The 57,671-nt window shown below is 67.8% G+C and carries 53 protein-coding genes and 4 tRNA genes (1 of these 57 running past the window's edge); 27 read left to right on the top strand and 30 right to left on the bottom strand.

What is annotated here, in order from left to right; genetic code table 11:
* Positions 1-362: the 3' portion of a DUF2771 domain-containing protein gene (locus ABZ824_RS15095; protein ID WP_355074967.1), read on the top strand. The gene continues 220 nt to the left of window position 1, outside the view; the window shows 362 of its 582 coding nt (coding positions 221-582); its start codon lies off the left edge, out of view; it ends in the stop codon at positions 360-362.
* A 256-nt stretch (positions 363-618) separates the two neighbouring features.
* Here ABZ824_RS15095 and ABZ824_RS15090 read toward each other — a convergent pair whose 3' ends face one another.
* Positions 619-1,038, bottom strand: coding sequence for a cold-shock protein (locus ABZ824_RS15090; protein ID WP_039795090.1), 420 nt, complete (start codon positions 1,036-1,038; stop codon positions 619-621).
* A 188-nt stretch (positions 1,039-1,226) separates the two neighbouring features.
* Between ABZ824_RS15090 and ABZ824_RS15085 the strand changes: the two genes are divergently transcribed.
* Both ABZ824_RS15085 and ABZ824_RS15080 read left to right on the top strand, forming a co-directional pair.
* Positions 1,227-1,469: a hypothetical protein gene (locus ABZ824_RS15085; protein WP_355074969.1), complete on the top strand. Its 243-nt coding sequence runs from the start codon at positions 1,227-1,229 to the stop codon at positions 1,467-1,469.
* Between the two features lie 411 nt (positions 1,470-1,880).
* Positions 1,881-2,516: a resuscitation-promoting factor Rpf1 domain-containing protein gene (locus ABZ824_RS15080; RefSeq protein WP_355074971.1), complete on the top strand. Its 636-nt coding sequence runs from the start codon at positions 1,881-1,883 to the stop codon at positions 2,514-2,516.
* An 83-nt stretch (positions 2,517-2,599) separates the two neighbouring features.
* On the opposite strand, the gene ABZ824_RS15075 is transcribed toward ABZ824_RS15080, so the two are convergent.
* Positions 2,600-2,788 carry a hypothetical protein gene (locus ABZ824_RS15075; RefSeq protein WP_040864798.1) on the bottom strand — a complete coding sequence of 63 codons (189 nt, stop codon included), beginning with the start codon at positions 2,786-2,788 and terminating at the stop codon, positions 2,600-2,602.
* Positions 2,789-2,883: 95 nt separating this feature from the next.
* On the opposite strand from ABZ824_RS15075, the gene ABZ824_RS15070 reads away from it, so the two are divergent.
* On the top strand, positions 2,884-5,178 hold the full coding sequence (locus ABZ824_RS15070; protein ID WP_356963699.1) for a helicase-associated domain-containing protein: 2,295 nt from the start codon (positions 2,884-2,886) through the stop codon (positions 5,176-5,178).
* Here ABZ824_RS15070 and ABZ824_RS15065 read toward each other — a convergent pair whose 3' ends face one another.
* Positions 5,179-5,709 carry a hypothetical protein gene (locus tag ABZ824_RS15065; protein WP_356963698.1) on the bottom strand — a complete coding sequence of 177 codons (531 nt, stop codon included), beginning with the start codon at positions 5,707-5,709 and terminating at the stop codon, positions 5,179-5,181.
* A gap of 295 nt (positions 5,710-6,004) precedes the next feature.
* Between ABZ824_RS15065 and ABZ824_RS15060 the strand changes: the two genes are divergently transcribed.
* Positions 6,005-6,832, top strand: a complete 828-nt coding sequence (locus ABZ824_RS15060) for a hypothetical protein (protein WP_356963697.1) — start codon at positions 6,005-6,007, stop codon at positions 6,830-6,832.
* Positions 6,833-6,836: 4 nt separating this feature from the next.
* Here ABZ824_RS15060 and ABZ824_RS15055 read toward each other — a convergent pair whose 3' ends face one another.
* The 5 genes from ABZ824_RS15055 to ABZ824_RS15035 all read right to left on the bottom strand — a co-directional run bounded on the left by ABZ824_RS15055 (position 6,837) and on the right by ABZ824_RS15035 (position 13,600).
* On the bottom strand, positions 6,837-8,258 hold the full coding sequence (locus ABZ824_RS15055; protein WP_356963696.1) for a M1 family metallopeptidase: 1,422 nt from the start codon (positions 8,256-8,258) through the stop codon (positions 6,837-6,839).
* Positions 8,259-8,318: 60 nt separating this feature from the next.
* On the bottom strand, positions 8,319-8,957 hold the full coding sequence (locus tag ABZ824_RS15050; protein WP_355074981.1) for a LysE family translocator: 639 nt from the start codon (positions 8,955-8,957) through the stop codon (positions 8,319-8,321).
* Between the two features lie 53 nt (positions 8,958-9,010).
* Positions 9,011-9,679, bottom strand: coding sequence for a DUF3239 domain-containing protein (locus ABZ824_RS15045; protein WP_356963695.1), 669 nt, complete (start codon positions 9,677-9,679; stop codon positions 9,011-9,013).
* 41 nt (positions 9,680-9,720) lie between these two features.
* Positions 9,721-11,379, bottom strand: a complete 1,659-nt coding sequence (locus ABZ824_RS15040; protein ID WP_355074985.1) for a DNA repair helicase XPB — start codon at positions 11,377-11,379, stop codon at positions 9,721-9,723.
* A 151-nt stretch (positions 11,380-11,530) separates the two neighbouring features.
* Positions 11,531-13,600 carry an acyltransferase family protein gene (locus ABZ824_RS15035; RefSeq protein ID WP_356963897.1) on the bottom strand — a complete coding sequence of 690 codons (2,070 nt, stop codon included), beginning with the start codon at positions 13,598-13,600 and terminating at the stop codon, positions 11,531-11,533.
* A 368-nt stretch (positions 13,601-13,968) separates the two neighbouring features.
* On the opposite strand from ABZ824_RS15035, the gene ABZ824_RS15030 reads away from it, so the two are divergent.
* The 4 genes from ABZ824_RS15030 (at position 13,969) to ABZ824_RS15015 (ending at position 16,747) form a co-directional block, all read left to right on the top strand.
* A complete protein-coding gene (locus ABZ824_RS15030) occupies positions 13,969-14,268 on the top strand; it encodes a hypothetical protein (protein ID WP_356963694.1) in 300 nt (99 codons plus the stop codon).
* A gap of 38 nt (positions 14,269-14,306) precedes the next feature.
* Entirely contained in the window at positions 14,307-15,476 is a 1,170-nt protein-coding gene (locus ABZ824_RS15025; RefSeq protein WP_356963693.1) for a hypothetical protein, read from the top strand.
* Between the two features lie 3 nt (positions 15,477-15,479).
* The gene (locus ABZ824_RS15020; protein ID WP_356963692.1) at positions 15,480-16,016 is read left to right on the top strand and encodes a hypothetical protein; all 537 of its coding nucleotides are present in this window, start codon (positions 15,480-15,482) and stop codon (positions 16,014-16,016) included.
* 86 nt (positions 16,017-16,102) lie between these two features.
* Complete coding sequence (locus ABZ824_RS15015) at positions 16,103-16,747, top strand: LysE family translocator (RefSeq protein ID WP_356963691.1); 645 nt, start codon at positions 16,103-16,105, stop codon at positions 16,745-16,747.
* 16 nt (positions 16,748-16,763) lie between these two features.
* Here ABZ824_RS15015 and ABZ824_RS15010 read toward each other — a convergent pair whose 3' ends face one another.
* From ABZ824_RS15010 to ABZ824_RS15000, 3 genes are read right to left on the bottom strand one after another with little or no spacing between them, the layout of a single operon-like run.
* The gene (locus ABZ824_RS15010) at positions 16,764-17,324 is read right to left on the bottom strand and encodes a dihydrofolate reductase family protein (RefSeq protein ID WP_356963690.1); all 561 of its coding nucleotides are present in this window, start codon (positions 17,322-17,324) and stop codon (positions 16,764-16,766) included.
* A gap of 49 nt (positions 17,325-17,373) precedes the next feature.
* A complete protein-coding gene (locus ABZ824_RS15005) occupies positions 17,374-18,540 on the bottom strand; it encodes a pyridoxal phosphate-dependent aminotransferase (protein WP_356963689.1) in 1,167 nt (388 codons plus the stop codon).
* Positions 18,541-18,579: 39 nt separating this feature from the next.
* A complete protein-coding gene (locus ABZ824_RS15000; protein WP_355074998.1) occupies positions 18,580-19,491 on the bottom strand; it encodes a sigma-70 family RNA polymerase sigma factor in 912 nt (303 codons plus the stop codon).
* 101 nt (positions 19,492-19,592) lie between these two features.
* Here ABZ824_RS15000 and ABZ824_RS14995 point away from each other — a divergent pair, with 101 nt between their 5' ends.
* The gene (locus ABZ824_RS14995; protein WP_356963688.1) at positions 19,593-20,204 is read left to right on the top strand and encodes a GNAT family N-acetyltransferase; all 612 of its coding nucleotides are present in this window, start codon (positions 19,593-19,595) and stop codon (positions 20,202-20,204) included.
* A 128-nt stretch (positions 20,205-20,332) separates the two neighbouring features.
* On the opposite strand, the gene ABZ824_RS14990 is transcribed toward ABZ824_RS14995, so the two are convergent.
* From ABZ824_RS14990 to ABZ824_RS14980, 3 genes are all read right to left on the bottom strand, one after another.
* A complete protein-coding gene (locus ABZ824_RS14990) occupies positions 20,333-21,424 on the bottom strand; it encodes a 3-deoxy-7-phosphoheptulonate synthase (RefSeq protein WP_356963687.1) in 1,092 nt (363 codons plus the stop codon).
* Between the two features lie 303 nt (positions 21,425-21,727).
* Complete coding sequence (locus tag ABZ824_RS14985; protein WP_355075004.1) at positions 21,728-22,198, bottom strand: carboxymuconolactone decarboxylase family protein; 471 nt, start codon at positions 22,196-22,198, stop codon at positions 21,728-21,730.
* A gap of 115 nt (positions 22,199-22,313) precedes the next feature.
* Positions 22,314-23,192, bottom strand: coding sequence for an oxidoreductase (locus ABZ824_RS14980; RefSeq protein ID WP_356963686.1), 879 nt, complete (start codon positions 23,190-23,192; stop codon positions 22,314-22,316).
* 197 nt (positions 23,193-23,389) lie between these two features.
* On the opposite strand from ABZ824_RS14980, the gene ABZ824_RS14975 reads away from it, so the two are divergent.
* A complete protein-coding gene (locus tag ABZ824_RS14975; RefSeq protein ID WP_356963685.1) occupies positions 23,390-25,006 on the top strand; it encodes an AMP-binding protein in 1,617 nt (538 codons plus the stop codon).
* 41 nt (positions 25,007-25,047) lie between these two features.
* On the opposite strand, the gene nbtS is transcribed toward ABZ824_RS14975, so the two are convergent.
* Positions 25,048-26,358, bottom strand: coding sequence for a nocobactin biosynthesis salicylate synthase NbtS (gene nbtS / locus ABZ824_RS14970; protein ID WP_356963684.1), 1,311 nt, complete (start codon positions 26,356-26,358; stop codon positions 25,048-25,050).
* Positions 26,359-26,624: 266 nt separating this feature from the next.
* On the opposite strand from nbtS, the gene ABZ824_RS14965 reads away from it, so the two are divergent.
* Both ABZ824_RS14965 and ABZ824_RS14960 read left to right on the top strand, forming a co-directional pair.
* Complete coding sequence (locus ABZ824_RS14965) at positions 26,625-29,093, top strand: glycerol-3-phosphate 1-O-acyltransferase (RefSeq protein WP_356963683.1); 2,469 nt, start codon at positions 26,625-26,627, stop codon at positions 29,091-29,093.
* Positions 29,090-30,499, top strand: coding sequence for an HAD-IB family hydrolase (locus ABZ824_RS14960; RefSeq protein ID WP_356963682.1), 1,410 nt, complete (start codon positions 29,090-29,092; stop codon positions 30,497-30,499). Before ABZ824_RS14965 ends, ABZ824_RS14960 begins: the two co-directional genes overlap by 4 nt.
* A gap of 274 nt (positions 30,500-30,773) precedes the next feature.
* Here the strand turns inward: ABZ824_RS14960 and ABZ824_RS14955 are convergent, their stop codons facing one another.
* The 7 genes from ABZ824_RS14955 to ABZ824_RS14925 form a co-directional block, all read right to left on the bottom strand.
* A complete protein-coding gene (locus ABZ824_RS14955; RefSeq protein WP_228827674.1) occupies positions 30,774-31,493 on the bottom strand; it encodes a polyprenol monophosphomannose synthase in 720 nt (239 codons plus the stop codon).
* A 195-nt stretch (positions 31,494-31,688) separates the two neighbouring features.
* The gene (locus ABZ824_RS14950) at positions 31,689-31,871 is read right to left on the bottom strand and encodes a hypothetical protein (protein WP_355075016.1); all 183 of its coding nucleotides are present in this window, start codon (positions 31,869-31,871) and stop codon (positions 31,689-31,691) included.
* Positions 31,872-31,944: 73 nt separating this feature from the next.
* Positions 31,945-32,625 carry a GAP family protein gene (locus tag ABZ824_RS14945; protein WP_356963681.1) on the bottom strand — a complete coding sequence of 227 codons (681 nt, stop codon included), beginning with the start codon at positions 32,623-32,625 and terminating at the stop codon, positions 31,945-31,947.
* Positions 32,626-32,893: 268 nt separating this feature from the next.
* A tRNA-Phe gene (locus ABZ824_RS14940) sits at positions 32,894-32,967 on the bottom strand.
* A 58-nt stretch (positions 32,968-33,025) separates the two neighbouring features.
* A tRNA-Asp gene (locus ABZ824_RS14935) sits at positions 33,026-33,099 on the bottom strand.
* A 29-nt stretch (positions 33,100-33,128) separates the two neighbouring features.
* Positions 33,129-33,201 (bottom strand) — tRNA-Glu (locus ABZ824_RS14930).
* A gap of 94 nt (positions 33,202-33,295) precedes the next feature.
* Positions 33,296-33,961, bottom strand: coding sequence for a TetR family transcriptional regulator (locus ABZ824_RS14925; RefSeq protein ID WP_355077042.1), 666 nt, complete (start codon positions 33,959-33,961; stop codon positions 33,296-33,298).
* 197 nt (positions 33,962-34,158) lie between these two features.
* On the opposite strand from ABZ824_RS14925, the gene ABZ824_RS14920 reads away from it, so the two are divergent.
* The 8 genes from ABZ824_RS14920 (at position 34,159) to ABZ824_RS14885 (ending at position 44,259) form a co-directional block, all read left to right on the top strand.
* Positions 34,159-34,605, top strand: coding sequence for a hypothetical protein (locus tag ABZ824_RS14920; RefSeq protein WP_356963680.1), 447 nt, complete (start codon positions 34,159-34,161; stop codon positions 34,603-34,605).
* A gap of 209 nt (positions 34,606-34,814) precedes the next feature.
* Positions 34,815-34,887: transfer RNA gene (locus ABZ824_RS14915), tRNA-Lys, on the top strand.
* 1,285 nt (positions 34,888-36,172) lie between these two features.
* Positions 36,173-37,141, top strand: a complete 969-nt coding sequence (locus ABZ824_RS14910) for an acyl-ACP desaturase (RefSeq protein WP_355077002.1) — start codon at positions 36,173-36,175, stop codon at positions 37,139-37,141.
* Positions 37,142-37,302: 161 nt separating this feature from the next.
* Positions 37,303-38,430, top strand: coding sequence for a tRNA dihydrouridine synthase DusB (gene dusB / locus ABZ824_RS14905; protein ID WP_356963896.1), 1,128 nt, complete (start codon positions 37,303-37,305; stop codon positions 38,428-38,430).
* 755 nt (positions 38,431-39,185) lie between these two features.
* Positions 39,186-40,952, top strand: coding sequence for an LCP family protein (locus tag ABZ824_RS14900; protein ID WP_356963679.1), 1,767 nt, complete (start codon positions 39,186-39,188; stop codon positions 40,950-40,952).
* Positions 40,953-41,615: 663 nt separating this feature from the next.
* Positions 41,616-42,278: a phosphate signaling complex protein PhoU gene (gene phoU / locus ABZ824_RS14895; protein ID WP_356963678.1), complete on the top strand. Its 663-nt coding sequence runs from the start codon at positions 41,616-41,618 to the stop codon at positions 42,276-42,278.
* A 119-nt stretch (positions 42,279-42,397) separates the two neighbouring features.
* Positions 42,398-42,691, top strand: coding sequence for a type VII secretion target (locus ABZ824_RS14890; RefSeq protein ID WP_356963677.1), 294 nt, complete (start codon positions 42,398-42,400; stop codon positions 42,689-42,691).
* A 32-nt stretch (positions 42,692-42,723) separates the two neighbouring features.
* The gene (locus tag ABZ824_RS14885) at positions 42,724-44,259 is read left to right on the top strand and encodes a hypothetical protein (protein WP_356963676.1); all 1,536 of its coding nucleotides are present in this window, start codon (positions 42,724-42,726) and stop codon (positions 44,257-44,259) included.
* A gap of 99 nt (positions 44,260-44,358) precedes the next feature.
* On the opposite strand, the gene pstB is transcribed toward ABZ824_RS14885, so the two are convergent.
* The 6 genes from pstB to ABZ824_RS14855 all read right to left on the bottom strand — a co-directional run bounded on the left by pstB (position 44,359) and on the right by ABZ824_RS14855 (position 50,274).
* Positions 44,359-45,135, bottom strand: coding sequence for a phosphate ABC transporter ATP-binding protein PstB (pstB, locus tag ABZ824_RS14880; protein ID WP_039795034.1), 777 nt, complete (start codon positions 45,133-45,135; stop codon positions 44,359-44,361).
* Between the two features lie 21 nt (positions 45,136-45,156).
* The gene (gene pstA, locus ABZ824_RS14875; RefSeq protein ID WP_356963675.1) at positions 45,157-46,059 is read right to left on the bottom strand and encodes a phosphate ABC transporter permease PstA; all 903 of its coding nucleotides are present in this window, start codon (positions 46,057-46,059) and stop codon (positions 45,157-45,159) included.
* Complete coding sequence (gene pstC / locus ABZ824_RS14870; protein WP_355076991.1) at positions 46,059-47,030, bottom strand: phosphate ABC transporter permease subunit PstC; 972 nt, start codon at positions 47,028-47,030, stop codon at positions 46,059-46,061. The genes pstA and pstC overlap by 1 nt, the downstream gene beginning before the upstream one ends.
* A 90-nt stretch (positions 47,031-47,120) precedes the next feature.
* Positions 47,121-48,233, bottom strand: a complete 1,113-nt coding sequence (pstS, locus tag ABZ824_RS14865; RefSeq protein ID WP_355076989.1) for a phosphate ABC transporter substrate-binding protein PstS — start codon at positions 48,231-48,233, stop codon at positions 47,121-47,123.
* A gap of 241 nt (positions 48,234-48,474) precedes the next feature.
* On the bottom strand, positions 48,475-49,395 hold the full coding sequence (mshD, locus tag ABZ824_RS14860; RefSeq protein WP_356963674.1) for a mycothiol synthase: 921 nt from the start codon (positions 49,393-49,395) through the stop codon (positions 48,475-48,477).
* Between the two features lie 114 nt (positions 49,396-49,509).
* Positions 49,510-50,274 (bottom strand): response regulator transcription factor, encoded by a 765-nt coding sequence (locus ABZ824_RS14855; protein ID WP_356963673.1) that lies wholly within the window; start codon positions 50,272-50,274, stop codon positions 49,510-49,512.
* Between the two features lie 293 nt (positions 50,275-50,567).
* Here ABZ824_RS14855 and ABZ824_RS14850 point away from each other — a divergent pair, with 293 nt between their 5' ends.
* From ABZ824_RS14850 to ABZ824_RS14825, 6 genes are all read left to right on the top strand, one after another.
* Entirely contained in the window at positions 50,568-51,368 is an 801-nt protein-coding gene (locus tag ABZ824_RS14850) for an LmeA family phospholipid-binding protein (protein ID WP_355076984.1), read from the top strand.
* Positions 51,365-51,808, top strand: a complete 444-nt coding sequence (locus ABZ824_RS14845) for a thioredoxin family protein (protein ID WP_356963672.1) — start codon at positions 51,365-51,367, stop codon at positions 51,806-51,808. Before ABZ824_RS14850 ends, ABZ824_RS14845 begins: the two co-directional genes overlap by 4 nt.
* 288 nt (positions 51,809-52,096) lie before the next feature.
* Positions 52,097-52,591 (top strand): DUF4395 domain-containing protein, encoded by a 495-nt coding sequence (locus tag ABZ824_RS14840; RefSeq protein ID WP_356963671.1) that lies wholly within the window; start codon positions 52,097-52,099, stop codon positions 52,589-52,591.
* A gap of 29 nt (positions 52,592-52,620) precedes the next feature.
* Positions 52,621-53,454, top strand: coding sequence for a sulfurtransferase (locus ABZ824_RS14835; RefSeq protein WP_356963670.1), 834 nt, complete (start codon positions 52,621-52,623; stop codon positions 53,452-53,454).
* Positions 53,455-53,459: 5 nt separating this feature from the next.
* Positions 53,460-53,765, top strand: coding sequence for a DUF1416 domain-containing protein (locus ABZ824_RS14830; RefSeq protein ID WP_063023277.1), 306 nt, complete (start codon positions 53,460-53,462; stop codon positions 53,763-53,765).
* A gap of 189 nt (positions 53,766-53,954) precedes the next feature.
* Positions 53,955-54,662: an FABP family protein gene (locus tag ABZ824_RS14825; RefSeq protein WP_355076977.1), complete on the top strand. Its 708-nt coding sequence runs from the start codon at positions 53,955-53,957 to the stop codon at positions 54,660-54,662.
* A 476-nt stretch (positions 54,663-55,138) separates the two neighbouring features.
* Here the strand turns inward: ABZ824_RS14825 and cydC are convergent, their stop codons facing one another.
* Together cydC and ABZ824_RS14815 are read right to left on the bottom strand one after the other, a co-directional pair.
* Positions 55,139-56,848 (bottom strand): thiol reductant ABC exporter subunit CydC, encoded by a 1,710-nt coding sequence (gene cydC, locus ABZ824_RS14820; RefSeq protein ID WP_356963895.1) that lies wholly within the window; start codon positions 56,846-56,848, stop codon positions 55,139-55,141.
* A 71-nt stretch (positions 56,849-56,919) separates the two neighbouring features.
* Positions 56,920-57,671, bottom strand: a 752-nt coding sequence (locus ABZ824_RS14815; protein ID WP_356963669.1) for an ATP-binding cassette domain-containing protein, incomplete at its 5' end; no start/stop codon positions are given.

Raw genomic sequence — 57,671 nt, 5'->3', positions numbered from 1 at the left:
TCCCCGGCACGGTGTTCACGACGCTGAATTGCGGGCCCGACACGCCGGATTGCCACCGTGGCCGCACCGTCGACCTGGAAGTGCCCGCCGGTTACCCACTGCAGCTGTCGCTTCCGAAGAAGGTCGCCGACGCGCCTTGGCTCGCACAATTGGTCTACCTCTTGCCGAACGGCGAGAAAGTCGACCAGGTGATCAGCCGCAACGACTACCCGGACCGGGCCTTCGCCCTCACCATCGATTCCAAACCGGAGCCGGACCTGCGCCTCATCGGCGTGGAGTTCCAGCTGCCGATCCTCGCCCGCGACGAAACGGGCCGGGAGTTCTACGTGCCGCACGCCACCTGGTCGATCAGCACGGCGTAGCGAGTCTCGGACGCAACGTCTTTCGCCGACTCCGCAGACGCCGGTGCGCGTTCCGAGCGCACGGCGCCTGCACGGTGGCCGGGCAGGCTTCGCCCGAAACCCGCTGCGGGTCGGATGAATCTACCGATGGACAGCCGCGAACGATCGGCGTCAGAAGTCCGGCAACCGGGCTTCCCTTGACCTCCGCGGCCCCAAAACGCCTACCTCGAGTGAATTCGGCCCGACGGCCGCCCGGATGAAGCGAAATCGAGCGGAATCAGTGGTCCAGTTCGCGCGCCACCGCGCGGACGACCTCCGAGATGCGCTGCGCCGTCTTGCGATCCGGGTACTTGCCCTTACGCAGGTCCGGCTGCACCTTCGCCTCGAGCAAGGTGATCATGTCCTCGACCATGCCGTGCAGCTCGTCCGGCGTGTGCCTGCGCGCGGCAGGCTCCTTGCGCGCGTTGCGTTCCTGGCCCTGCCGGACCGACGGCGGCGCCTCGAGCAGCTTGAGGCTCAGCGCCTGTGGGCCGCGACGGCCTGCGGCCATGCCGAATTCGACGCGCTGGCCGGGCTTCAGGCCCTCGACGCCCTGGGGCAGCGCGGACGAGCGCACGTAGACGTCCTCACCCTCGTCCTGGGAAAGGAAGCCGAAGCCCTTTTCGACGTCGTACCACTTCACCCTGCCGGTCGGCACTGCGCTCACCCGTTCATCATCGAAAACTCGGACCCCTACGGCCCGAGCACATCCGTCTACCGGGCCGGTCGCGCGACCGGCCCTTTTCCTGTGCGAAAAGAACGCGCCCAGCAGGATTGCAGGACGCGATTGCTATCGAGTCTACCCCGGTGCGAATAACGCAAGCACATCAGTTTTACCGTCGAACCGTGACGAACCCTTCCGCTCCGACCCCGCCCGGCGGCGCCCCACGGCGGCGCGGCGACTGGTTGCTGCAACTCGCGCTCTCCGTGTTCGCGCTGGGATTGCTGGCTATCGTCGCGATTTTCGCGATCCCCTTGCTGACCGACGGCGAGCCGGGGCTGTGGCTCTACTTCGGGGCGATGCTCGCGCCGCTGGGGTTCGTGCTCGCGCTCGTCTTCGCGCTGCGCTCGGGCCGCCGGTCGCGCTGAAGCGGAGTGATCATCTCCGATCCGACACCGAACCGGTTACCCGATGCGATCGTTACCCACTCCAGTATGTGATCCTCATCACATTACGAGTAGATCACGAAGCGGTGACGACCGGTCGCGGGTGCGACCGCGGCGCCTCTAGCTGCGCGAAGACTCCTCCCCCGGTCCGATATCGCGTCGAGACCCGTTGGTACACGCCGGTTACCAAATAGTGATTTTTCCCGCGGTTCGTCGTACGGTCTTATCCAGCCGGGGCACCCCCGGCGACCACCGGCCCGCCGCACCGAGCCTCGCCCCGCGGGTACCGGATCCCCCGACGGAAACGTAGGGGCGAGGGCGGAACGGACGACCTCTCAGTCCGAACCAGAACCGAAGATGTCGCAGGTGCGTCGAGAGGAAGACGAACCCGATATGAGTGGACGCCATCGCAAGCCAAGCTCGACCGGACGCACGGTAGCCAAGGTTGCCGTGACCGGAGCCATCATCGGCACCGCCGGTGTGGCCTTCGCAGGCAACGCCAGCGCGGCACCCGACTCCGACTGGGATCGACTCGCTCAGTGCGAGGCCGGCGGCAACTGGGGCATCAACACCGGCAACGGTTTCCAAGGCGGGCTGCAGTTCTCGCCCAGCACGTGGCGCGCCCACGGCGGTCAGGAATACGCCGCCAGCGCCAACCAGGCCAGCCGTGAACAGCAGATCGCGGTCGCCGAGAAGGTGCTCGCCTCGCAGGGTTGGGGCGCTTGGCCCTCCTGCTCCTCGAAGCTGGGCCTGAGCAGCGCGCCGAGCCCGCGCTCCGCGCCCGCCACCGCGGAGACCCCGCGCTGGAACCCCGCGCCGCAGCTCGCTCAGTCCGCGCCTGCCGCGCCTGCCGACACACAGCAGATCTTCTCGGCCGTCGACCGCGCTCTCGAGGTCGTGCAGAGCCAGGGCGTCCAGGTGCCCAAGGAAGCTCTCGACTTCTTCAACGCCGCCAAGTCCAGCGGAGTCACCCTCGACCCCGCGATCGTGAACTTCTACGAGGCGAACAAGGGTCTGCTCCCCTCCTGATCCAAAGGCTTCCGCAAGAAGGGCCCCGCATCAACGTGGATGCGGGGCCCTTCTCCGTAGCCGAGAACGTTCCGGTCGCGCGCTCAGCGGTTGATCACCGTGTTCGGGTGCATGTAAGGCAACTGCTCAGCCGGGACCGGGAACTCGGTGTCCTCGCCGTAGGGCGAGAGACCACCGGATCGGGCCGAAGAGAGCTCGGTGACCGCGGGGTCACCGTCGGCGACCTTCGGCCAGCCGTTGTCGACGTAGGATTTCTTCGATTTGTTCACCACGGCCCCATGCTAGCCCGGCCGCTCAACCAGGATGCGCCGCAGCCCGTAGCTCCGGACGTCGGCGGGCGATCGCCCAGCATCGTAGGCTGGATCGGATGACCGTGACCGACTCCCTTGCCGGATGGCTCGGTGCCCGCAGTGATGCCCAGCTCGTGACGCTGCTGCAGCTTCGGCCCGACCTGGCCGTCCCGCTGCCCTCCGCCATGGCCGTGCTCGCCGCCCGCGTCGAACAGCGCGCGTCGGTGCTGCGCGCCACGGAGGACTTGAACACCCTCGAATTCGCCATCGTGGAAACCCTTGCGATGCACGGGGTGACGCGCACCTACGGCGGCCCGCTGCGCCGCGCCGAGTTGCATGTGCAATTGAGCGAACGGGTGCCGGCCGCCGCGATCGATGAGGCGCTGGAGCGGCTGACCGCTCGCGCGCTGGTCTGGATCGACGCCGAGCAGGGACTGCACCTGATTCCGGCGGCCGCCGAGGCGTTGCCGTGGCCGATCGGCACCGCGACCGAGATCCCCGACGCGCTCACCGAACCCGAGGTGGTCGCGGCGCTGCCCGAGCTGCCGCCCGCCGAACGGTCCCTGCTGGACAAGTTGGCCGCGACAGGGCCTCGTGGCCGCACCAAGGACGCCGCACCGGGCACTCCGGCCGAGCGGCCGATCCAGCGGCTGCTGGCGCGCAGGCTGCTGCACTGGATCGATGACGAGACCGTCGAACTCCCGGCCACCGTCGGCCAGGTGCTGCGAGGGGAACCGGTCACCCACCCGCATGCCCTGACGCCGCCGCGACCGGAGCCGGCGAAATACCCGCCCGCCGATGTGAACGCGGTCGCGGCGGGCGAGGTCGGCGAGCTGCTGCGGCACTGCGCGGCCGTGCTCGAGGTGCTCGGCCAGGCACCGGCTCCCGCGTTGCGCGCGGGCGGCCTAGGCGTGCGCGAGCTGCGCCGCATCGCCAAGCAGGTCGGTGTCGACGAGCCGAGGGCGGGTTTGCTGGTCGAGCTGCTGGCGGCCGCGAAATTGATCGAGAAGGGTTTGCCGGACCCGCCACCGGACTTCGAGACGACCGACGACTTCTGGGCGCCGACGCCACTGGTGGACGCCTGGTTGGAAGCGCCGCCCGCCCGGCGCTGGGCCGCCCTCGGACTGACCTGGCTCGAATTGGATCGGATGCCGTGGATGATCGGCATGCGCGACGCCAACGACAAACCGCTGGCCGCGCTGTCGCTGGAACTGCGCACCCCGACCGCGCCGCGCGACCGGCACGCGATCCTCGCCCTGCTGGCGGAATATCCGTCCGGCACCGCGCTGGCCCCAACGGAAATCGGCCGGGTACTGGCCTGGCGGCAGCCGCGCAGGCGCAGGAATTTCCGGCCGGAGGTGGTCGAACAGACGCTGGCCGAGGCGGCGGCGCTCGGGTTGATCGGCCGCGGCGCGCTCGGCTCGGCGGCGCGGGCGCTGCTGCACGCGGCGCCGACCAGCGTGGCCGACGCCGAGACGGAGATGGAGGCGGCGCTGCCGGAGCCGGTGGACCACGTGCTGGTGCAAGCCGATCTCACGGTGATCGCACCCGGCCCGTTGACCACCGATCTCCAGCGTCGCGTCGCCCTCGTCGCCGACGTCGAATCCGCGGGCGCCGCAACGGTATACCGGATCGGAGAGTCCTCGGTGCGGCGCGCGCTGGACGCCGGGCTGACGGCGGCGGAGCTGCACGCGCTGTTCGCCGCGCATTCCCGGACGCCGATCCCGCAGGCACTGACCTATCTGATCGATGACGTGGCCCGGCGTCACGGCCAGTTGCGCGCGGGTATGGCCCAGTCGTTCATCCGCAGTGACGACCCGGCGCTACTGGCCCAAGTGCTGTCCGCGCCGGTGGCGAGCGCGCTGGCGCTGCGATCCATCGCCCCGACCGTCGCCATCGCCCAAGCGCCGCTCGGCGAACTGCTCGAGCAGCTGCGCGCGGCCGGTTTCGCGCCCGCGGGTGAGGACTCGAGCGGCGCGATCGTCGATCTGCGGCCGCGGGGCGCGCGGATCTCGGTGCGGCCCGTCGCACGGCAGCCGTATCGGCCGACACCGCCCAGCACCGAACAACTCGAACTGCTCGTCACGGAATTGCGCGCGGGCGAACGCGCCGCCAGGGCCCGGTCCGGTCAAGCGGTACGCACGGACGGCACGCGGACCAATACCGCCGCCACCCTCGCCCTGTTGCAGCTCGCGGCGCGGGTGCGACGGTCGGTGAACATCGGCTACGTCGACGCCCAAGGCGTCGCTTCCCAACGGGTGGTGGAGCCGTTGAAGGTGGGCAACGGGCAGCTGGACGCGCTGGACCCGGTCACCGGCGCGGTCCGGCACTTCACGCTGCACCGGATCGCGTCGGTTGCCCTGCTGGAATGATCAGCCCTTGGGCTTGGCGGTGCAGAAGGTGACCTTCGGGTCCGTTTCGATGAGGCGGAAGCCGTCGGCGTCCTGGTCGCACAGCAATTCGTCGGCCTTGCCGTCGATCCGCTTCAGCACCTTGAAGGTGGCGTCCGAGGCAGCGCAGTCGACGTGCTTGTATCCGGTCGTGCTGCTCTCGTTGTAGCAGCTGCCTTCCTTGAAGTTCGGGGCCAGGCACAGGAAGGCGGTGGTACCGCCGGCCAGGGTCTCCTCGTAGGAGGTGTAGTCGGCGGCGCAGTCGGTCTTCTTGTCGTAGGACTGCGCGACCTTGTACACGGCTTTGTCCGACGAGCAGTCGACCGGTTCGGTCTTGGAGTCGACCGCCGAGCCCTCGATGACGTTGATGCAGTCGCCGGCCTTGGCCTTGGCGGTGTCCGACTTACCCGCGTCCTCGATCAACGAACAGCCGGCCACCGTGACCACCACCGCGGCCACCGCGACGAGGGCGAGCACGATCCGTGCCAGCAACCTCGTTCCTGGAAACTTCACCTGAAAACCTCTCTCACCGAAACGTTCACGTGCTCGTGAACGCGGTGAGGATACCCGCACGACCTGAGCGGCCGCATCAGCCCGCGGGCGACCTGGCACGGGGGCGGCCTAGATGCTGTGCGTGCCGTACAGCCCCATGAGCGCGTAACCGAGGATGCTGGGGAGCAGACGGCCGAGCAAGAAGAACGCAGAGTAATTCACTAGCAACGCCTTTCGCGTATTCCATGCAACTGGACTCTTGTCCGGTATGCGCAGTGTGTCGTCGCCCGAGACCGAGTCGTTACGCTTGGGCAGTATGACGGTCGAGGACGTCGCACGCGACCTGTACGGGTTGGCGCCCGCGGAGTTCGTCGCGGCGCGCGCCGACCGGGCGGCCGCCGCGAAGCAGTCGGGTGACAAGCAACTGGCGGCCGCCATCGGCAAGCTGCGTAAACCCACCCTGACCGCGTGGGCGGCGAACCTGCTGTCCAGGGCGGCGCCCGAGGACGTGGCCGCCCTGCTGCGGCTGGCCGCCGCGCTGGCCGCCGCGCAGCGAAAACTCTCGGCCGAACAGCTGCGCGACCTGACCGCGCAGCGCCAGCAACTGGTCAACGCCCTCGCCAAGAAGGCGGGGGCGCTCGCCGCCGAACACGGGCATCCGGTCGGCGAGAACGTCGTCCGGGAGATCGGCCAGACCTTGACCGCCGCACTCGCCGATCGGGACGTAGCCGATCGGCTGCGTGCCGGAACACTCGCTACGGCCGCGAGCTACGAAGGCTTCGGACCGAGTGGACCTGGTCTGCTCGCGGTGCCCGAACGGGCCACGCGGCCGGGACGAGCGGCCGTGCGGCAGCCCGACGACAGCGCGCGCCGAGAACTGCGGGAGGCCGAGGAGGCGCTCGAAACCGCCCGTGCCGAGGAGGATTCGGCCGGGGCCGCGTTCGAAGAAGCGACCGGAGAACTGTCCTCGGCCGAGGAACGCGTCGCCGCGCTGCGCGACGAGCTCGAGCACGCCGAACAGCAGCGGCAGTTCCGCAAGTCGGCCGAGCGGTCGGCGAAGGACGAGTTGCACGCGGCGCGCCGTCAGGTGGAGCGAGCCGAACGCAGGCTGGCGAAGGCCAGGCAGCGCGCCGGGGACGACTGACGGGTCAGCTGCGCAGGACGCCCGGAAACAGGTACTCCTCCGGCGGCGGCGCGGTGGTGTTCAGCCACGCGTGGAAGAACCCGGTCAGGTCCATGGGTGAGCGGGACTGCACGAAAGCGCGGAATTCCGGCATCGAGGCATTGCCGTAGGCATGCGCGGCGAGGAAGTCCCGAACAGCCGCGAAGAACACCTCGTCGCCGATCTGCTTGCGCAGCGCGTGCAGGAACAGCGGGCCACGGTAGTAGACGGAGGTGAACTCCTTTCCCACGCCGGGGTCCTCCAAAGGGATGTTCCAGTACTTCTCACTGTCGCGGTATTTGCGGATGGTCTCGCGGTACTGGTCGTCGACGTTCTTGCCGTCCATCCGCTCCGGCCACAGGTAGTCGGCGGTATAGCTGGCGAAGCATTCGTTCAGGCAGATGTCCGACCACCGGCGTATCGACACCCAGTCGCCCCACCACTGGTGCGCGATCTCGTGCACGACAGTCTGCAGATCGATCGACGGCGCGTAGAGCGGGCGGGTCTGGGTCTCCAGCGAGAACGTGATGCCCGCGTCCACGTGGATGCCGCCTGCGGCCTCGAACGGGTAAGGGCCGTAGATCTTTTCGGCGAAGTCGAGGATCTCCGGCAGGCGCTGCTCCAGCTCGCGCTGATCCTGCTCCACATTCGGGGCGAACGCGCTGATCAGCGGAATGCCGTTGGCCCTGCGCTGCTCGAGGTAGTCGAACTTGTCGATCGCGACCGTGGTCAGATAGCCGACCACCGGCTTGGCGTTGAACCAGCGGACCGTCCGCTTCTCGCCGCGCACCACGTCCTCGATGCGTACGCCGTTGGAAATCACCTCCCACTCCGCGGGAACGGTGGCGTTCAGGCTGAACGTGGCCTTGTCCAGCGGGGTGTCGTTGAGCGGGTACCAGGTCGTCGCCGAGTGCGGCTCACCGGCGACGAACGCGCCGCCGCTGGGCGCGAAGGTCCACCCCTCCCCTTCGGCGTTCACCGCGGGGCCCGCGTAGTCGACCGTGACGGTGAACGGCAGGCCCGGCAGCAGCGGCAACGTCGGCGTGACGGTCAACTCGTGCTCGCCGTTGCGGTCGAAGTCGGCGGGCAGCCCGTTGACCGCCACCTCGCGCACATCGGGCCCCGCGTAATCGAGGTTGAACACGCGCAGGGGCTGGGTGGCGTGCGCGGTGATCGTGGTGGTGCCTGCCAGTTTCCGGCTGGGCGGGTCGTAGTCGATGCCGACGTCGTAGTGCTGGACGTCGTAGCCACCGTTGCCGTCGAGCGGATAGTACGGATCGCCCAGGCCCGGCGCGCCGACCAGTGGGTCCGGGGGCGGCTCCGCGTGCGCGGGCACCTGAGACACCGCGGCGAATACACAGGCGACCGCGGCGCACATCCGGCCGGACAACCACATACGAACAACCACCCCTTTCCACCCCGCCTCTCGCCGGTACCGGCGCACCGACTTCGCTGGATGGTAGCGGCTTCAGTCACCGCTTCCGGTCAGCGCCACCGACGCGCCGACACCGAAGATCATCACCCCGCCCGCGCCGCCGATCGCCTCCAGCCTGCGCGGCGACTTGGCGAACCAGGACCTCGCCGAGGCGGCCAGCAGTGCCCACGCGCTGTCGGAGACCAGCGCGATGGCCAGGAAGACCGTGCCGAGCAGCAGGAACTGCCACGACAGCGACCCGGAGGCCGGGTCGGCGAAGTGCGGCAGCACCGCGGAGAAGAAGACGATCGCCTTGGGATTGGTGAGCCCGACGACAGCGCTCTGCCGCAGCACCCGCGTGTTCGGGGCCGGTTCGACCGCGGCGCCCAGCGCCTCGCGCAACGCCGAACGCTGACGGATTGCTTGGATTCCGAGATACATCAGATACAGCGCACCCGCGAACTTGACCACGGTGAGCGCCAACGCCGACGCGGTCAGTAAAGCGCCGAGCCCGATCGCGACCAGGACCAGTGCCGCGTAGACGCCCATGGCGTGCCCGAGCACCGACAGCAGGGCCGCGCGCCGGCCGAGTGTGAGCGCGCGACCGACCGTGAAGAGTACGCCGGGACCGGGCACGACGATGATGACGACCGCGGCGGCGACGAATGCCAGCAGATTGGACGCTGGAACCATCCTTCGAGTCTAGGCGACAGCGCAACCGATAAACCCCGCGGACACAGCCGGATTCAGGAGCCGAGTTCGCCCGGTAGCTGGTGCGGATCGAGCAGCAGGCGTTTCGTGGTGGTGCGCCGCACCTTCTCCGCGAGCGCGAGATTGTCGGTGAGCAGCCGCCACTCGGTCTCGCTGATCGCGGCGCGGGCGCGGGCGATGACCGCGTCGTCGGTCGTGCCCCAAGCGATCGGCATGGCGCTCACCGACTGCCAGCGCTGACCCACCTGGCGCGGCGCGCGGTCGGTGCGCACCGCGACCGACGGCACGCGCTCCCCGGCCCTGGCCTGGTGACCGGGCAGGTCGCGGACCTTCCTGGTCACCAAGGCGTAGCGCGGATCGCGCGTATCCGGCGCGGACACATCGACCAAAGCGAGCAGCACGACACCCGACGGGCGCGCCTCCGAGACCACCGCGGGTACCAGCTCACCGTCCGCGTAGAGCTTGTCGATGCTGGAATGCCACGGTGTCCACAAGGCCACCCACAGCGCCGTCACCGTGCCGAGCGCGAAGGCGACCGCGAGCAGATACGCCCACGGATGGTCCAGCCAGATCAGCAACGCCGTGCCCGCCGCCGCGACCACCGTGGCGGCGATCGCCAGCAGGCGCAGGCGGCGAAGGTCGGCGAAGACTTCGTTCACCGCGTGGGCGTGCTTGCGGTCCACCGCGAATTCGAAGTGTCGCACGCCCTTATTCCTAGCACAGTTTGTGGAGGGGATGCCTCCGCTTATCCGATGGCGGGTCCGAGCAAGTCGTCGGCATCCGTGATGCGGTAGGCGTACCCCTGTTCGGCGAGAAAACGCTGGCGATGCGCGGCGTATTCGGCATCCAGGGTGTCGCGCGCGACGACCGAGTAGAAATGCGCCTGTCCGCCATCGTGTTTCGGACGCAAGAGCCGCCCGAGACGTTGCGCCTCCTCCTGTCGCGAGCCGAAGGTACCCGAAACCTGGACGGCCACGGACGCTTCCGGCAGATCGATGGAGAAGTTCGCCACTTTGCTCACCACGAGCACCGGAATCTCACCCCGCCGGAACGCGTCGAAGAGTTCCTCCCGCTCCTTGGTCTTCGTCGACCCCTGGATCACGGGTGCGTCGAGCGCGACCCCGAGTTCGTCCAGTTGGTCCAGGTACGCGCCGATGACCAGGCTCGGCGCATCCTGGTGCTGGGCCAGGATCGACTCGACCACGGCGATCTTGGTGTGTGCGGTGGAGCACAGCTTGTAGCGCTCCTCCGGCTCGGCGGTCGCGTAGGCCATCCGCTCGGCGTCGGTCAGCGTGACCCTGACCTCGATGCAGTCGGCCGGAGCGATCCAGCCCTGGGCCTCGATGTCCTTCCACGGCGCGTCGTAGCGCTTCGGGCCGATCAGCGAGAACACGTCGCCCTCGCGGCCGTCCTCGCGCACCAGGGTGGCCGTCAGGCCGAGTCTGCGGCGGGACTGGAGATCCGCGGTCATCCGGAAGACCGGCGCGGGCAGCAGGTGCACCTCGTCGTAGATGACCAGCCCCCAGTCGCGGCTGTCGAACAGTTCCAGGTGCTTGTACTCGCCCTTGGTGCGCCGAGTGATCACCTGGTACGTGGCGATGGTGACCGGGCGGATCTCCTTGCGCTCCCCGGAGTACTCGCCGATCTCGTCCTCGGTGAGCGAGGTGCGGGCGAGCAGTTCACGCCGCCACTGCCTGCCCGCCACCGTGTTGGTGACCAGGATCAGCGTGGTGGCCTTCGCCTTGGCCATCGCGGCAGCGCCGACCATCGTCTTGCCCGCGCCGCAGGGCAGCACCACCACCCCGGAGCCGCCCGCCCAGAACGAGTCGGCGGCCATCTGCTGGTAATCGCGCAGGTGCCAGCCGTCGGTCGCGTAGTCGAGGTCGATCGGGTGCGCCTCGCCGTCGACGTAACCCGCGAGGTCCTCGGCGGGCCAGCCGATCTTCAGCAGCGTCTGCTTGATCCGGCCGCGCTCGGACGGGTGCACCACCACCGTGTCGTCATCGATGCGCGCGCCGAGCATGGGCGCGATCTTCTTGTGCCTGAGCACCTCCTCCAGCACCGCGCGATCCAGGCTGACCAGCGTCAACCCGTGGGCTGGATGCTTCACCAGCTGCAACCTGCCGTAGCGGGCCATGGTGTCCACCACGTCGACCAGCAACGGCTGCGGCACCGCGTACCGGGAGAAGCTGACCAGCGCGTCCACCACCTGTTCGGCGTCGTGCCCGGCCGCGCGCGCGTTCCACAGCGCCAGCGGCGTCACCCGATAGGTGTGCACGTGCTCGGGCGCCCGCTCCAGCTCGGCGAACGGCGCGATCGCCTGCCGCGCGGCATCGGCCAACTCGTGGTCGACCTCCAGCAGCAGCGTTTTGTCACTCTGCACGATCAGCGGACCGTCGTTCACAGTCCCTCCTCAGCTAGATTCCCCGCCATTCTCCCCGACCCCTCCGACAACCCGCAGGTTACCGGCCCTTCCCGCAGGGCGCGGGTGCGGCAGCGACCGGATGCAACGCCGGAAGGGCGCGATGTCTTCCCGCGGACCGCGCCGGGACGGCTCAGCCGCGCGCGAGCGCCCGTTCGGTGAGCGCGCCGACGACCGGGGCGAGCGTCGTGGCGTAACCGCTCGTCAGGTGATTGTCGTCACGGTAGACGAGGGTGTTCCCGACGATGACGGGACAGCGGGCGGTGGTGCAGAACAGCGCGGTCAGATCAGCGTACTGGCCGCCGCCCGCCGTAGCGGCCGCGCGCTCGGCGGCGATGCCCGCCTCGTCGACCGCCACCGCTCGGGCGGGGGCGCATGCGGAGGCGTCGTCGATGTGCTCGGCCACGCACGCCGGCACGGTGGCGTGTGGATCGGGGATGCCGCCGAGCACGAGGACGGCCGCGCCCGACTCGCGCAGCTGGGCGACCAGGCGACGCACGCCGTCGATCCACGCCGGGTCGTAGGTCACGAAGCCGAAGTCGCCGCCGTAGCGGCGGGACATGCCGACCACGATCAGCCGGGGCCGTTCGTGCCGCAACCGGGACATGATCTGCCCGCGCCACTGTTCGCATTCGGTATACGTCCGCCCCAGGTAGGGGCTGGTGATGGGCAGATCGAGCAGCGGGCAGGTGACCTTCGCCATGGTCTCCAGCCGCCAATGGCGCGCTACCGACATGTTCTCGAACGCCGGTTGCCACATCGCCGCGTGGGAATCGCCGACCAACGCGACCGTGGTGGACGAGGCGGGATCGCCGGAGGCGCATTCCGCTTGGCCTACGTCAGTCCAGGAACGGAAGCAACCGTTGTCGAACACCTCCGCTCGGTCGCCGCGCGCGTTCGACAGTGCCGGCGTGAGATTCGACGGGACGTCGCGGACCTCCGCCGAGGCGGCGACCGCCGCTTGGGTCTGCGCGGTCAGCTGCTCGATCGCGGCATCGTAGGGGTCGGCGGTGGGAGTGGCCGGTGCGGCCGGTGTCGTCAGTGTGAGACTCCGCGCCGCCGTGCCGTGTCCGACCGGAGGGGGTACGAGCACGAGTAGCGCGGCCGCCACACCGATGGCCAGCGCGGTGCTCACACCACCGCAGGCGAGGCTGAGCCGGCCCGAACCGCGCAGGCGGGCCGCGAAGCGGACCGGGTTCTCGATCAACCGCTGAGTGAGCACGGCGAGCCCACCGGCCATGGCGACCGCGCCAAGTGCGCCGACCGGCCCGAGCGGGCGGCCGAGCGCATGCGGGGCCAGCACCAGCACCGGCCAGTGCCAGAGATACCAGGAGTAGGACAGCCTGCCGACGGCCTGCATCTCGGGTACGGCCAGGACGCGACCGACGCCGAATCGCGGTGCGACACAGCCGCTCCCGATGACCAGGACCGCGCCGAGCACGGGCAGCAGCGCCGCGATGCCCGGATACGGGGTCTTCTCGTCGAGCCGAACGCAGGCCACGACGATCAAACCGGCTCCCGCCCACCCCGCGCAGGTGGCCACCGACTTCGGCAACCGGGACCAGAGCGCGGCCGAAAGCGCCACCATGCCGCCCGCGGCCAACTCCCAGGCCCGAGTGGGCAGCGCGAAAAACGCCCACGGTGGCATGGTGCGGGTCCAGGTCAGCGCGACCGCGAAAGAGAGCGCGGCGACGGCGACGAGAACGATCAGGTACGGCAGCGCGGCGGCCGAACCGCTGCGGCGCCGTCGCACGAGCCGAGCCGTCGTGATCACCAGCGCGGGCCAGATCAGGTAGAACTGCTCCTCCACACCGAGCGACCAGAAGTGCTGAAACGGTGAAGGCGGTGCGTCCGCGGCGAGGTAGTCGGTGCCCTGCAGGGCGAAGCGATAGTTCCCGGCGTACAGCGCGCTCGCGATCCCGTCGCCGAGCGCTCGGCGGCCCTGCAGCGGCGGCAGCAGCACGGCCGCGCCGATCGCCGTGGCGACCAGCACGACCCCTGCGGCAGGCAGCAGCCTGCGCGCTCGCGCGCCATAGAACCGGACGAGCCCGACAGTGCCGTCGGCCGCCGATTCCCGATACAGCATTCCCGTGATGAGAAAACCGGAAATCACGAAAAATACGTCCACACCGGCAAACCCCCCACCGATTCCCGGCACACCGGCATGAAAAAGCACCACGGCCAGTACCGCGACCGCCCGCATTCCTTCGATGTCCCCCCGAAATGCCGCCCCCGGCGACACTCCGTCGATCAGCTCCGCCCGCCGATTTCCCAACCCGCTGACCGTGGCCGCCATGCGCAGCATTGTCATCGGTCCGGCCGGACAAGTCCCGCCGACTCGCCGCCGGGCATGCGCCTCGGCCCGGGTGTCCGCGCGCTGCGCCTATTCCATCCAACTCATTGCACGCCACACCGGCACAATCCCGAGCTTGCGGTAAGACAACACTTTTCGATCCGATCGTCCGATTTGTCGACGCCTACATGAACAGACGACACCAGGTCTCCCGGCGCTGCCACGATGCCCTCCTGCGGCCGGTACGCTTGTCCGGAATACGACCTCGAGGGGGCACGGTGAGCGAGCTCGAACTTGATCCGGTCCAGACGCGAGAGATGGCGGGGGCAGTACGTGGCCACGCCGACGCGATACGGCAGTCGGTGCCCCTGGCGAGGGATGTCGTCGCTGTCGAAACCATGCGCGACTCCCAGGTAGCAGACGCCGTGGATCAGATCGCGACGGCGCTCGACCGAGTGGTGAGCTACCACGCGCAGCGATTGATCGGATTCGCGGACGTCACGGACGCTGCGGTGGTGGAGTTCGTCAGTCGGGATCAGGCCTGGGCTACCGCGCTCCGGGAGGCGGGCCAGCGATGAGCGGCGGAAGCTACACGACGCCGCTTACGGTATCGACAGTGCTGTCCTGGGATCCACGTGCCACGGTCACCGTTGCCAACGCGTTCAAAGACGCCGCGCTGCGGATCGAGGAGCAGACGCACCAGGCGGCATCCCGGATCGACATGTCGTACACCTACTTCAAGGGATCGGTCGCTGATTCCGCCCGCGACAGAGCGGCTCAGGACCGGGACCATGCCCGGCGAACGAAGCAGGTTCTCATCGATATCCAGCAGCAGGTCTACCTTCAGATCGATGCGATCGTCGGCTACATCGACGTGATCAAAGACAAGAAGGCCGAAGCCGAGTCCGCCAAGTTCGATTTCTTCGTCAGAGACGACGGTGGCGTGGACTCCAGGATGTCCAACAGCGAGGTCCTGATGAAATTCGGGGCATCGGGCCTCGTGGAGAAGGAGGGGCTCGAATTCTTCCTGACCACACAGATCCGTGCAGCGCTGACTGCGATCCAGCAAACCGACCTGGAGGGCGCGGAGAAAATCAAGCGACTACTAGAGGATCTCTCACCGGAGACCCGGCGCGGAGTCACCGCTATGCCTGAGGACCCGAGCCTGGTCGAGGTCCTTACCAAATTCCAGACCGCACCGTCGAGTGCTCCCGCCACGCTGTGGCCCTCCGGTTTGGTCCTCGATCGCATCCGTGCCGTCCGCCCGGACTTCCAACCCATCCTGATGACGCCCGAAGAGATAGCGCTGCTCTCATCACGAGTCGCCCGGCCGGGAACCACTGGAATAGGTGAAATCACGGATTTCTTCGAGATAAAAGCGCAGGCTGAGGACGCTGCCGAGAAGACCTACACCAACCCGGACCAGAACGCGCTCAACGACGGCCACGGCGACGCATTCCGGCACATGTACTGGAATGCGCTCATGACACAGCGCTACGGCGCGGAGTGGACCGAAAACTATGGTGCCGCGCATGAAGGACTCGGCGCGAACCCTCCCACGCGAGAAGCGATGGATCTACACAACAACGCGATCGGCCGGCAGATCGCCATCGACAATCCGAATGCATCACCGGAGGAACTACAGCGATTGGTATATCAGCGAATCAAGGAGGGTGGCGCGATCGTGCTCGATCCGAGCGGCCAGGTCGCATGGAGCAACCAGGTCGAAGTGGGCAAGAACGGGCACCCGGCGCGTGCTGACATCCCACTTCCGGCAGGTCGGTGATCCATGGGTCATCTGCTCCGGATCACGGCTGTAATTCTGGGCCTGCTGGCCGGTGCGGCATGCTCCACGTCGGAGGACCGCGGTGAGACCGCTTCGCAGTGCTCGGCCAACTTCGATCTGGAGTCGCGCGCCGAGCCGCTGGGTTCCGCGACCGAATTGCGGCGCTCCATCAGAGAGCGGGCTGCGCAGCCGGGAACCTATTCGCTGCGGGCGCTGACCGAAGCCGCAGGGTGGGATGATCAGTGGGATCGCGTCGTCATAGCGTCTTCCGGACTTCCAGCGGAGAAGCTGAACTCGGCAGCGAATCTTCCCGGATACTGCTGGTCCAACCTCCCGGACTCCGGGTTCGACCGGCCCATCGATAATTTCTACGTCTTCATCACGGGCTCTACTCCCACACAGGTAATTCGCGCCGCACAGGGCTCCGAGCTCTTCCGAGGCGTGCGTAGCGGTGACGTACTCGGACCGGAGTCCCGCTTCCAGTCGGTTCAGCCGCCGGCCCAGCTGCAGAAGCCGTATCTGGAATTGACGCAGGGCTGATCGGAAGCACGGTACGCGTTGCCTCACGTCCAGCATGTGTCGAGTGGACCGCGACAAGGAGCGGTGGGGCGGGCGAGGATCGGGGCATGATCGAGATGGCGGCGGTGGCCGGGGTCGCGGTGGCGGCGTTGGGGATGGTGCTCACGCCGGGGCCGAACATGATGTACCTGGTGTCGCGGACGGTGTCGCAGGGGCGACGGGCCGGGTTGGTGTCGTTGGCGGGGGTAGCGGCGGGGTTCGGGGTGTATCTGGCGGCCGCGACGGCGGGGATCACGGCGGTGTTCGCGGTGGTCCCCGGCCTGTACCTGGCGGTGAAGCTGGCCGGAGCCGCGTACTTGGGTTGGCTGGCCTGGCAGGCGCTGCGACCGGGCGGCGTCTCGGTCTTCGCGCCCGCGGCGCTGTCCGCGGACCCCATCCGGCGGTTGTTCACGATGGGGCTGGTCACCAACCTGCTGAATCCGAAGATCGCGATCATGTACATGGCGCTGATCCCGCAGTTCGTCACGCCGGAGCACGGGAAAGTGTGGTTGCAGAGCCTGTGCCTGGGCACGGTGCAGATCGCGGTGGCGCTCACCGTGAACGGCTTGATCGTCCTCGGGGCGGGCGGTCTGGCGACGTTCCTCGCCGCCCGCCCCCTGTGGCTGCGCACCCAGCGATACCTCACCGGCACGATGCTCGGCGCCATCGCCGCCTTGCTCGCCACCGACCGCGCCCGCCCCATCCCGGCCTGAGCCGAACGGCCTCGACTCAGCGCTGATCGGCCGGATTCGCCAACCGGTAGCGCAGTTCCACGAACTGACCGGCCTGCTGCACCGCGGTGAGCCGCATCCGGCTGGAAAGGATGCGCCGCGGCAGCAGCGGGGCGCCCGCGCCCAGCGTCACCGGAGCGACGCTCACCATGACGTCGTCGAGCAGGCCGGCGTCGGCGAATTGCCCGGCCAGGTCCCCGCCTCCGACGATCCAGATATTGCGGGCGCCGGCCGCCGCGGCCATCTCCCGGTGCACCGACTCGACCGACCCTGCGACGAACCGCAGATTCGCGTCCGGTATCGCGGGAAGATCCCGGTGGGTGAAGACCCAGCACGGGAGGTCGCCGTAGTACTTACTCCAGTTCTCCGGTGGTTCGTTCGCCACGACCCATTCGTAGGTGGTCGCGCCCATGCACATGGCGCCTACCTGCGCGAGGAAGCCCGCGATGCCCGCCTGCGCCTCGTCCGCTCCATCTACCTCGAAAAGCCAGGTGAGCGAGTTCTCCGTGTCGGCGAGATATCCGTCGAGACTGGTTGCCGTGTAGTACTGGGTTGCCATGCCGTGCACGTTGCCAGCGAAACATGACAGTTCACGTCATGGTTCGGGATCAACCGTGACGCAACCGGCGGACCCCTTCGTCGAGCGTTTCGTCGCGCTTGCAGAAGGTGAACCGGACCAGATGACTCCAGGCGGCCGTGTCGTCGGCGAACGCGCTGACCGGCACCGCCGCCACGCCGAGCCGCTTGGGCAACTCACGGCAGAAGGTCAGGCCGTCGGCGGCGCCGAGCGGCGTGATATCGGCGACGACGAAGTAACCGCCCGCACTCGGGTATACCCGCAGACCGGTATCGGCGAGCGCCGCGGAGAGGCGAAGCCGTTTCTCCGACAAGGAGTCCCGCAGCTTGCCGACCCATTCCAACTCGTGGTCGATCGCGTGCGCGACGGCGGGTTGGAACGGCCCGCCCGCCACGAAGGTCAGGAACTGTTTGGCGGCGAGCACCCCATCGATCAGGTCGGCGGGCCCACACGCCCACCCGGTCTTCCACCCGGTGACGCTGAAGGTCTTCGCCGCGCTGGAAACCACGACCGTCCGCTCGGCCATGCCAGGCAAGGTGGCCAGGCTGATGTGCTCGGCGCCGTCGTAGACCAGGTGCTCGTAGACCTCGTCGGTGAGCACCAGAATGTCATGCTCGCAGGCGATCTCGGCGATGGCGAGCAGGTCCGCGCGTCCGAGGACCGTGCCGGTCGGATTATGGGGCGAGTTGACGATGAGCATCCGGGTGGCCGGGGTGATGGCCGCGCGCAGACTGTCCAAGTCCAAAACGAACCGATCTCCGTCGGCCACCAGACGCGCCGTGCGCCGTCGGGCGCCGGCCAGTGCCACGGCCGCGGCGTACGAGTCGTAGTACGGCTCGATCAGCACTACCTCCTCGCCCGGCTCGACCAAGCCGAGCACCGCCGCGCTGATCGCCTCGGTCGCACCCACGGTCACCAGCACTTGCGAATCGGGATCGTAGGAGGTTCCGTAGCGCCGGGCCCGGTCGTCGGCGACGGCTCGGCGCAGCACCGGCATACCGCGCCCCGGCGGGTACTGGTTGAGTCCGTCGGCGATGGCGCGGCGCGCCACTTCCAGCATGCTCGCGGGCCCGTCGGTGTCCGGGAACCCCTGGCCCAGGTTGACCGCGTCGTGCCGAACGGCGAGTTCGGTCATCTCGGCGAAGATGGTGGACGCGAAAGGGCGCAGACGGGCAACGGTCGGATGTCGCGAGGGCATATCCGGAGACTAGTCCAGCGGTCCACCGCACAACCGGGCTCAACCCAGTCGGACGCCACCCAGCTTGGCCGGATTCGCCACGTCGTAGGCGCCCCAGACCAATCCGTCCCGAACCGTGAAGCCGACGACTCGCGCGGGATAACCGCCCCTGCCCTCGGTCTCCGGACGCGCCGCGACGCTGATACCCAATTGCCCGTTCACCGAGACGAACGCGTACACCTGCGAGGCGTCCTCGAGCCCGTACTTGCGCACCAGGCCCAGATAGAAACGGGCGATGCGATCCGCGCCGTGCAGGACGTTGATCGCGGTGGCGGTGGTGCCGTTGGCATCGCCGATCATCATCGCGTCCGGATGCAGCGCCGCGGCGACGGCGGCCACGTCACCCGTGCTCAGCGCGACGAGGAAACGCTGCACGGCGGCCTCGTGCTCGGCGTCGGGCACCGGTTGCGGCGTCTGCGCCACCGCCTTGCGGGCACGGACCGCCAGCTGCCGCGCCGCGTCGGCGGAGATGCCGAGGATGTCGGCGATCTCGTCGAACGGCACCGACAACCCGTCGTGCAGCACGAAGGCCACCCGCTGCGGCGGCGTCAGGGTGTCCAGCACGATCAGCGCGGCGAACCGGCACTCCTGCTTGCGCACCACGGCTTCCAACGGGTCGGGAGCGCTCGACGGTGTGCGAGCGGTGACCACGGGTTCCGGCAGCCACTGGCCCACATAACTCTCCCGCCGCGCCGCGGCGCTCCGCAGACGATCCAGGCAGATCCGGCTCACCACGGTGGTCAGCCAAGCTCGCAGATCATCGATCTCGGACTGGTGCGCGCCCGCCAAGCGCAACCAGCTCTCCTGCACCGCGTCCTCGGCATCGCCGACGCTGCCCGTCAGTCGATAGGCGACCGAGAGCAGATGCGCTCGATGTGACTCGAACAGGTCGGAAAGCAGCGCGGCAACCATCGACGGGAAGTCTACGGTCCGATTCGCATCATCCCGGCATCGGCGGCCTGCGCCGGACAAACCGGATGATCCACCGGCCGCTTCCGTGACAGCATGGCGCGATGGAACACCGCGTGCTGTCGAACGGAACGATCTGGCTGTCGGCTCCGACGGCGGACGATGTCGACGCCATCACCGAGTGCTGCCAGGACCCGGCCATCGCGGAGTGGGTGACCATCCCGGTGCCGTACGTCCGGGACAGCGCCGTGACCTTCCTCGAGGAGATGGTCGTTCCAGGGTGGGCGGCGCGCAGCCCGACCTGGGCGATCCGGCCACGTGCGGGCGCACCGGTCGTCGGCATGATCGGCTTGGGCGAACAGGACGAGAGCGCGGCCGAGATCGGTTTCTGGCTCGCTCCGGCGCAACGGTCGCGCGGCCTGATGACACAGGCGGTCGAGCTGGTGTGCGAATTCGGGTTCCACGCCGACGGACTGGCGCTGGAGCGGATCTCCTGGCGCGCCTTCGTGGGCAACTACGCCTCGGCGGCGGTGGTCCGGCGTGCCGGGTTCCGCTACGAAGGCATGTCGAGGCTCGGCAGCATCCAACGCGGACGACGCCGCGACCACTGGCTCGCCGCCCGGCTGCGCACCGATCCGCCCGGACCGTCGGACGACTGGCCCGCCCAGTTCATCTCCGCCCGGACGCAGAGCACGCAAGCGCCGGGGGTGCCGTAGCCGAAGCGGGCCCGGCGTTCGGGCCGGCTTCGGCTGACTTGCGCGTCGGCGGCTTCCCGGCTCGTGCGCGACCGGACGAAACTCGCGCTTCGTCCACTCGGGCACGAGCCGCGCCGAAAACGCGCTGGTCAGCGCTCGCGGCGCTGCCGCACCGCGTCCGCGAGGCGGTCCAGCTGCACGGCGGTGGTCTCCCAGTCCAAGCAGGCGTCGGTGATCGACTGGCCGTAGGTGAGCTCATCGGCGTGGCCGAGAGTGAGGTCCTGGCGGCCCGCGATCAGGAAGCTCTCCAGCATCACGCCCACCACGCTCGACTCGCCCGCCGCCAGCCGCCGTGCGATGTCGGTGACCACGTCGGCCTGCTTGTTGTGGTCCTTGTTGCTGTTGCCGTGGCTGGCGTCCACCACGATCCGCTGCGGTAGCGACGCCTTCTCCAGCCGCAGGCACGCCTCGGCGACCGAAGCCGCGTCGTAGTTCGGCCCGGCGCTGCCGCCGCGCAGGATCACGTGGCAGTCCGGATTGCCGGTGGTGCGGATGAGCGCGGAGCGTCCGTCGAGGTCGGTACCGGGGAACACATGGCTGGCCGCCGCGGCGCGCACGCCGTCCACCGCCACCTGGACGTCGCCGTCGGTGCCGTTCTTGATGCCGACCGGCATCGACAGCGCGCTGCTGAGCTGGCGGTGCACCTGACTGGCCGCGGTGCGCGCGCCGATCGCGCCGTAGGACACCAGATCCGCGATGTACTGCGGCGTGATCGGGTCCAGGAACTCACAGGCCACCGGAAGACCGAGAGCGGTGATGTCGACCAGCAGCTTGCGGCCGAAGCCCAAACCGGTGTTCACGTCGAACGATCCGTCCAAGTGCGGGTCGTTGATCAGGCCCTTCCAGCCCAAGCTGGTGCGCGGCTTCTCGAAGTAGACCCGCATCACCACGTGCAGTCGATCGTCCAGCTCCGCGGCCTTGGCCGCCAGACGGCGCGCGTAATCCAGTGCGGCGGCGGGGTCGTGCACGGAGCACGGGCCGACGATCACCATCAAGCGATCATCCGCGCTGTTCAGCACGTCGACGGTGGCTTTGCGTCCCGCACGGACGGTGTCGGCGAGGGCATCGGTGATCGGGTGCACCCGACGCACCTCCGCGGGCGAGCGCAGCGGGCTCACGTTGAGGGTGCGTTGATCGTCCAGATCCGAATGCCGTGCGTCGACGTCGGCTGCGGTTGTCATGTCGTGGGTTCCTTTTCTCGGGGCCGACCCACGGATGAGAATCCCGTCGAGCCGGTCCATCGTCCGGCTCGGGGTGGAAGTTCGTCAGCGCACGCGGTTGCCGCAGACCAGCCCACCCAGGGCCGGCTTGCTAAACCAGAAATACACACGCTGCACGTCAGGCACAGTACCAGCCCACATCCGATCGGTGAACTGTGTTATCTGCCACGGTGTGTTTCGACGGGGAGGCGGACCTACAAGCGCCGTTCGCGGCCCACGTGACAAGGGGCCCCGAACGGCGCGGGCGATACCGGACGGTCCGGCTCATCCCCACTGCCCGGGCACGTAATCACCGGCCGGGGTGCGGGCGATGACGTTCATCCGGTTCCAGGCGTTGATCATCGCGATGGCGGCGATGAGGGCGGCGATCTGGTCGTCGTCGTAGTGCTTGCGCACCTCCTGCCACACCGCGTCGCTGACCACGCGTCCGTCGCCGATCCGGGTGGCCTCCTCGGTCAGCGCCAGCGCGGCGCGCTCGGCCTCGGTGAAGACGGTGGCCTCGTGCCAGGCGGCGATCAGGTTGAGCCGCACGGAGGTTTCACCCGCGTGCGCGGCGTCCTTGGTGTGCATGTCGGTGCAGTAACCGCAGCCGTTGATCTGGCTGGCGCGAATCTTCACCAACTCGTAGGTCGCGGCGTCCAGGGTGGAATCGTCGATCACCTTGGAGGCCATGGTGAGCCGCTTGATGAAGCTGGCGCCGACCGGGTTGGCGAAGAGTTCGAAGCGCTGTTCCATGATGTCCGTCCTTTGTCGTTCCCTGTGGGTTCACAAGGAGGACGACGCGGAAAGACGGAGTGTGACAACGGCTTATGAGACGTAGGTCACACCGCGTCCGCGGGAAGGGCTGCGGTCATTTCGTGAAGTCGTAGGTGACCCCGGTCAGTTTCTCGGACAACTCCCACAAGTCGGCGGCGACCTTCTCGTCCCTGGACGCTTTCGACGACCCGGACGGCCCCGGGTACCCGCGCATGCCACCCAGGCCGGTCGGTCCGTAGTAGCCGCCCGGCTGGACGTCGGTGGTCGCGGCGAACAGCGTCGGCAACGCGCCCATCGCGGCGCTCTGCGCGAGCAACCGGTTGCCGACCCACATCACCCGGTCGAGGAAAGACTCGGTGTGCGACTGCAATTCGGTGGAGGCATAGCCGGGATGCGCGGCGACCGAGAGTTTCGTGGAGCCCGCCGCCGTCAACCTGCGCTGCAGCTCGCGAGCGAACATCAGGTTGGCCAGCTTGGCCTGCCCGTAGGCGGCCCACCGCTGATACTTGCGCCGCTCCCAGTTGAGATCGTCCAAGTCGATCTTGCCGACCTGGTGCGCACCGCTGGAGACGGTGACGATCCGGTCGGAGATCTTGTCCAGCAGGAGGCCGGTGAGCGCGAAGTGACCGAGATGGTTTGTGCCGACCTGTTTCTCGAATCCGTCGGCGGTACGACCTTCGGGCACAGCCATCACGCCCGCGTTGTTGACGAGCACATCGACCCCGTCGACGCTCTGGGCGAACGCGCGGACCGAATCGAGATCAGCCAGATCGAGTTCGCGAACCTGCGCCCGGTCGCCGAGTCCGGCGGCCACCCGCTCGCCTTTGGCCACGTTCCGGCAGGCGAGCACCACCTCGCCGCCCGCCGCGGCCAGCGCGCGCGCCGTCTCGGCCCCCAGGCCACTGTTGGCCCCTGTCACGATGAACTTCCGGCCGCTCTGGCTGGGGATGTTCGAGGTGTCCCACCTGGTCATGCCGGAAAGTCTAGTGCGCGGCGGCACCCGGCGGCAGGTTCGAACACGCCCGGGCGACCGCATTCACCCGTCGCCGGAAGCGTCGCGGCGACGGTGCCGCCACCGGCCGGAGTCGGTGATCGGGACGGCCCAAACCCACGTGAAGTAGGGTTGCCTAACCTACATAAGGGAACCTTTGCTTGATTTGTGAGGCACACGTGACTTCCACACCGACCGGGTCCGCGCATCGCGACGGCTACGTACCTTTCCCCGCCGACGCGGCCGCGCAGTACCGAGCCGCGGGCTTCTGGGCCGGGCGCCCGCTCGGCGATCTGCTGCGCGCGAGCGCACACCGGCATCCCCAGCGCCCCGCGCTCCTCGATGCGGAGGGCTCGCACCGTTACGCCGACATCGACGCCGCCGCGGACCGGATGGCCCACGGGCTGCTCGCGCTCGGCATCGCTCCCGGCGACCGCGTGGTCGTCCAGCTACCTAATGTGCCCGAGTTCATGACCGTGTTGTTCGGCCTGCTGCGCGCCGGAATCATCCCCGTCTTGAGCCTGCCCGCGCATCGTCGAGCCGAAATCGAGCATCTGGCGCGGCTTTCCGACGCGGTCGGTTACATCTTCGCCGACCGGGCAGGCGATTTCGACTACCGCGAACTGGCCTCGATCGTGCGGGACGCGGTGCCGTCACTGCGCCACGTCCTGGTGCTCGGCGAGCCGGGGCCGTTCACCGACCTCACCTCGGTACCGCGCGACGGCGGCGAACTGCCCGAGATCGATCCGGGCGATATCGCCCTGATGCTGGTCTCCGGCGGAACCACCGGCCTGCCGAAGCTCATCGCACGCACGCACGACGACTACGTCTACAACGCCACCGCGAGCGCCGAGGTGTGCGCGTTGACCGAGCAGGACGTCTATCTCGCGACACTGCCCGCCGCGCACAACTTTCCGCTGGCCTGCCCCGGCATCTTCGGCACCGTCGGGGTGGGCGGCGCGGTCGCCTTCGTCGGCGACCCCAGTCCGGAAAGCGCGTTCGCCGCGATCGAGCGGCACCGGGTCACGGTGACCGCCGTCGTGCCGCCGCTGGCCCAACTCTGGTGCGCGGCCACTGAATGGGAAGAGGCCGACCTGAGTTCGCTGCGCCTGCTCCAGGTGGGGGGCGCACGACTGGCCGAGGTCAACGCCAAAGAAGTGACCCCGGCGCTCGGCGCGACCCTGCAACAGGTGTTCGGCATGGCCGAGGGCCTGATCAACTACACCCGGCTGGACGATCCGGCCGAACTGCTGCACACCACCCAGGGTCGTCCGCTCTCACCCGCCGACGAGATCCGCGTGGTGGACGGCGACGGCAACGATGTGGCGCCCGGCGCGGAGGGCGAGCTGCTGACCAGGGGGCCGTACACGATCCGCGGCTACTACCGAGCGGCCGAGCACAACGCACGCGCGTTCACACCGGACGGCTTCTATCGCAGCGGAGACCTGGTCCGCCGCCTGCCCAGCGGGCATCTGGTGGTGTCCGGCCGGATCAAGGACGTGATCAATCGCGGCGGCGAGAACGTATCCTGCGACGAACTCGAGGAACATCTGCTCGCCCATCCCGCGGTCCGGCATGCCGCCGCCGTCGGGCTGCCCGACGCGGTGCTGGGCGAAAAGGTCTGCGCCATCTTGGTCGTGGATGGTGAGATGCCCACGCTGGCCGAGATCAAGTCCTTCCTCACCGCGCGCGGGCTGGCCACCTACAAACTGCCGGACGTGCTGCGCCGCAGCGACAAGCTGCCGATCACCGCGGTCGGCAAGATCGACAAGAAGGCGCTGCGCGCCGAGTCCTAGATCGACGGGCAGCGCACCACCGGCGCGCTGCCCGTACCGCTTTACGCCTTGACGACGTAAGGCGCTATGCTGCCGAGCTTCTCGCAGGTCTCCTCGAACTCACGCTCCGGCCGGGACTGACCGACGATGCCCGCGCCCGCGCGCAACCAGGCTCCCTCCGCGTTCTGGTACACCGCGCGCAGCACCAGGGTCGCCTCCAGCGCACCAGTCGGCGCAACGGTCACCACCGCGCCGGAGTACAGCCCGCGCGGGTCGTGATCGAGCCGGAACACCGAGTCGACGCCCTCCCGCTTGGGGATTCCCGAGGCGGTCACCGACGGGAACAGCACCTCGAGCGCGTCCCAGCTGGACCGGTGCGCGGCCAGTCGCCCGCGCACTGTGGACGCCAGATGCTGCACGCTGCCACGCTCACGCACGGCCATGAAGTCCGACACCGCGGGGGTGCCGGGATCGGCGACCGCCGTGATCTCCGCGAACGAGGTCTGCACCGAAATGGCGTGTTCCACGATCTCTTTCGGATCGGTGACCAGTTCGGCCCTGGCGGCGAGATCGGCCGCGGCGCCGCGGCCGAACGCGCGGGTGCCCGCCAGCGGCTCGGTGGTCACCACCCGATCGTCGTCCACCGACGCGACCAGTTCCGGACTGAAGCCCGCCGCTTCCAGGCCGCCGAGCCGCAGCAGGAACGACCGTGCCGGAGTGTTGTGCGCACGCCCGAGCCGATAGGTCGCCGGAACATCCACGGCGAACGGCAGATCGACTTTCCTGGACAGGATGACCTTCTGATAACGCCCGGCCCGGATCTCGCCGACCGCCTCGGCCACCCGGTTCCGGTAGCCGGTGGGGTCGATGCGGATGTCGGCCGGATGCGCCTGCGGCAGTTCGGTGTTCTGCGACCGCGCGATCAGCTCGTGAATGTCCGCGATCTCCGACGGCGTCGCACCCGATACCCGGACGCCGAATTCGCCCACCCTGACCTCGATGCGGGGAACCATCAGGTGCGCCAATGTGGTGCGCGGGTCGAGGTGCTTCGTGGCCTCGAGCGCCCAAGCGCAGAACTCGAATCCGATCCAGCCGTAGGCATTCCGCCCGTCGAGGGGCAGCGCGCCGAGCGCGCGGTCGATCACCGCCGCCGGATTGCCTTCCCACCGGCTGGTCGTGGCCGCTCCTTGCCAGGTGACGCGCAGCTCTCGCACATCCAGTTCGACACTGCCGAGCGGATCGGCGGCGAACACCCATTCCCCCGGACGCTCGTACATCACGTACTCGCCGAACCGATCCGCCCCTGCCAGCCGGGACATCGCTGCCGCCGGATCGGTTACATACTCAACCCGCAGGCGTTCCGTGGTCGACAACGATCCTCCAAAGGTAACCCTGGCCTAACTTGTGAGGTAAGGTTAGCATTACCTCCTTCAATGCGCCGGTGTGCTCGCGGCCACAACGCGGACCCGAGAAATCGCTTCGAGCTGGATGGTTCGCGCCTGCCGAGTTCTTTCGTCCGGGCGTGCGCCGTTCGCGTCGTCGGCGCCCGCGCGCGAACTCGCCGCGCCGACTGCCTGCGCGGAACAGACCCGCCGAGATTGAATAGGGGGAAGCGTCACCTGCGGAGGGAAGAACATCGATGATCGATCACCGCGGCGATTCACCCGCGACAGTCCGGCCCGGGACCACACCGCGATCGGTGGTGGCCCTGATCGATGCCGCCTCCGGGGTGGAACGCGAACTCGTCGGCAAGTGGCTCGCCGACGGCGGGATCAGCGCCGAGTTCGGTACCGACGCCCCGGTCACCCAGCTGGATCTGGACGCGGGCGCCGTCGCCGCACGGCTGGTCGGCAGGCGCGACGATCCGCTGGTGGTGCCGATCCGCGTGCTGTGGCTGCCGCCGGAACGTGACGGCGTACGCCGCGTCACCTTCGCCGATCTCGCCCTGCTGACCAACCCGCGCAAGCCCAACCGGCTGGCACAGCGCAAGCTGGTGTCCAAGTCACCGGACCGGCACGTCGTGCTGACCGGCGCTCCGGCCCGGCTCAGCGAGTTGCGCGTCAACAATCCGGAGGCTTCGGCGCTCTACGACAAGGGCACCGCCGAACCGTTCGCCCGCGCCGTCGTGCGCGCGGCGGTGGTGGCGCTGGAACGCGCCGAGCGCACCATCATCGGCGACCGGTACAAGGTGCCCAAGCTGGTCGCGGAGGAGATCCTCGACTCACCCGACTTCCTGCGCAGGCTGGAACTCATCGCCGATCAGATCGGGGCGAGCCCGCACGAGGTGTACCGGCGCGCGGAGAAAGCGCTCAACGAACTCGTCGCCGCCCAGAGCAGGCTGGTTTCCGACCTGTTCACCCAGGCCATGCGCCCGGTGCACGCTTCGACCTGGAATGTGGACTTCGACGAGTCCGGCCTGACCGGCTTGCGCGACCTGAACCGCCGCTTTCCGCTGGTGTTCCTGCCTTCGCACCGCTCGTACGTCGACGCGTTCGTACTGGGAGACGTGCTGGCCCGCAACGACTTCCCACCGAACCACGTGATCGGCGGCGCGAACCTCAGCTTCTGGCCGATGGGCCCGATCGCCCGGCGCACCGGAACGGTGTTCATCCGGCGCAGTTTCGGCGACGACGAGGTCTACAAGGCCGTCGTCGAGGAGTACTTCGCCTACCTGCTGGCCAAGCGCTTCAACCTGGAGTGGTACTTCGAGGGCGGCCGCACCCGCACCGGCAAGCTGCGGCCCCCGCGCTACGGCTTGCTGAACTACCTCGCCGCGGCGGTCCGTTCCAACCGCATCGACGACGTCATGCTGGTTCCGGTCTCGATCACCTACGAGCGGCTCAACGAGCTCGGCGCCATCGCCACCGAGCAGGAGGGCGGCAAGAAGAAACCGGAGGGCCTGACCTGGCTGGCGCGCTACATCCGCAGCCAGCAGCACTCCGCCGGGCACGTGTACGTCCGCTTCGGGGAGCCGCTGTCGGCCCGCGATCGTCTTGCCGCACATGGCGACCCGCTCACCGCGCCGCCGCTGACCATCCCCCTGCACCATACCGAGCCGATTCCGGCGCCGCGCACGGAAGCCGGGGTCGTCGACAGCGAGCCGCCGGAAATCGCCGAACTGGAACGGAAGGCCGTGCAGCGGCTGGCGTTCGAAGTCGCGGTCGGCATCAACGCGGTCACCCCGATCACCGTCAGCGCGCTGGTCACCCTGGCTCTGCTGGGCGTGGACGGGCGCGCCCTCACTCTCGGTGAGGTGCGCACGGTGCTCAACCCGGTGCTCGGCTATATCGACAAGCGTGAGCTGCCGGGCGGCGAACTCGACGCGCTGCGCGACGCACAGGGCCTGGCCGTCGTGCTGGAACAGCTTTCGCTGGCCAAGGTGGTCACGGTGTATCGCGGCGGGGTCGAGCCGGTGTACTCGATCGAGCCCGGCGCGCATCTCGAGGCCGCCTTCTACCGCAACAGCGCTGTGCACTGGTTCGTCAACCGCGCCATCCTCGAGCTGTCCATCCTGGCCGGGGTCGACAACGGTGACGCCGACGCCCTGAAGACAGGGTGGGACGAGGCATTCCGGCTGCGCGACCTCTTGAAGTTCGAGTTCTTCTTCCCCGATCGCGGCGAGTTCGCCGATCAGATGGTCGCGGAAATGCTGCTGGTCGATCCGGACTGGTACAGCCATACCCGCAGCGACACCCTCAGCTCGGACATCCTGGCGAAGCTCACCGCCTCCGGGTTCACCATGGCCCACCGCGTGCTGCGCTCGTTCGTCGACGCGCAGTTGGTGGTGGCCGAACGGCTGGCCGCCCGGGATGCGGGCGACGAGATCGACCGCAAGGAGTTCATCACCGAATGCGTGGCGGTCGGCAAGCAGATGATGCTGCAGCAGCGGTTGCACAGCCCGGAGTCGGTCTCGACCGAGCTGTTCACCAGCGCGCTGAAGCTCGCCGACAACTACGGCCTGCTGGAGACGGTGTCCGACGACGAGCCGGAGGAGCGCCGCGCCGAGTTGGTCGGGCGAAGGAACGAATTCGCCGAGCGCCTGCGCACCATCGGCGCCCGCATCGCGCAGGCCGCCACGCTGGATCCATCCAATCGGGAGGCGCGGTGACCGACGCGCGCGCCGACCTCGACGCCGCGCTCGCCGCCATCCGCTCCGGTCCGCAAGGCGGCGCGGTCGCCGCGATCTTCGATTTCGGCGGTACGGTCATCGACGCCCCGAAATCGCGCCGGCTGCGCCGCAAGCCCGCCGATGTGCTGCTCGGCGGCATCCGCGATCACATGACCGACGGCGAATACAGCCGGTTCCTGCGCGAGTTGTCCGAGGCGCTGGCCGGACGCTCCGAACAGGAGCTGGACGACGTGGGCAGACGCCTGTTCCAGCGCACCGTCTACGGGTACCTGTATCCCGAAGCTTGGGAACTGATCCGCACCCACCGAGCAGCCGGTCACACCATCGTGCTGGTCAGCTCACTGACCCGATTCCAGGTGGCGCCGGCGGCGGCACAATTGGGCATCGAGCACGTGCTGTACACGCCGATGGCCACCAGCGGCGGTGTGCTCACCGGCTATCCCGATGGGAAGACGCTGTGGCACAACGGCAAAGCCGAGGCTGTGGCTACCTTCGCCGCCGCGCACCGAGTGGATCTCGAGCACAGCTACGCCTACGCCGACTCGATCGCCGACCTGCCCATGCTGTCGCTGGTGGGGCATCCGGTGGCGGTGAACGCCGACGACGCGCTCAGCGGCGCCGCCGACCGGCAACACTGGGCCACGTTGACGTTCCGGCCGCGCCGCGCGCCGCGTGCGAGCGATTACGTACGCACCGCCGGGGGATTCGCCGGGCTGCTGGGGGGCGCACTGTTCGGCGTCGCGTCGAAAGCGCCCACCCAGGACCGGCAGCGGATGGCCGACGCGCTGATGGCGCACGCGGCGCGCAACACGCTGCGCATCGCGGGCGTGCGCGTGCGGGTCACCGGCGGCGAGCACGCGAGATCGCCGCGGCCCGCGGTCTTCCTGTTCAACCATCAGAGCCAGTTCGACATCATCATCGTGCCCGAAGTGCTCGGCGGCGGGGTGACCGCGATCGGCAAGAAGGAACTGACCAAGAATCCGGTCTTCGGGCCGCTCATGCGCTTCGTCGGCGTGACGTTCATCGACCGGGCGAATACCGCTCAGGCCAAGGCGGCGCTGCGGCCGGTGGTGGAGACCCTGCGCGGTGGCTTGTCGGTCGCGGTGGCTCCGGAAGGCACCCGTTCCTACACCCCCGAAGTCGGGCCGTTCAAGAAGGGCGCATTCCACATCGCCATGCAGGCGGGCGTGCCGGTGATCCCGGTCGTCATCCGGAACGCGGGCGAGATCTGCTGGCGCAACGCGATGGTCGCCCGGCCCGGAACAGTCGACGTGGCGATACTCGACCCCATCGACGTCAGCGCATGGGAGCCGGGTGATTTGGACGACAACGTGGCGCGGGTCCGCCAGCTGTTCGTAGACACGCTACTGAATTGGCCGCACTGATCGGCACGGCGTCGCGCCACGACGGCCGCCGGTCGTGTGGTCTCCCGCTTCGGCCGCAATGCTGTCCCTAGCCGCGGACCGACGGGCTGTGAGCGGCGCGGGTGATCGGTGCGACGCAGCCTGCGGCGGCTATCACGCCGGACCTCGACCTGGTCTGTGCGTCTGCCCTCGCCCGTGCGGTCGGTGCTCGTGACTGGGCTGGAGGCGATGCACAGCCGCTTGGTCAGCCGTTGACCGCCTGAGCCGCCGACGAACCGGACCCGTTGGCCGTAACTCAGACCGCGCGGCCGAACAGCAGCTTCCACGGCATGAGCGCCGACTCGAGCTGCACCTTCAGGCTCATCTTGGACGCGCCGAGCGTCCGCTCCTCGAATCGGATGGGGACCTCGGCGATCGCGATCCCCTTCTTGATGGTCCGGTAGTTCATCTCGACCTGGAACGAATACCCGTTGCTGCGGATGGAGGCCACGTCGATGGCGCGCAGAGTGTCGGCCTTCCACGCCTTGAAGCCCGCGGTGGCGTCCTTGACGCCCAAGCGCAGGATGAGGTTCACGTAGAAATTGGCCCAGGCCGAGAGCGCCTTGCGGTACCACTTCCATTCCGCGGCGGTCGAGCCGCCGGGAACGTAACGCGAACCCAGCACGACGCCGGCGTCCGTGCCGGAGAGCTTCTCCAGCATGGCCGGGATGACTTCGGCGGGGTGCGACAGGTCGGCGTCCATCTGGATCACGACGTCCGCGCCCTCGTCCAGCGCCCGAGTGATGCCCGCGACGTATGCCCGGCCGAGTCCGTCCTTCTCGGTCCGGTGCAGCACACCGACCACGTTCGGCAGTTCGGCGGCGAGCTTGTCGGCCACCTCGCCGGTGCCGTCCGGCGAGCTGTCGTCCACCACGAGTACGTGCAGGTCGGGCACCGGCAGCGCGGTCAGCCGCTCCACCGCAACCGGCAGATTTTCCCGCTCGTTGTAGGTCGGCACAACAACGGTAACCCTCAAGGGTCGCCCTCCCTGCTGATCCTGGTTTCCGCTCGCAGCCCACGCCAGGACCTCCGAGCATTCGTCGAGTTCTGGAGAACCGTACTCGATACACCTGATCGCGACCTGAGCGGCCGCACCCGGTGTGACGCGGTCCGAGCCCTCGACCTGCGGCCCAAGATCAACTTCACCGCCCGGGGGAACACCCTGGGCGCGTCACTCCCCGTCTCGCCAGGCCCGATCCCGGGCATCTTCCCGCTCGTTGCGCGCGTGCGCGATCTCCAGCGCGCGCTCGGCCGTCGCTTTGTCCGGGTACGGCCCCATCCGGTCGCGGAACCAGCACTGCCGCCCTTGCTCGGCCCGATTGTGCTTCAAGCAGTAATACCAGCGCTCAGCCATACCTCCAGCATCCCACCGAACACCGCCGCTCAATCGCTTTTCCGTTCGCCATCCGTTGCCCGGACTCGGCAATTCACGGCCAGAGGCTTCGGTAATGGATGAGCGCGTGGCACAGGACGACCACACCGAAGATCGCGAAGAGTACGCGCACCGAAGCAGGTCCGTACGAGCTGATAATGCGAACGATTTTCCGATACATCCGCCGCGCGCCGGTCGTACGCCGCATCGCGAGGCCGAGTATCACCAGCGGCGGCAGCAATGCCAACGCGCAATACGCGACCACGATCAGCGGCCACAACGTCGGGAGCGGATTCCGTGCGGAGATCATCGCGAGTCCGGCCAGATAGGGAACCGCGGTCGGCGCCTGTGCGATGCCGATCGCCACGCCGAGGCCGGCGAGCACCCACGGTTGCCGTCGTAGCGCGCTCGCCCGTTCCGGGGTCGCCGTACCGGCCATTCGAATACACGCGAGAGCGATCAGCACCACCCCCGCGAGGAGTTCTCCCCAATACCGCACCGTCGGCGTGACCTCGAAGTCGAACAGATCGGTCAGAAAACCGATCCCCAGGATCGTGCAGATGCCGAAGGCGGTGGTGACGGCGAAGACGCCCGCCAGCAAGCTCAAACCGCTCACCAGCGGCGAGCGACGGCTCAATCTGCTGTCGTAGACCACCGCCGTGGTGACGCCGATCAGCAGCAGGTCGAGCGAGTCGAGGAAGGCGAACCCAGCGAGCGCGAGGAGAAGGATCCACATGGCCGCGCCAGCCTACCCGCGCCCTACAAGCAGCCGCGTAGTCCCGAACCCGGATGCGCGACTGTGCGATTCGCCATATCGAGTCGGGCGGTCAGCGCGCAGAGAGCAACGCCACACCGGACGGCGATCAGCCGTCCGCCCGCGCGGACGAAGGAAACCACCAAGCGAGAAAGTCGGGCGACGCAGACCCGTAGAACAGGAATTGAGCACATAACGAAACGAGCCCGGCTCACGCTCTCCGTGAACAGGGCTCGCCAACAAGTGAAGGTGGCCAGGGCCGGGATCGAACCGGCGACCTTCCGCTTTTCAGGCGGACGCTCGTACCAACTGAGCTACCTGGCCGCAGGCACCCGAAGTGAATGCCATACGCGAAACGCCGGATATCTCCGGCGCTTACTTGCGACCCTGACGGGACTCGAACCCGCGACCTCCGCCGTGACAGGGCGGCGCGCTAACCAACTGCGCCACAGGGCCATGCTCTGCTACCAACGATCCATGGATCGTACCCCCTACGGGATTCGAACCCGCGCTACCGCCTTGAAAGGGCGGCGTCCTAGGCCGCTAGACGAAGGGGGCTCGTCCCGGATTTCTCCGGACCGGCTTTCAACGGCTGTCCGTTGGGAGCTGGGATAGCTTATGACAGACCGGACTCGAATCCCAAACCGGCTGGTCAGAGGCTCAAACCGAGCTCTTCCAAGCGCGCGTGGGCACGCCACCCGTCGCTGCGGAACTTCTCCAGCCATTCCGGGGTGGCCATCGCCTCCATCACGACCTCGAGCGCCTCCTCGAACCGCGCCCGCAGATCGACCTGCCCGCCGAGCAGATCCACCATGTACCGCTGACCGGCCAGCGCCGCGGCGAGCGTGCGGGTGAACCGGTCGGGATCGGCGTCCGCGCGCAGCTGCCCGTGGTCGATGGCGCGGACGGTGAGCACCCTGGTGGTGCGGCCCAGGATGCGGCCGCCACCGGCCTGCACGTCCCGATAGAAGTCCGGTTCGATGATCAGGCGGTACTCGGCCTGCACGATGATGTCGTGCTCGAGTCGCAGCGCGATCTCGTCGACCACCCCGTGCAGGATGTCCAGCGGGCTGAGATCGGTTCGCGCCAGCCAGCGCTCGGCGGAGGCGCGGTAGCGTTCCACCGCGGTCTCCAGCACCGCGCGTGCCAGGTCTTCCTTCGAATCGAAATGGAAGTACATGGCGCCCTTGGTGGCACGCGATCCTTCCAATATGCGGTTGAGCGATGCAGCGGCATAGCCGCTCTTCCCGAACTCAACGGCGGCGGACCTGATAATCGCCGCCCGTGTCCGGCGCGCCCGCTCTTGCTGCCGTGCCATGCTCGAAACGCCTCCGAAGCCTTACTCGCCGCCAATCAGCCACCCCCGAAGGAACGGACCCTCGGCGCGAATTCATGAGTTTTATCAATACGTGGAACCCGGTTTTCGACCGATTGCAGACTTTCGGTACGAAAACGCCCTAAAAACCTGAAACACACCAGCTGGTATAGTTTGCCTGCCCGGGTGCGCCGCAGGGGGTGCGCATCCGGGCATTTCTTCGTTTCGAACGTGCCTCCTCCTGCGGCATCGAGTTCCGTCGAGCCCTGGCCGGCCGGGCCGACCGCGGCACCTTCGGACACAGCAACGACAATCCGAATTCCGTGACGGCGACCGAGTCGACGATTCTTTCGGAATTCACCAAGGCGTCACCGTACCCGGAATCCCGATCCGACACGCGGCAAACCGAGGAGTCAGGTAGCCATCCGATTCGGTTTTCTGTTACGGCAAATGTTCGGCAACCTGATCCGCCCATCCAGGGGGTGCGCGAATTCGCCAGCGGTTCAAGGTTGTTCACGCGCGCCGACCGACAACCCGGACGACCGGCCGCCGCCCACGTTTCGCCCGCCAACCCGTCCTCCACGCCTTCCCCGGCCACAGCCGTTCACCCCTGCAAATCCAAAGAGATTGCCAGCCAACATGTTTGAATGATATCCAGATCCAGCTAAGATGAACAAAGCTGGGTGCCAAGTGTTTACCGCCTGCATCGCCCACCGCGCACGCCGCGTTACCCATCCCCCCGCGTCCGCCCGCCCCACCGGGTCCGCCACGCCGCCCCACCCATCCAGCCCGCCCGCCGACACGAACTCCCCCGATTGGGGCATACGCCCCTGCCCGCACTACACTGTTGCTCCGCGCCCCTATAGCTCAGTTGGTAGAGCTACGGACTTTTAATCCGCAGGTCGTAGGTTCGAGCCCTACTGGGGGCACAAAGGTCGGGCGTCCGGATTGCTCCGGGCGCCCGACCTGTTTTCTCGGAGTTCTCCGCCGTGCGGCGCCGGTCATACGGCAGTGGAAACGCCGCGTCGAGGCTCTATTACCTGTGCCGCACGGACGCTTCGCAGGAGGCGGCGTCCGGGGAGCGCGCTCGGCGGCGAGAAGGGCTGCACCGCTCCCCGATCACCGGTCACGGTTTGCACAGTCGGCGCCGTAGACGGTGTAAGCGGTGGGGAACAGGAACCCCGGCCGGAACGACATCGCCGGTCACCCCCGGCACGGCTATAGGGGTCACCACGATGGAGTGGCATCAGTGGTGTACCGGTTGGATTGTGACGAACAGCACAGCTACCTCACATAGGGCATTCGTCGACTGGAGAGATCGCGTCTCGCGTACCGGTCAGTCATGCGCCGGTTGTGATATCCCCTTGATCGCGGTTGTACGCCGGTCGGCGGAAAAGCCGATGACAGCTCGGCTTGCACAGTAGATACATACGGACAATTCGCGACGCAGGACAACCGTCGGGTCACGACGGCACAGCTGGAGGCCCGGATGCTTCGTCGCTTCATGAACAATCCATGGCGGCATGACCCGATAGTGACGAGCAGCCGAGGGCAGTGGCATACGCCGCCGGGCGGCGCATTACGTATAGAAGGACATGGTTGTCGGCGTAGTTGCGATGCGCAGTCGAACCGCCGTCGGCGATCGGGGAGGAAAAGCCTGCGAAGATCCGACAAGCGTGCGACTTGGGAAGAGCGGCATGAAGGCGTTGGCCTTCGGAGGCGATAGATGGCGATAGGAGACGCCGATTTCACCGCGATCCATCGCGAATCGCCGGCTCGATCGCACAGGACGTCATGCAACCAAGGCGCGTGGCGCCCGGGAGACACATCCTCTCGACCGCTCTCCACGGAGGGCGTCGTCGGCGCCGATTCACAGGAACATCGCAGCTGGGCTCGCCGCAGTTCGCCGACACGCGCAGAACCAGGGCGTTTCGATCCCATATCGGCCCCCTGGGCCGCCCTTGTGTGTTCGCCCACGTACGGCTAACGCTCCTATCACCGCGTCGATAGACCCATTGCAGCGGGTAGAGCCCATACACTCATGGAGATCACCGAACGGCGAAGAGGTCGTATGAGGTGGATCACCAGAGCATCGATCGCCTAACGGATGCGTTTCGCATCACACCTACGGTGCCGTAAGGTATGGCCGCATCGGTATCGGTCTACCTTGGGATTGACCTGCACGACCGGAAGCACACACTGAAGGGTTCATACATGGCAAGGGATCTGACTCAACTCGAGCTGCTGACGGAGTTGGAGCCGGTTGCCGAAGAAAACGTCAACCGGCACCTCTCCATGGCAAAGGAATGGCACCCGCACGACTACGTCCCGTGGGACGACGGCCGCAATTTCGCGGCACTCGGTGGCGTGGACTGGGATCCGGAGCAGTCCCGCCTCAATGAGGTCGCGAAGGCGGCCATGATCACGAACCTGCTGACCGAGGACAACCTGCCCTCCTACCACCGCGAGATCGCCGAGAATTTCTCTCAGGACGGCGCGTGGGGTACCTGGGTCGGCCGCTGGACCGCCGAGGAGAACCGGCACGGCATCGTGATGCGGGACTACCTGGTCGTGACCCGCGGCGTCGATCCGGTCGCGCTCGAGGAAGCCCGAATGGTCCACATGACCAACGGCTTCGCCTCCCCCGCGGAAGCCGACGCGGGCTTCCTGCATTCCGTCGCGTACGTCACCTTCCAGGAACTGGCCACCCGGGTCAGCCACCGCAACACCGGCAAGGTTTGTGACGACCCGATCGCCGATCGCATGCTGCAGCGCGTCGCCGCCGACGAGAACCTGCACATGATCTTCTACCGCAACATGTGCGGCGCCGCCCTCGACCTGTCTCCCGACCAGGCGATCGAGGCGATCACCCTGATCCTGGAGAACTTCCAGATGCCGGGCGCGGGTATGCCCAACTTCCGCCGCAACGGCGTGCTGATGGCCAAGCACGGCATCTACGATCTGCGCCAGCACCTGGAGGAAGTGGTCCAGCCGGTGCTGAAGAAGTGGAACATCTTCGACCGCACCGACTTCACCGCCCGCGGCGAGGCGGTCCGTGAGCGCCTCGGCCTGTTCCTGGACAAGCTGGGCAAGGACGTCATCAAGTTCGAGGAACAGCGCGACCGGATGCTCGCCCGCGAGGCCGCCAAGCGCGACCGCGCGATGGTCGGCAGCTCCGTGTAGAACCCGAGGAACAACAGCAGGCGCCGCCCCGGAAGACCGAGGGCGGCGCCGGTGTGCACGGCCCGGTGCCGCGCGACATGCGCACCGGGCGAACGACCCGCTCCGGCCGACTTACGTGCGCAAATGAGACACTGGTCGGCGTGACGATGACTACCGAGGCGATGACGAAGCTGCGGATCGGGCCGTATCCGGTCGATCCGCCGGTCGTGCTCGCGCCGATGGCGGGCATCACGAATCTGGCGTTCCGCAAGTTGTGCCGGGAATTCGGCAGCCCGACCTCGATCTACGTGTGCGAGATGATCACCGCGCGGGCGGTGGTGGAGCGTAACGAGAAGACGCTGCACATGATGTCCTTCGACGCCGACGAGCATCCTCGCTCGATGCAGCTCTACGGCGTCGACCCGGCCACGCTCGGCGAAGCGGTGCGGATCATCGTCGGCGAGGGCTGGGCCGACCACATCGACCTCAACCTTGGCTGCCCCGTGCCCAAGGTCACCCGCCTCGGCGGCGGCGCCGCCCTGCCGTACAAACGGACGCTGTTCCGGAGCATCGTGCGCGCCATGGTGGGCGCGGCGGAACCGGCGGGGGTCCCGGTCACCGTGAAGTTCCGCATCGGCATCGATGACGACCACCTCACCTATCTGGACGCGGGCCGGATCGCCGAAGCCGAAGGCGCGCGAGCAGTCGCGTTGCATGCGCGCACGGCCGCGCAGCGGTACTCGGGCCAAGCCGACTGGACCGCGATCGCCCGGCTCAAGGAGGCGGTCACCTCGATCCCGGTGCTCGGCAACGGTGACATCTTCTCCGCCGCCGACGCCGTCCGCATGATGGACGAAACCGGGTGCGACGGTGTGGTCGTCGGCCGCGGCTGCCTTGGCAGGCCGTGGCTGTTCGCCGAGTTGCAGGCGGCGCTGCGCGGTGAGCCGCTGCCGGAGGCGCCCGATCTGGGCCGGGTCGGCGCGGTGCTGTACCGGCACGGCGCGCTGCTTTCCGAGCATCTCGGCGAGGAGAAGGCCATGCGTGATCTGCGCAAGCACATGGCGTGGTACCTGATGGGCTTCCCGGTCGGCTCCGATCTGCGACGTGCGTTCGCCACCGTGGGCAGCCTCGCACAACTGGAAGACCTCGTCGGCCAACTCGACCCGACGGTTCCGTTCCCGGAGGACGCGGAGGGTCCGCGCGGCAGGCAGGGCTCGCCGGGCAAAGTCGCGCTGCCACACGGCTGGCTCGATGACCCGGACGATCCCGCGGTGCCTCGCGCGGCAGATGTGATGCACAGCGGAGGGTGATCGGCAATCGCACAGCGAACGCTGGCGTCGAACCGTTGTGACCTGTTCGATTTCGCCGTGGGGTGGCCTGCCGTGGCGGAATCGTTATCATTGCGGGATCGGTGCCGCCGGTCCGGTATGACCCAGGCGGAAAGCAAGACGAAAAGCGAGGTTCGTTGGTGGGTGACGATCGGCACGGGCGTTCGCCACGGCCCGGAGGTCGCGCCCCGTGGGAGCGGTATCCCGCGGCGGACAACCCCGAAGGAGACGTCGCACGCACGTCTCGTCGTTCCCGCCATACCGACGCCGCTCCTGACCAGAGTTCCGCGCCCCTGACGGTGCAGGATCTCGTCCAGCGAGTCGACAACGAACGCACCGGCCGCCGCGGTCGCCGCGCGGAACCCACGCCACCGGACCCGACCGCCCCGCCGAGCCGAGGCCGCCGCGCGGAACCCAAACCACCGGACCCCGCCGCCGCGCCCACCCGAGGCCGCCGCCCCGAGCCCGGCCCACCGGACCCCGCCGCCGCGCCCATCCGAGGCCGCCGCCCCGAGCCCACGCCACCGGTTGCGGGCTCTCCGACGAACCGAGGCCGCCGCCCTGAGCCGGTACCGCCGCAGGCAGGCCCACCATCCGCACGAATCAATCGCGCCGAGCCACGTCAAGAAGCTCCGCGCCGACCCGCCGACCCGGCCGCCGCCAACGGCCGTGGCGCGGCAGCCGGTCCCCGGCGCGCACCGGACTCGCCACCGCCACGCCAGACCGGTAGCTCACCGGTGGTCCAGGACATCACGGGCGCGACACCGGCCGCCCGTCCCGCGAACCGCCGCCCTGCCGAGCGCTCGGCATCCACCGCACCACCCGTCGCTCCCCCGGAACCGGAACAGGCCGAAGAGGTCACCGACGTCCTACCTCCGCTCGACGAGCCCACGCGCGCCAAGCGCAAGGGCGTGAGTTGGCCGACCAAGGACGGCAAGGACGCCAAGCCGAAGCCCGTCGGCACCGCACAGACCCGTCTGCAGGCCTCCAAGGAGCGCCGCAACAAGCGTCTGCGGACCGCGGGAAGGGCGGGGGGTGCAGTGTGCGCTGTGCTCGCTCTGCTGGTCACCGGCGGCGGCTGGAGCTACCTACGGTCGACCACGGACGGCTTCACCCAGGTCTCCGCCCTCGACGAGAACTCAGAGGACATCATCGATTCCAATGCCCAGCTCGGCGACGAGAATTACCTGCTCGTCGGCACCGACACACGCGCAGGGGCCAACGGCCAGCTCGGCGCGGGCACTTTGGACGACGCCGAAGGCGCCCGCGCAGACACCACCATGCTGGTCCACATCCCGAAGAACCGGAGTCGCGTCGTCGTAGTCTCCTTCCCGCGCGACCTCGATGTGACCAGGCCCCAGTGCAACGGGTGGGACAACGAGAAAAACGGATACACCAACGAGAAGTTCCCGTCTGCCATGGGCGACAAGCTCAACGCCGTCTACAACCTCGGCGGGCCGATGTGCCTCGTCTCCACGATCCAGCGCCTCACCGGCGCGTCGATCAATCATTTCATCGGCATCGACTTCGCCGGTTTCGAGTCCATGGTCAACCAGATCGATGGCGTCGAGGTCTGCGCGTCCAAGCCGCTCGTCGACGACGTGCTCGGCACCATCCTCGAGCACCCGGGCAAGCAGCGCATCGACGGACAAACCGCGCTGAACTACGTGCGCGCCAGGCACGTCTACGGCGAGGAGCGCAGCGACTACGACCGCATCAACCGACAGCAACGCTTCCTCGCTTCGCTGCTGCGCAGCACGCTGTCCAGCAAGGTTCTGTTCAATCCGGGCAAACTGAACGGCTTCATCACTGCGCTTCGCGAGCACACCTGGGTCAACAAGGTCGAAACGACCGACCTGCTGATGCTGGGACGTTCACTGCAGAAGATCGATGCCGGCGTGGTCACCTTCATCACCGTTCCGACCGCGGGTACCACCACTTACGGCAACGAGATCCCCCGGGAATCCGACATCAAGGCGATCTTCAAGGCGATCCGCGACGATCAGCCTCTGCCGGGCGAGAAGCCAACCGTTCAGGCGAACGCACCCGCTCCGACACCGACCGCTCCGACACCGACCAAGTACAAGGCGGTGGATCCTTTGACTGTTTCGCTGCTGGTGTCCAACGGTTCCGGGGTCGAAGGACTGGCGCGCACCGCGGCCACCAAGCTCGGCAACCAGGGCTTCACGATCTACAACACCGGAAACTACGCCAACGGCACCTCCACCACGACGAAGGTCCGCTACGCCCCCGGCCTGGAGGCAGAGGCCGCAACCGTAGCGACCTCCATCCCTGGCGCGACCATGGAGGCCGCCGACGATCTCGGCGGCATCGTCGAGGTCGTCATCGGAGGCGACTCGAAGACCGGCGTCACCGTGAAGGCGCCGACGCCGGTCGGTGACGAGATCACCAACGTCACGACGAGCACCTCGACGAGTTCGACGCCCGCCGTCCTGCCCTCCGACCTGGAACACGTCAACGCGGCCGACGAGATCTGCAAGTAGGCGACCGGGTGCACCAGCCAGCACCTCCCGCAGTCCTGCGTATCGAGTCACGTTCTGCCGCAACGATATTCGCTGGGACTCCAGTTCAGTGGCTGCTAGTGTCGAGAACGTGACCATCGACATGGAGGGGGTTTCAGTGGTACGCAAACTAATCTTCGGTGCAACCGCAGCGGGGGCCGCCTTGGCATTGTTCGCAGGTCCTGCCCAAGCAGACGGGTGGTGGCAGTACGACACGCCACAGGAATGTGAGCACTCCCGGCAGTGGTTTGTAGACCAGGGAAGCCGCGTAAGCGGGTGCGAGTTCGTCCCCCACGGCAGCGCGTTCGGCGGCGGCGACGCCTGGGGTTTTCACATTTACAGCTAAGTTCGGGCCGAACTCCGATGGTGACTGCGCGAGCGCTCGGTCGCCATCGGAGTTCTCGGGGTGAAACGGGACCCGCCCTCCGATCTGGAGCATCAACGCCGCCGACGGCTGCACGTTGCACACGGCAGCACAGGTGCGACGCAAATCACAGATCGCCGTGATGCTGCCGTTTCGCGGTCGGCGAGGGTGCGGATCGCGGTCGTTGAATGATCAACGGCAATTCCTGCGCTAATGATGCACACCGGTCATTCACTCCCTGTTCGTGACTTGGTCAGCGCGGCGAACTAGTGTCAGTTTCCATGCGTGTCATCTACAACGAGCAAATGGCTGAGCTCGCCCACCTGCTGGGTGAGATGGCCGGGTTGGCCGGCTCGGCCATGGAGCGGGCTACCCAGTCGCTGCTCCAGGCGGACCTCGCCCTGGCGGAGCAGGTGATCAGCGAGTCCGACCGGATCGCCGAGCTGATCCAGGACGCCGAGGAGAAGGCCTTCGCTCTGCTCGCGCTGCAAGCTCCGGTCGCCGGTGATTTGCGGCAAGTGGTGAGCACGATCCAGATCGTCGCCGATGTGAATCGGATGGGCGCGCTGGCGCTGCACGTGGCGAAGGTCGCGCGCAGGCGTCATCCGAACCACGCGCTACCGGAGTCCGTCAACGGCTACTTCGCCGAGATGGGCCGCATCGCCGTGAACATGGGAGCCGGTGCGCGTGAGGTGCTGGAGACCCGTGACCCGGAGCGCGCCGCGCAGCTGAACGAAGACGACGAGGCGATGGACGATCTGCACCGTCACCTGTTCACACTGCTCATGGACCGCGACTGGAAGTACGGCGTCGCGGCTGCCGTCGATGTCACGCTGCTCGGTCGCTACTACGAGCGCTTCGCCGACCACGCGGTGGAAATCGGCCGCCGTGTCATCTTCTTGGTCACCGGAGTGCTCCCCCCGGACCCTGACTCGGAGTCGTAAACGAAAAGCTTGCTGCGCTTGACGTTTCGCAGGCGGCGAATGATAGATTGAGCCGCACAGGGCGGGATTGCTCTGGTATAGCGTTACGCCGGAGGGGAACCGGCATGAAGGGGGGCGTTATGAACGTCGATCCAGCGGAGCTGCGCGCGCTGGCCGCGTCGATGGACAAAATCGGCGGCGAGATCGGCGCATTGACCGTGCGGGCTACCACCGATGCGCTCGGTGGCGTGCTGCCCGGTTCGGCACTGAGCGAAGCGTGTTCCACAGCGGGTTCGAACGTCGAAGACGCATGGCGGCGAATGGCCATGCGCTGCAAACGAGTTTCGAATATCGCGAAAGGCGGCGCCGCGAATTACGAGGTGTCCGACCAGGAGTTTCGCGCGGGTCTCGACGCGATGGGCGCACAGCTGTGAGGTCTACCAGCAGTACGCCCACCCTCAGCCAGGTGCGGTCGGAATGGCAGCCGTGGAAACTGAGCGAAGCCGGTACCGAAATACGCACGCGCAACGGCGAATTCGTTTCCCTGATCGATCAAACGGTGACGCAGATCCGGGCAGCGGGCGCGCATTGGAGCGGTGACGCCTATTACGCCGCGTACGACCGCATCGCAGGCGACCGCGACACGGCGAACAAGGTGGCGTTGGATACCGAGACGCTCGCCCAGACATTGATCGACAGTGGTACCAGCCTTGTCGGATTCCGCCAAACGTTGCTGGACAAGGTCGATGAGGCCGTCGCGGCCGGATTCACCGTCTCCGAGGACTGGCAGGTCACTCCCGGGCCGGGCGCCTCGGACGAGGACGGTGATGCGCAGTTCACCTACCAGACCGCCATCACCACCGCCATGAACGAACTGCTCGGCACCCAGACGGACGTCGCGGCGAAGATCGAGCAGGCGAGCGGTGACGTCAGCACCCGAGCCGCTCAACTCGGCGACGGCGACCCCCTCGACAGCGACAAGTCCGCCGACGGGACGGACCCGGCTCTCGCGTTGTTCAGCAACCCGTCGGACGCGGATCAATCAGACCAGAAGGACGACTCGGCTTCCACCGCGCCCGCGGGTACGCCGCAGGCCAGCCCGATCGCGGCCGCGCAGTCCGCCGCCGAAGACAAATCCGACCAGTCCGGGAAGCAGGACGGCGCCGATCAGTCCGGGAAACAAGATCAATCCGGAAAACAGGATACCGCCGACCAGTCCGGGAAACAGGATGACAAGACCGATTCGAGCGGTAAGGGCAAGGACGAGTCCAAAACGGACCAACCCACCCAGACGCCCGCGTCCACCGGTGCGGCCAGCGATCCCAATTCGTGGAAGCCGTCGGACGTGACGAGTTTGATCAGCTCGGTCAGCCAGATCACCGGCAATGTGCCCACGCTGATCGAATCCATCGGCAAACTCGACGACGATCTCGACGACATCATCAAAGCAGGCGGGGAGGCCGGAAAGGGTCTGATCGAGGCCGCCGGTACCAGCGCCGAGAAGTTCGCGAACGCCGTCGACACGATCGCCGGAACGCACCAAACGGACGGCACGCACACGGACTCACCGTCCACGGGTGACCCCGCCGGAACCGGGACCCCGAAGCAGGACCCCGCGGCCACCGATCCCACGACCGGACAACCCGCAGCCACCGATCCGAACGCGAAAACGGGCGATCCGAACGCGAAGTCCACCGATTCGAAGACCGACCATCCGGCAGGCACCGAGAACAGCAAGACGGATAAACCGAATTCGTCGCAACACGCGGAAACCAAGCAGGACCCACCGGCGTCCGTCCGGCAGGCGAGTTACACCAATGCCGACTCCGGCGGTCCGAGCACTGCTCCCGCGTCCGCGTCCGTTTCCCCGTCCACCGCACCCGCGAGCACCGGACTGCTCGGAGGAATGTCAGCGGCGAATCGTGAATCGGATTCGGAGCACACGCGCCGAGTGCAATCCACGCCGACGCCGCTGTTCGAGACCCCGCCTCTAGACGAATAGCCGAGGCCCGAATATCCGAAGGCCCTGGGCGGTGGTCACCGCCCAGGGCCTTCGCTTTGCGTATGCGGCACGTCCGCGGATGCGGCACCCGCCTCGAGATCAGCCGAAGCGACCGGAGATGTAGTCCTCCGTGGCCTTCTGCGACGGGTTGGAGAAGATCTTCTCGGTGTCGTCGATCTCGATCAGCTTGCCCGGCTTGCCCTGGGCCTCCAGGTTGAAGAAACCGGTCTGGTCACTCACGCGCGCGGCCTGCTGCATGTTGTGGGTGACGATGACGATGGTGAATTCCTTCTTCAACTCGGTGATCAAATCCTCGATCGCCAGGGTCGAGATCGGGTCGAGCGCCGAACAGGGCTCGTCCATCAGCAGCACGTCGGGCGAAACCGCGATGGCGCGCGCGATGCACAGACGCTGCTGCTGACCGCCGGAGAGGCCGCCGCCCGGCTTGTCCAGGCGGTCCTTCACCTCGTTCCACAGGTTGGCGCCGCGCAGCGAGCGCTCGGCGACCTCGTCGAGTTCCTTCTTGTTGCGCACGCCCTGCAGCTTCAGACCCGCGACCACGTTGTCCTTGATGGACATCGTGGGGAACGGGTTGGGCCGCTGGAAGACCATGCCGATCGTGCGGCGCACACCCACCGGGTCGACCTGCGTGCCGTAGATGTCCTCGCCGTCCAGCAACACCGCGCCCTCGACCCTGGCATTCGGGGTTACCTCGTGCATGCGGTTGAGCGAACGCAGCACGGTGGACTTGCCACAGCCGGAGGGACCGATGAAGGCGGTCACGCTGCGCGGCAGCACGGTCAGCGAGACATCCGACACGGCGTGGAACTTGCCGTAGTAGATGTTCAGATCTTTGACGTCGATCCGCTTGGCCATTTTCGGTAATCCGTTCCGCTTCTATCGGTTCCGGGTGAGCAGGCGGTTGAGGACCGCAGCCGCCAGGTACAGGAGGGCGATGATGATGATCAGGGTCAGAGCCGCGCCCCAGACCCGCTCGCGTCCGGCAGCTTCGGGGTTGGCCAGCTCCTGGTAGATCAACAGCGGCAGCGACGCCATGTTGCCGTCGAAGATGTTCATGTTGATCGACTTGCTGTAGCCGACCAGCACCAGCACGGGAGCGGTCTCGCCCATCACCCTGGCGATGGCCAGCAGGATGCCGCTGATCATGCCGGGCAGCGCGGTGGGCACCACGATCCGCACGATGGTCTTCCACTTCGGGATGCCCAGCGCGTAGGAGGCTTCACGCAGTTCGTCCGGCACCAGTTTCAGCATTTCCTCGGTACTGCGGACGACCACGGGCAACATCAGCAGCACCAACGCCAGCGACACCGCCAGCGAACTCTGCGGGAATCCGAGCGTCGCGATCCACAGCGCGAAGATGAACAGCGCCGCGACGATCGACGGCACACCGGCCAGGATGTCGACCATGAAGGTGGTGACCTTGGCCAGCAAGCCGCGGCCGTACTCGACCAGATACACCGCGGCCATGATGCCGAGCGGCACGGCGATCACCGTCGCGACCAGCGACTGCACGATCGTGCCGTAGATGGCGTGATAGACGCCGCCCGCGACCTGATTGGGCAGCACGCCCTTCAGCGAGTTCTGCCACCAGTCCACCCGGACCACCGCGGCCAAGCCCTTGCTGATCACCATGATCAGGACCCAGGCCAGCGGTACCAGCGCGACCGCGAACGCCAGCCACACCAAGCCGGTCGCGACGTTGTTGCGCACCTTGCGCGCCAGGCTCACATCGCGGAAGGTGGGCGGCTTGATCGGCCGGTCCAGAGTCGAGGAGGTCATCACCCGTTCACCCTTCCGCCCGCGGCCAGTCGAGCGAGCGCGTTCACGACGAAGGTCAGCGCGAACAGCACGAAGCCTGCCGCGATGTACGCACCGGTCGGCAGCGGGGCACTGAACTCCGCGGCGGCCGAGGCGATTTTGGAGGCGAAGGTGTAGCCGCCGTCGAACACCGACCAGTGTCCCGGCTGCGCGGCCGTCTTCAGCACGATCAACACGGCGATGGTCTCACCGAGCGCGCGGCCGAGGCCGAGCATCGCGCCGGCGATCATGCCGCTGCGCCCGTAGGGCAGCACCGTCATCCGCACGACTTCCCACTTCGTCGCGCCGAGCGCCTGCGCCGCCTCGATGTGCGCACGGGGGGTGAGGTTGAACACCTCACGGCTGACCGACGTGATGATCGGCAGGATCATCACCGCGAGCACGACGCCCGCGGTGAAGATCGTGCCGCCGCTGGCCAGCGGGATGTTGCCGTCATCGAAGAGGAACAGCCATCCCAGGTTGTCGTTCAAGAAGTTCTGGATCGGCTCCAGTTGCGGAGCGAGAACCAGGATTCCCCACAGACCGAACACGATCGAGGGCACCGCCGCGAGCAGATCGACGAGCACCGAGAACGGCCGTGCCAGCGTCTTCGGCGCGTAGTGCGTCAGAAACAGCGCGATGCCGATGCCGATCGGAACGGCGATCACCAAGGCGAAGACCGAACTGAGCACCGTCACCATGAACAGATCCCGGATGCCGAACCGTAAGTGGTTGGCGTCCGAGGTGTTGAACTCTGTGCTGGTGAAGAAGTTCGCCTCGTTCGCCAGCACCGACGGCACCGCCCGGATGAGCAGGAACAGCGCGATCAACGCGATGGACGCGACGATGATCGCACCGGCCGTCGTCGCCAGCGAGCGGAAGATGATCTCCGCCCGCGGGCTGTGCTGGCGACGGCTCTTCGCGGTCGGTTCGGTGCTCGGCTTGCTCGGCATGAGCGCAGTATCTCCGCCTGCTCGCTGGTCGGTCGAATCAGACGGACCAGCGGCGGCAACCTCGTCGTGCACGGTCATGTGGGACTGCTATCAGGAGATGGCGTTGATGGCGGTGGTCAGCTTGGTCTTGAACTGTTCCGGGATCGGGATGTACCCGGCCTCGTCCAAGCCCTGCTGGCCGTTGGTGACCGCCGAGGTGAGGAAGGCTTTGACCGCCTTCGACGTGTCGGCGTCGGAGTACTTCGAGCACACGATCTCGTAGGTCGGCATCACGATCGGGTACGCGCCCGCCACCGACGGCTTGTAGAACGAGGAGGTGTCGATGACCAGGTCGTTGCCCTGGCCGGAGACCTTAGCGGACTCGATCGCCTTGCCCGCCGAGGCGACGCTCAGCGTCACCGGGTCCTTGCTCGCCGAGGTAATGATCCGCGCGATCGACAGGTTCTGCGCCTTCGCGAACGACCACTCGTTGTAGGTGATCGAGTTCTTGGTGCTCTTCACCGCGGCCGAGGTGCCCTCGTTGCCCTTCGAGCCCGCGCCGACGCCGCCGTTGAAGGCCTTGCCCGCGCCCTTGCCCCAGGCGCCGTCGGAGGCGGAGTCCAGGTAGAGCTGGAAGTTGTCGGTGGTGCCCGACTCGTCGCTGCGGAAGATCACGGCGATCGGCTCGGACGGCAGCTTGGCGTTCGGGTTCAGCGCCTTGATCTCGGGCGCGTCCCAGGTGGTGACGGTGCCGTTGAAGATCTTGGCGGCGGTCGGGCCGTCCAGCGCGAGATCGGTCACGCCGTCGATGTTGTAGGTGATCGCGACCGGGCCGAACACGGTCGGCAGGTTCCACGCGGGCGAGGCGCAGCGGTCGGCGGCCTTCTTCGGCTCGTCCTTCTTCGCGCTCAGCGGGGAGTCGGAGCCACCGAAATCGGTCTGGCCACCGAGGAACTCGCTCACACCGGCGCCCGAGCCGCTCGAGGTGTAGTTGAGCGTGGCTCCGTCGCAGTTCTTCTCGTACGCGGCGATGAAGCGCTCCATCGCGTTCTTCTGCGCCGAAGAGCCGCTGGCCTTGAGGGCCTTCTTGCCGCCGCAGGCGACGTCGACCTTGGCCACGTTGCCCGAATCGGCCGAGGTGTTGTCGTCGCTGCCACAGGCGGCCAGCGCCATGGCGCCGACGGCCAGCACACCAACGAGGGCGCTGCTGCGCTTCAGATTCACTATTCCTCCGGAATGGCGTCCTACTCGTCCGGTCCCTCACCGGCCCGGACGAGTGTTGTGGTGCTGTTCGCGGGGAACTTGCGCACCAGGCAGCAGTGTGCTGCCCTCACTCAACCTAAGGTCATGTGGTTGACAGTTGGACCGACCTGAGTGAACGGAGAGTGAACAGCCCGGCGCGATTGCACCTGGTAGATGTGACGTTTGCCGCAGTTTTACTGGCGCGCACCCATTCTGCCGCCTGTTATTCAACCTCCGCCGCCGCGTAGGCGACGTCGACATGTGCCGGAGCGAATCCGAGACGGGTATAAGTGCGCACCGCGGCGACATTGTCGGCCTCGGTGTAGAGCAGAACTTCGGCCAGCCCGCGCTCCCGCAGGTGATGCAAACCGGTCAAGGTGAGCAGCCGGCCGAGTCCGCGCCCTTGCGCCGCCGGATCGATGCCGACCACGTAGACCTCGCCGAGCGGCGGTTGCTCCGCGTGATGCACCTTGGTCCAGTGGAATCCCAGCAGACGATCAGGGGCCGCGGTGTCGAATGCCAGGAATAGGCCCGCCGGGTCGAACCACGACTCGGCACGGCGGATCTCGATGTCGCGCCGGGTCCACGCGCCCTGTTCCGGGTGCCAGGCGAAGGCGGCGCCGTTCACTCGCAGCAATTCCGCGTCGTCGGCGGGACCGGCGTAGGTGCGCAGCCCGATGCCGTCCGGCACGGCCAATTCCGGTAGCTCGAGAGTTGCCAGAGACCGGCGCATCTGCCACAACTCCCGCGCGGTCCGCAGCCCGAGCCGCGCTGCGACGGCTTTGGCCGCCGGCCGGTCGCCGTGCGCCCAGACCCGTGCGCCCGGACCGCCCGCGGCCAGCGCTGCCGTGACCAGAATGGTACCGACGCCGTGACCGCGCCGAGCCGGGTCGACCGCGACCTCGGCCATAGCAGGGTGTTCGCCGTGGGCCGGAACGAGATTCGCGTAGCCGACGACGGCGCCTGCGCGCCGCGCGAGCAGATGGCGCGCTCCGGTATCCGCGCCCGAAGTCAGCGACAACACGGCCTGTTCCGAGACCGGGGCGACACCGTCGGCCTCGGTGGCGCGCGCGAGCAGATCGGCGACCGCCCGCGCGTCGCCCGCGTCGGGGCGGTCGGTCCACTGTGTCGTCGCGCCGCTCATCGGCCTCCGTTCATCTAGCCTGCGGACCCCGCATGGAGTCCACTCCTGGCAACGTCATAGCGGCAGGTGGCATTTCGGCCCCGCCGAAGCGATGCGGGCACAGTCCGCCGACGATTACTGCACGGAGCCGTTGACCGGCGTGAGCGGTGAATCGTCGGTGCCCTCGTTGTCGTCGTCCGGAAAGCTCACCGGCTCCCCCTTGACCGCCGTGCGCGAGGGGCGCACGGCCTTGTAGCCGACATTGCGCACCGTGCCGATCAGCGACTCGTATTCGGTGCCGAGCTTGGCGCGCAACCGTCGCACGTGCACGTCCACGGTGCGCGTGCCGCCGAAGAAGTCGTAGCCCCAGACCTCTTGCAGCAGCTGCGCGCGGGTGAACACCCGGCCCGCGTGCTGCGCCAGATACTTCAGCAGCTCGAACTCCTTGTAGGTGAGATCGAGCGGGCGGCCACGCAGACGCGCCGTATAAGTGCCCTCGTCGATCACCAGCTCACCGAGGGTGATCTTGCCGGTGTTCTCCGGGCTGGCCACGCCGCCGTTGCGGCCGACCAGCAGCCGCAGCCTGGCGTCGAGCTCGGCGGGGCCGGTGCCGGGCAGCAGGATGTCGTCGAGTCCCCAGTCCGCGTTCACGGCGACCAGGCCGCCCTCGGTGAGCACCGCGACGACCGGCACCGAGGACCCGGTGCTGCCGAGCAAGCGGCACAGACCGCGGGCGGCGGCCAGGTCCGTCCTGGCGTCCACCAGCGCGACATCCGCCGTGCCTGCCTCGAGCAGCGAGGCCACCTCAGTGGGCGCAGGGCGCACGTTGTGCGCGAGCAACGCGAGCGAGGGCAACACCGACTCGGGGTTGGGGTCGGAGGTAAGCAGGAGCAGCTCCACGGGCCCTCCTCCCATCTCGTAGCCACGCGGATGCGGCAGCACCGCCGCGGCCACGTCGCTAATCACAGGTAATCGGATGCAAGATTAGCGCGTAACAAGGCATGACCACGCATTCCGGGTCGGCGAGCGCACCGAAGGACACTCGGGAGCCCCGCCCGGGCCAACCGATATGGTGCGTACATGGGTTACGTATCGGGCATGCCCGCCGCCGGCGAGGCCCCCGAGGCGGTAGCCGAACGCGCGCCGCGCGGCTCCCGGCCGCCGCGGCCCGAGACCCGGAGAGACGGGGGAGCATGCGCAAGCTGATCATCGGCCTGCTGTGTCTGGCTGGGTTCGCCGTCGTCGTCGACTTCAGTACCGCGGCCTATTCGGAGTATCGCGTGTCCCGAGCGCTGCGCGACGGCGCCGATCTCACCGCCGATCCCGAAGTGACGATCCACGGTTTCCCCTTCCTCGGCCAGGCCTGGGACAGCCGCTACGACCACGTGGAGATCCGGGCCCGCGCGAAGCGACTGGACATTCCGGGGGAGATCGCGCTCGAGGCGACGCTGACCGGGGTGCGGCTGCCGGTCGGCGAACTCGTCGACGGCAGCCTGCGCGGCGTCCCGGTGGAGCGCGTGGACAGCCGGTTGCGAGTGGAGCCGACCGAACTCGGCAGGCTGTTCGCCATTCCCGATCTGCAGGTGCACTCGCGGCCTGCCGACAAGTCCGACGGGACCGGCGGATCGGGCGGTTCCGGCATGACCACCACGGGCGCACTGGTGCTCACCGGAACCATGCCGGAGACGCCCGGCGCGCAGTACGGCGGTGAAAAAGTCAGCGTGCAGGCCGATCTGCTCCTCGACGGCGATCAGGTGAAGATCGTGGCGACCGGGTTCTACCGCGGCCCGCCCGGCACCGAGACCATGCCTGTGGCGGTGATCACCGAGGCCGATCGCCCGGCGGTCCTCGCCCGCTTCACCCGTACCATCGACACCAAGGAGTTGCCGTTCGGTGTCCGGCCTACCAAGGTCTCCGCTCAGGGCGGTCAGATCGTCGTGGAGGGCAAGGGCGTGAACGTCACGATCGACCTCGACCGATTGCAGCGACCATGATCCAAGTCACCATCCTCGCAGTAGTACTGCTCGCCGCGCTGGCGGTGGGCGTCCTGCTGCGCCGGCGCGACGGCAAGATCCGCGCGGCCGACGGCATCGACCTGTCCCACACCGCCCGCGCGGAACTGCTGGCGTCCGTCGGCGTGACCGGCGCCGGTCCCGCGGTACTGCATTTCTCCGCCGAGTGGTGCGGACCGTGCTCCGCTGTTCGCCGGGTGGTTGCCAACGTCACAGGCCAGCTCGCGGGCTCACCGCAGCCGCCGCAGGACATCGAGGTGGACATCGACGCCGAGCCGGCGCTCGCCCGGGAGCTGAACGTGCTCTCGCTGCCCACCACGTTCGTCTTCGACATCGCGGGCAGGGAACGGTTCCGCATCTCCGGCGTGCCCAAGGCCACGGATCTGCACTCCGCGCTCGAGCCGCTGACCACGGCCGCCTGAGCTGCGACGACAAGCCCCCTGGACGGAAGTGATCCACCCCGGGTCCATATTCTCCCGCCGAATTGGGTAAACTGCTGACGTGCTTACCAACCACGAGCTGATGCTCACCCGACGCCGCACAGTGGATCTGTGTCGGCTCGGTGGTTGTTGCTGCCTGTGCCGCTGAGCGGTCGGCTTTTCCGGATTTCCTGACGCCGACCCCTGTCCGCCGCGCGAGCGATCTCACGATCCCCCGGCGAATTGGCAAATTTTCAGTCATCGGACTTATTCAGCGCAGGAGTACGCACAATGTCCACCGAGATCCGTAATACTTCCGAAGCGATCCCCGTTTCTTCCGACCGGGTCGACGTGCGCGGACCGCGATTCGCCGCATGGGTGACCACCGGCGTCCTCGTCGTGGTGCTGCTCGCCGCCGCGTTCTCGCCGGTCGCCGCGGGGGTGTTGATCGCCCTGCAAGCAGTCGTCTTCGCGGTCGGCGCCACCCTCGGCCCGCGCCGCCACCCCTACGGCCGGATCTACGCGGCCGTCGTCGCGCCGCGTCTCGCGCCGACCACCGAGACCGAGCCGACGGCCCCGCTGCGGTTCGCGCAGTTGCTCGGTTTCGTGTTCGCGGCCGTCAGCCTGCTGGGCTTCGCGCTCGGCTCCACGATCGTCGGCGCGGTGTTCGCCGGCTTCGCCTTGTTCGCGGCGTTCCTGAACGCGGCGTTCGGGCTCTGCCTGGGTTGCCGGATCTATCCGCTGGTAGCCCGCCTCCGCCGGACCCCGTCACCGGCATCGAACTGACCCTGCACGTCATCTCTGAAAGGAAAACAATGGCTCGCTCCGATGTCCTGGTCTCCGTTGACTGGGCCGAAGAGAACCTCAACGCCCCCGGCGTCGTGTTCGTCGAGGTCGACGAGGACACCTCCGCCTACGACGGTGGTCACATCGAGGGTGCCGTCCGGCTCGACTGGAAGAAGGACCTGCAGGATCAGGTTCGTCGCGACTTCGTGAACCAGGAGCAGTTCTCCGACCTGCTCTCGGCGCGCGGCATCTCGAACGACGACGAGGTCATCCTGTACGGCGGCAACAACAACTGGTTCGCCGCGTACGCCTACTGGTACTTCAAGCTGTACGGCCACAACAACGTCAAGCTGCTCGACGGCGGTCGCAAGAAGTGGGAACTCGACGGCCGTCCGCTGTCGACCGAGCCGGTGAACCGGCCCGCCACCCAGTACAAGGCGTCGGCGCCCGACCTGAACATCCGCGCCTTCCGTGACGAGGTCATCGCGGCCATCGGCACCAAGAACCTGGTCGACGTGCGTTCGCCCGACGAGTTCAGCGGCAAGATCCTGGCGCCCGCCCACCTCCCGCAGGAGCAGAGCCAGCGTCCCGGCCACATCCCCGGCGCCATCAACGTGCCGTGGAGCAAGGCCGCGAACGAGGACGGCACCTTCAAGTCCGACGCCGAGCTGACCGAGATCTACAAGGAAGCCGGCCTGGACGGCGAGAAGGAGACCATCGCGTACTGCCGGATCGGCGAGCGTTCCTCGCACACCTGGTTCGTGCTGCAGGAACTGCTGGGCCACCAGAACGTCAAGAACTACGACGGCAGCTGGACCGAGTACGGCTCGCTCGTCGGCGCTCCGATCGAGTTGGGAGAGTAATCCATATGTGTGCAGCACCTACCCAGGGCCAGGCAATCCCGGCCGGTGTCGACGTGGAGAAGGAAACGGTCATCACCGGCCGTGTCCTGAGCACCGACGGCCAGCCGGTGGGCGGGGCGTTCGTGCGCCTGCTCGACGGCAACGGTGATTTCACCGCCGAGGTCGTCGCGTCGGGCACCGGTGACTTCCGGTTCTTCGCGGCTCCCGGCTCGTGGACCGTCCGCGCGCTGTCCTCGGCGGGCAACGGCTCCGCCGAGGTGCGCCCCGAAGGCGCGGGCATCCACGCGGTGGACGTCGCGGTCGCCAAGTAAGACCTCGCAGTCGTCGAACGGCCCCGGTCGCTTTCCGCTCCGCGGAAGCACCGGGGCCGTTTGCGCGCCGCGAAAGCGGGGTCGTTAGACTCGAAACGTGGTCCTCTTCTTCGAGATTCTGCTGGTGGCCGTGGCCGTCCTGATCGGCTGGTTCGGCCTCTACGTCTTCTACCGGCTGTTCACCGAATCATGAGCGAACTCGCGAGCGAAGGTTCCAATCCGGCCGAGCGAGCGAGTGAACAACTGAACGGCAACGCTCCGGCTGATTCCGCCGGTCGCCGCAGCGGCGACCAGGCCGTAGCCGAGGCTGCCGAACGGGCGAAATCGACCGGTGCCCGCAACATCCCGGTCCTACCGGATCTTCCGCTGCCCGAGGACACGGCCAACTTGCGCCTCGGCCCGGACCTCAGCGCCTCGATGCTCGCGCTTCTCCCGCTGGTGGGCGTGTGGCGCGGCGAGGGGGAGGGCAACGATCCCGAGCGCGGGGACTACCACTTCGGCCAGCAGATCGTCGTCTCACACGACGGCGGCGACTATCTCGCCTGGGAATCCCGGTCCTGGGTCATCGAGGCCGACGGCGCCTACGGCGGCCCCGACTTGCGCGAGAGCGGCTTCTGGCGGGTCGGCATCGACGGCAACGACGAGGTCATCGAACTGCTGCTGTCACACAGCGGCGGCATCGTGGAGTTGTTCTACGGGCAAGCGCTGTCCCAGTCGTCGTGGGAACTGGCCACCGACGTGGTGATCCGCAGCCAGTCCGGCATCGTCGTGGGCGGCGCCAAACGCCTCTACGGCATCGTCGAGGGCGGCGACCTGGCCTACGTCGAAGAACGCGTGGTAGCCGACGGCCCCCTCCAACCCCGCCTCTCGGCCCGCCTCCAGCGCTACATCGGCTGAGAATTTCTCCTCGCCCAGCACGGCACCCCGCCGCGCTCGGCGCTGCCCAACGCAATCGCAGGCTGGCCGCAGCGGAACGCAGTACGTGGTCTGCTGCAACCCCTGACCGACTCCACCCCAACGCAACACCTGATCTCGCGAGCACATGGGTAACTCACCGGGAACGCCCAAAACCCACCCACATCCCCAACGCAGGCCCTGTGACCAACCCACACCCCACCCCACTGGTACGGCCTGAATACCCGGAGAGGCGGAACAGAACAGCCCCCGAGCCATACCGGTGCGATTGTGGTCGCACGGGTCCGGTCGGACGGACCGGGGCTCGGGGGCCGGGTGACTGCCTGGAATTCGCTAGCGCTCGCGCGGGCGAAATCCACCTGCAGCGGTGGCGCTAGCGGACAGCCACCTCACGTGTCCTATGAATAATCATTCTTCGAACCACCTCCTTCCTGTGTACGAACGAATCTAGCGATGCGTCAGTAGCTCGGCAACGGATTTTCTCGGTGGGCTGAATCGGCGCTGCCGCATGGCGTTCCGTGCCCCGCGAAGTCCGTCGTGACCTGCCCTGATGCGGATACTCGCAGCACCGCGTCGGCCCGATGGTCTTCCGGGAGCTGATGCGTGACGACGACCACGATCCGATCCGGTTCCACGAGACCGCTGTCGGCGTCCAACAGGTCGCGCAGCAGCTTCGCCCCGGCTTCGGCTTCCAAGTGCTCGGTCGGTTCGTCGAGCAGCAATACCCGCGCCGGTGACACCAGGGCGCGCGCGAGCAGGATCCGGCGACGCTGGCCACCCGACACGGCTGCCGCTCCCCCGACGAGATCGGTGTGCACACCCTGCGGAAGCCCGTCCAGCCAGTTCCCGAGACCGACCGTTCGCAAAGCTTCTTCGGCTTCTTCCGCGGTCAGATCACCGCGGGCGACCCGCAGATTCTCCAGCACGGAGGTGCCGAACAGGTGCGCGTCTTCGGCGAAGAAGGTGACGCCGGGGCGCGGCGTGTCGAACAACCCGGCCCACTTCATGAGCAGAGTCGTCTTGCCCGCGCCGCTTGGGCCGACCACCGCGATCCGTCGTCCGCAGGGCAGTTCCCGCACATGGGCGTCGATGGGAAGAGTCCGAGCGACGTTCGCCGCGTCCTCGGCATGTGGGGGGCGCGTGGTCTGCCGCGCCGACGGGCCGACCGACGCGCTCGTGGGCGAATCGGGGTCGAGTCCATCCAGGCGATGCAGGGCCGCGCGGGCCGTGGTCAGCGTCTGCGCCGCCGTGGGCAGCGGGCCGACCGCTTCGAAGGCCGACAAGGGCAAGAGGACCAGGACGACGAGCGCCATGGGCGTCATCGTGCCTGGCGAGCCGCCGTCCGGGCCGTAGAGGGTGATGCCGATCAGCAGCGCGCCGAGGACAGCCGCGCCGATGGACAGGGGTGTGGCAGCGGCCGACCAGGCGCTGCGCGCGGCCGCCCGATCTTCCGTGGCGACCGCACGGCGCGACGCTTGCCCGGCCGCGGTGAGGGCGGCATCCAGGCGTCCGGCTACGCGTAGTTCCGCGGCATGGTCGAGCACGGTGAGGGCCTGAGCGGTGAACTCCGCCCGGTCGGCCCGCACGGCGCGTTCCGCCTCGGACGCCGCCTTGGCCGACAACCACGGCGCGACGATGCCCGAGAGGACCAGCGCACCCGCCAGGATCGCGGCGGCGGCGGGCGAGATCGTGGCCAGCAGAGCGACGGCGGCGAGTGAGAGCACGAGGGCGACCGCGACCGGCACGAACGCGCGGACCACCACGGCACCCAAGTCGTCGATGTCGCTGCCGATCCGGACCAGAAGATCTCCGCGGCGCAGCGGCTTGCCCGACCGATCGCCGCCACTCGGCGACATCTCGGGTCGGCGCAGCCAGAGATCCGAACGAGCCAGCGTCCGGTACACCGTGGTTCGCGCTGTTGTCATAGCGCGCAGTGCGACGTCGTGCGTGGCGAGACGTTCCAGGTACCGGCACAAGCCACGGGAGATGCCGAGCGCGCGCACCGCCACCACGGCGATGCTCAGATCGAGCACCGGCGGCATCTGCCAGGCGCGCGCGATCAGCCAGGCCGCCAACGCGGCGAGCCCGAGCCCGCTGCCGAGCGCCAGCACGCCCCATCCGATCGCCACCGCGACCCGCCAACGGGACAATTCGAGCAGCGCCCACATTCGGCGCAGATCACCGGGCACCGTGGAACCGGTGGCACGCGGAACGGCCCGCGTCGCGCGTCCGCCGGTGTTCATCCCAGCACCTCCTCTCGCGAGGTGCGCAGGTCCGCGCGCACCTGCACGACATGGTCGGCGGCGGCCAGCACGGTCGGGCGGTGGCCGACGACGACGACCGTCGCGCCCATACGGGCCCTGGCTTGGAGTGCGGCCAGCACGGTGGCTTCGGCGGCGGCGTCGAGGTGCGCGGTCGGCTCGTCCAGCAGCAGGATCGGGCGATCGGTGGCCAGCACCCTGGTCAGCGCGAGGCGCTGGCGTTGACCGAGCGACAGGCCGACGCCGCCGGGGCCGACCACCGTGTTCCAGCGCTCGGGCAGGTCATCGAGCACGGCATCGAAACCAGTTGCCAGACAAGCGACTTCGAGATCATCGAGGACGCGCGCCGGGCCGTGTGCGGCGTGATCCACCGTCCGCGCGCCGAGCAATTCGAGGTTGTCGCGCAATGTGCCGGGAACCAGCACCGGCCGCTGCGGCAGCCAAGCCACACGCGCCCACCATTGGTCCTGGTCCAGTTCGCGGACGTCCACCCCGTCGACGGTCACGGCACCTCGGTCGGGTGTGATCAGGCCCAGAATCGCCTGTATCGCGGTCGATTTACCGCTTCCGTTGGGACCGGCGAGCACCGTGAGGGCACCGGGCCGCAAGATCGCCGACAGGCCCGCGGGAGCGAACCCGTCCCGCGCCCGGACCGACAGGTCGCGGAGTTCGACCGTGCCGGGGCACTCGGAGCTGCTGCGGCGAGCCGTCACCTCGGCTTCCTCCGGCA

The organism is Nocardia sp. NPDC047038 (genome assembly GCF_040644075.1).
In the GTDB taxonomy this organism is placed as follows: Bacteria; Actinomycetota; Actinomycetes; order Mycobacteriales; family Mycobacteriaceae; genus Nocardia; species Nocardia sichangensis.
The sequence above is the reverse complement of the archived record's forward strand: the minus strand, read 5'-3'. Positions and strand labels throughout refer to the sequence as shown.

Coding starts and splice junctions, on each gene's coding strand:
- ABZ824_RS14850 (WP_355076984.1), top strand. CDS start 50,568: ATGCGCAAGCTGATCATCGGCCTGCTGTGTCTGGCTGGGTTCGCCGTC.
- ABZ824_RS15070 (WP_356963699.1), top strand. CDS start 2,884: ATGACCGTGACCGACTCCCTTGCCGGATGGCTCGGTGCCCGCAGTGAT.
- pstA (WP_356963675.1), bottom strand. CDS start 46,059: ATGACCTCCTCGACTCTGGACCGGCCGATCAAGCCGCCCACCTTCCGC.
- ABZ824_RS14980 (WP_356963686.1), bottom strand. CDS start 23,192: ATGACCAGGTGGGACACCTCGAACATCCCCAGCCAGAGCGGCCGGAAG.
- pstB (WP_039795034.1), bottom strand. CDS start 45,135: ATGGCCAAGCGGATCGACGTCAAAGATCTGAACATCTACTACGGCAAG.
- dusB (WP_356963896.1), top strand. CDS start 37,303: ATGACGAAGCTGCGGATCGGGCCGTATCCGGTCGATCCGCCGGTCGTG.
- phoU (WP_356963678.1), top strand. CDS start 41,616: ATGCGTGTCATCTACAACGAGCAAATGGCTGAGCTCGCCCACCTGCTG.
- ABZ824_RS15020 (WP_356963692.1), top strand. CDS start 15,480: ATGGGTCATCTGCTCCGGATCACGGCTGTAATTCTGGGCCTGCTGGCC.
- ABZ824_RS14985 (WP_355075004.1), bottom strand. CDS start 22,198: ATGGAACAGCGCTTCGAACTCTTCGCCAACCCGGTCGGCGCCAGCTTC.
- ABZ824_RS15060 (WP_356963697.1), top strand. CDS start 6,005: ATGACGGTCGAGGACGTCGCACGCGACCTGTACGGGTTGGCGCCCGCG.
- ABZ824_RS15010 (WP_356963690.1), bottom strand. CDS start 17,324: ATGGCAACCCAGTACTACACGGCAACCAGTCTCGACGGATATCTCGCC.
- ABZ824_RS14965 (WP_356963683.1), top strand. CDS start 26,625: ATGATCGATCACCGCGGCGATTCACCCGCGACAGTCCGGCCCGGGACC.
- ABZ824_RS15050 (WP_355074981.1), bottom strand. CDS start 8,957: ATGGTTCCAGCGTCCAATCTGCTGGCATTCGTCGCCGCCGCGGTCGTC.
- ABZ824_RS14835 (WP_356963670.1), top strand. CDS start 52,621: ATGGCTCGCTCCGATGTCCTGGTCTCCGTTGACTGGGCCGAAGAGAAC.
- ABZ824_RS14995 (WP_356963688.1), top strand. CDS start 19,593: ATGGAACACCGCGTGCTGTCGAACGGAACGATCTGGCTGTCGGCTCCG.
- ABZ824_RS14890 (WP_356963677.1), top strand. CDS start 42,398: ATGAACGTCGATCCAGCGGAGCTGCGCGCGCTGGCCGCGTCGATGGAC.
- ABZ824_RS14845 (WP_356963672.1), top strand. CDS start 51,365: ATGATCCAAGTCACCATCCTCGCAGTAGTACTGCTCGCCGCGCTGGCG.
- ABZ824_RS14830 (WP_063023277.1), top strand. CDS start 53,460: ATGTGTGCAGCACCTACCCAGGGCCAGGCAATCCCGGCCGGTGTCGAC.
- cydC (WP_356963895.1), bottom strand. CDS start 56,848: ATGTGGGCGCTGCTCGAATTGTCCCGTTGGCGGGTCGCGGTGGCGATC.
- ABZ824_RS15005 (WP_356963689.1), bottom strand. CDS start 18,540: ATGCCCTCGCGACATCCGACCGTTGCCCGTCTGCGCCCTTTCGCGTCC.
- ABZ824_RS14840 (WP_356963671.1), top strand. CDS start 52,097: ATGTCCACCGAGATCCGTAATACTTCCGAAGCGATCCCCGTTTCTTCC.
- ABZ824_RS14945 (WP_356963681.1), bottom strand. CDS start 32,625: ATGTGGATCCTTCTCCTCGCGCTCGCTGGGTTCGCCTTCCTCGACTCG.
- ABZ824_RS15035 (WP_356963897.1), bottom strand. CDS start 13,600: ATGCGGGCGGTCGCGGTACTGGCCGTGGTGCTTTTTCATGCCGGTGTG.
- ABZ824_RS15000 (WP_355074998.1), bottom strand. CDS start 19,491: ATGGTTGCCGCGCTGCTTTCCGACCTGTTCGAGTCACATCGAGCGCAT.
- mshD (WP_356963674.1), bottom strand. CDS start 49,395: ATGAGCGGCGCGACGACACAGTGGACCGACCGCCCCGACGCGGGCGAC.
- ABZ824_RS14910 (WP_355077002.1), top strand. CDS start 36,173: ATGGCAAGGGATCTGACTCAACTCGAGCTGCTGACGGAGTTGGAGCCG.
- ABZ824_RS14925 (WP_355077042.1), bottom strand. CDS start 33,961: ATGGCACGGCAGCAAGAGCGGGCGCGCCGGACACGGGCGGCGATTATC.
- ABZ824_RS15015 (WP_356963691.1), top strand. CDS start 16,103: ATGATCGAGATGGCGGCGGTGGCCGGGGTCGCGGTGGCGGCGTTGGGG.
- pstC (WP_355076991.1), bottom strand. CDS start 47,030: ATGCCGAGCAAGCCGAGCACCGAACCGACCGCGAAGAGCCGTCGCCAG.
- ABZ824_RS14990 (WP_356963687.1), bottom strand. CDS start 21,424: ATGACAACCGCAGCCGACGTCGACGCACGGCATTCGGATCTGGACGAT.
- ABZ824_RS14950 (WP_355075016.1), bottom strand. CDS start 31,871: ATGGCTGAGCGCTGGTATTACTGCTTGAAGCACAATCGGGCCGAGCAA.
- ABZ824_RS14825 (WP_355076977.1), top strand. CDS start 53,955: ATGAGCGAACTCGCGAGCGAAGGTTCCAATCCGGCCGAGCGAGCGAGT.
- ABZ824_RS15080 (WP_355074971.1), top strand. CDS start 1,881: ATGAGTGGACGCCATCGCAAGCCAAGCTCGACCGGACGCACGGTAGCC.